The sequence below is a fragment of the Microcoleus sp. K5-D4 genome (genome assembly GCF_036704575.1).
Taxonomy (GTDB): domain Bacteria; phylum Cyanobacteriota; class Cyanobacteriia; order Cyanobacteriales; family Microcoleaceae; genus Microcoleus.
Window position 1 is genome coordinate 1 of record NZ_JAUBSD010000057.1, and the last position, 44929, is coordinate 44929.

At 45.6% G+C, this 44929-nt stretch carries 31 protein-coding genes; 16 read left to right on the forward strand and 15 right to left on the reverse strand.

Annotation, left to right across the window (positions count from 1 at the left end; translation table 11 throughout):
• Positions 1 to 70 precede the first annotated feature (70 nt).
• Positions 71 to 328, forward strand: coding sequence for a hypothetical protein (locus tag QUA77_RS18055; protein WP_333451571.1), 258 nt, complete (start codon positions 71 to 73; stop codon positions 326 to 328).
• A gap of 118 nt (positions 329 to 446) precedes the next feature.
• Here QUA77_RS18055 and QUA77_RS18060 read toward each other — a convergent pair whose 3' ends face one another.
• Positions 447 to 1274 carry a type II CAAX endopeptidase family protein gene (locus tag QUA77_RS18060; protein ID WP_333451573.1) on the reverse strand — a complete coding sequence of 276 codons (828 nt, stop codon included), beginning with the start codon at positions 1272 to 1274 and terminating at the stop codon, positions 447 to 449.
• Between the two features lie 215 nt (positions 1275 to 1489).
• On the opposite strand from QUA77_RS18060, the gene QUA77_RS18065 reads away from it, so the two are divergent.
• From QUA77_RS18065 to QUA77_RS18075, 3 genes are all read left to right on the forward strand, one after another.
• A complete protein-coding gene (locus tag QUA77_RS18065) occupies positions 1490 to 3610 on the forward strand; it encodes a hypothetical protein (protein ID WP_333041689.1) in 2121 nt (706 codons plus the stop codon).
• A 180-nt stretch (positions 3611 to 3790) separates the two neighbouring features.
• The gene (locus QUA77_RS18070) at positions 3791 to 4201 is read left to right on the forward strand and encodes a hypothetical protein (RefSeq protein ID WP_333041688.1); all 411 of its coding nucleotides are present in this window, start codon (positions 3791 to 3793) and stop codon (positions 4199 to 4201) included.
• A 188-nt stretch (positions 4202 to 4389) separates the two neighbouring features.
• Entirely contained in the window at positions 4390 to 5838 is a 1449-nt protein-coding gene (locus QUA77_RS18075; protein ID WP_333041686.1) for a GTP-binding protein, read from the forward strand.
• Between the two features lie 285 nt (positions 5839 to 6123).
• On the opposite strand, the gene QUA77_RS18080 is transcribed toward QUA77_RS18075, so the two are convergent.
• Positions 6124 to 7332 (reverse strand): argininosuccinate synthase, encoded by a 1209-nt coding sequence (locus QUA77_RS18080; protein WP_333041685.1) that lies wholly within the window; start codon positions 7330 to 7332, stop codon positions 6124 to 6126.
• 309 nt (positions 7333 to 7641) lie between these two features.
• On the opposite strand from QUA77_RS18080, the gene QUA77_RS18085 reads away from it, so the two are divergent.
• The 3 genes from QUA77_RS18085 to argZ all read left to right on the forward strand — a co-directional run bounded on the left by QUA77_RS18085 (position 7642) and on the right by argZ (position 14814).
• Positions 7642 to 8580 carry a glycosyltransferase gene (locus QUA77_RS18085; RefSeq protein WP_333041683.1) on the forward strand — a complete coding sequence of 313 codons (939 nt, stop codon included), beginning with the start codon at positions 7642 to 7644 and terminating at the stop codon, positions 8578 to 8580.
• Positions 8581 to 9169: 589 nt separating this feature from the next.
• Positions 9170 to 12322, forward strand: a complete 3153-nt coding sequence (locus QUA77_RS18090) for a PAS domain-containing protein (protein ID WP_333451575.1) — start codon at positions 9170 to 9172, stop codon at positions 12320 to 12322.
• Positions 12323 to 12699: 377 nt separating this feature from the next.
• Positions 12700 to 14814, forward strand: coding sequence for a bifunctional arginine dihydrolase/ornithine cyclodeaminase (gene argZ / locus QUA77_RS18095; RefSeq protein WP_333041679.1), 2115 nt, complete (start codon positions 12700 to 12702; stop codon positions 14812 to 14814).
• Positions 14815 to 15168: 354 nt separating this feature from the next.
• Here the strand turns inward: argZ and QUA77_RS18100 are convergent, their stop codons facing one another.
• The 5 genes from QUA77_RS18100 to QUA77_RS18120 form a co-directional block, all read right to left on the reverse strand.
• Positions 15169 to 16314, reverse strand: a complete 1146-nt coding sequence (locus QUA77_RS18100; RefSeq protein ID WP_333041677.1) for a citrate synthase — start codon at positions 16312 to 16314, stop codon at positions 15169 to 15171.
• 234 nt (positions 16315 to 16548) lie between these two features.
• Complete coding sequence (sixA, locus tag QUA77_RS18105) at positions 16549 to 17043, reverse strand: phosphohistidine phosphatase SixA (RefSeq protein ID WP_333451578.1); 495 nt, start codon at positions 17041 to 17043, stop codon at positions 16549 to 16551.
• 67 nt (positions 17044 to 17110) lie between these two features.
• Positions 17111 to 20752, reverse strand: coding sequence for a diguanylate cyclase domain-containing protein (locus tag QUA77_RS18110; RefSeq protein ID WP_333451580.1), 3642 nt, complete (start codon positions 20750 to 20752; stop codon positions 17111 to 17113).
• A gap of 875 nt (positions 20753 to 21627) precedes the next feature.
• Positions 21628 to 22902 (reverse strand): bifunctional oligoribonuclease/PAP phosphatase NrnA, encoded by a 1275-nt coding sequence (locus QUA77_RS18115; RefSeq protein ID WP_333451582.1) that lies wholly within the window; start codon positions 22900 to 22902, stop codon positions 21628 to 21630.
• 238 nt (positions 22903 to 23140) lie between these two features.
• Positions 23141 to 23638 carry an HNH endonuclease gene (locus QUA77_RS18120; RefSeq protein WP_006633674.1) on the reverse strand — a complete coding sequence of 166 codons (498 nt, stop codon included), beginning with the start codon at positions 23636 to 23638 and terminating at the stop codon, positions 23141 to 23143.
• A gap of 346 nt (positions 23639 to 23984) precedes the next feature.
• On the opposite strand from QUA77_RS18120, the gene QUA77_RS18125 reads away from it, so the two are divergent.
• On the forward strand, positions 23985 to 24449 hold the full coding sequence (locus QUA77_RS18125; protein ID WP_333063270.1) for a COP23 domain-containing protein: 465 nt from the start codon (positions 23985 to 23987) through the stop codon (positions 24447 to 24449).
• Between the two features lie 46 nt (positions 24450 to 24495).
• Here QUA77_RS18125 and QUA77_RS18130 read toward each other — a convergent pair whose 3' ends face one another.
• Positions 24496 to 27297, reverse strand: coding sequence for an AAA-like domain-containing protein (locus QUA77_RS18130; RefSeq protein ID WP_333451585.1), 2802 nt, complete (start codon positions 27295 to 27297; stop codon positions 24496 to 24498).
• A gap of 117 nt (positions 27298 to 27414) precedes the next feature.
• Here QUA77_RS18130 and QUA77_RS18135 point away from each other — a divergent pair, with 117 nt between their 5' ends.
• Positions 27415 to 28173, forward strand: a complete 759-nt coding sequence (locus QUA77_RS18135; protein ID WP_333040364.1) for a 5-formyltetrahydrofolate cyclo-ligase — start codon at positions 27415 to 27417, stop codon at positions 28171 to 28173.
• A 13-nt stretch (positions 28174 to 28186) separates the two neighbouring features.
• On the opposite strand, the gene QUA77_RS18140 is transcribed toward QUA77_RS18135, so the two are convergent.
• Together QUA77_RS18140 and QUA77_RS18145 are read right to left on the reverse strand one after the other, a co-directional pair.
• Complete coding sequence (locus tag QUA77_RS18140) at positions 28187 to 28786, reverse strand: Uma2 family endonuclease (protein WP_333040365.1); 600 nt, start codon at positions 28784 to 28786, stop codon at positions 28187 to 28189.
• A gap of 454 nt (positions 28787 to 29240) precedes the next feature.
• Complete coding sequence (locus QUA77_RS18145) at positions 29241 to 31106, reverse strand: AAA-like domain-containing protein (RefSeq protein WP_333451587.1); 1866 nt, start codon at positions 31104 to 31106, stop codon at positions 29241 to 29243.
• A 276-nt stretch (positions 31107 to 31382) separates the two neighbouring features.
• Between QUA77_RS18145 and QUA77_RS18150 the strand changes: the two genes are divergently transcribed.
• The 4 genes from QUA77_RS18150 to QUA77_RS18165 all read left to right on the forward strand — a co-directional run bounded on the left by QUA77_RS18150 (position 31383) and on the right by QUA77_RS18165 (position 33534).
• A complete protein-coding gene (locus QUA77_RS18150) occupies positions 31383 to 31556 on the forward strand; it encodes a hypothetical protein (protein WP_333040368.1) in 174 nt (57 codons plus the stop codon).
• Positions 31557 to 31587: 31 nt separating this feature from the next.
• A complete protein-coding gene (locus tag QUA77_RS18155; RefSeq protein ID WP_242718204.1) occupies positions 31588 to 31920 on the forward strand; it encodes a hypothetical protein in 333 nt (110 codons plus the stop codon).
• 29 nt (positions 31921 to 31949) lie between these two features.
• Complete coding sequence (locus tag QUA77_RS18160) at positions 31950 to 32090, forward strand: hypothetical protein (RefSeq protein WP_333451589.1); 141 nt, start codon at positions 31950 to 31952, stop codon at positions 32088 to 32090.
• Positions 32091 to 32211: 121 nt separating this feature from the next.
• Positions 32212 to 33534: a serine hydrolase gene (locus QUA77_RS18165; protein ID WP_333451590.1), complete on the forward strand. Its 1323-nt coding sequence runs from the start codon at positions 32212 to 32214 to the stop codon at positions 33532 to 33534.
• Between the two features lie 188 nt (positions 33535 to 33722).
• Here the strand turns inward: QUA77_RS18165 and QUA77_RS18170 are convergent, their stop codons facing one another.
• From QUA77_RS18170 to QUA77_RS18185, 4 genes are all read right to left on the reverse strand, one after another.
• Entirely contained in the window at positions 33723 to 34610 is an 888-nt protein-coding gene (locus QUA77_RS18170; protein ID WP_333451592.1) for a GUN4 domain-containing protein, read from the reverse strand.
• Between the two features lie 148 nt (positions 34611 to 34758).
• On the reverse strand, positions 34759 to 35133 hold the full coding sequence (locus QUA77_RS18175; protein WP_333451593.1) for a DUF4342 domain-containing protein: 375 nt from the start codon (positions 35131 to 35133) through the stop codon (positions 34759 to 34761).
• A gap of 893 nt (positions 35134 to 36026) precedes the next feature.
• The gene (locus QUA77_RS18180) at positions 36027 to 36734 is read right to left on the reverse strand and encodes a TMEM175 family protein (RefSeq protein ID WP_333451595.1); all 708 of its coding nucleotides are present in this window, start codon (positions 36732 to 36734) and stop codon (positions 36027 to 36029) included.
• 265 nt (positions 36735 to 36999) lie between these two features.
• On the reverse strand, positions 37000 to 39417 hold the full coding sequence (locus tag QUA77_RS18185) for a hypothetical protein (RefSeq protein WP_333451597.1): 2418 nt from the start codon (positions 39415 to 39417) through the stop codon (positions 37000 to 37002).
• A gap of 362 nt (positions 39418 to 39779) precedes the next feature.
• Here QUA77_RS18185 and QUA77_RS18190 point away from each other — a divergent pair, with 362 nt between their 5' ends.
• Positions 39780 to 41702: an ABC-F family ATP-binding cassette domain-containing protein gene (locus tag QUA77_RS18190; RefSeq protein WP_333451599.1), complete on the forward strand. Its 1923-nt coding sequence runs from the start codon at positions 39780 to 39782 to the stop codon at positions 41700 to 41702.
• Positions 41703 to 41992: 290 nt separating this feature from the next.
• On the opposite strand, the gene QUA77_RS18195 is transcribed toward QUA77_RS18190, so the two are convergent.
• Positions 41993 to 42319 (reverse strand): hypothetical protein, encoded by a 327-nt coding sequence (locus tag QUA77_RS18195; protein WP_333040384.1) that lies wholly within the window; start codon positions 42317 to 42319, stop codon positions 41993 to 41995.
• A 71-nt stretch (positions 42320 to 42390) separates the two neighbouring features.
• Here QUA77_RS18195 and QUA77_RS18200 point away from each other — a divergent pair, with 71 nt between their 5' ends.
• Both QUA77_RS18200 and QUA77_RS18205 read left to right on the forward strand, forming a co-directional pair.
• A complete protein-coding gene (locus QUA77_RS18200) occupies positions 42391 to 43614 on the forward strand; it encodes a hypothetical protein (protein ID WP_333451601.1) in 1224 nt (407 codons plus the stop codon).
• Positions 43615 to 43940: 326 nt separating this feature from the next.
• Complete coding sequence (locus tag QUA77_RS18205) at positions 43941 to 44516, forward strand: TIGR04376 family protein (RefSeq protein WP_333040388.1); 576 nt, start codon at positions 43941 to 43943, stop codon at positions 44514 to 44516.
• Positions 44517 to 44929 lie beyond the last annotated feature (413 nt).

Below are 44929 nucleotides of genomic sequence, written 5' to 3' on the forward strand. Positions count from 1 at the left end.
ATATGAGGACGACCAGACATTGTAATTCTCTCCTTTACTTTTTACACAAGTCTATCACATCTTTAAAAAAATGGTATTAGCGCGGAACTATTTGCGAGATAAACAAGGTCATTCCCTGCCAAAAACTAGCGATATTCACCGCTATGTTTGGCAAGAATTTGATATTAATCCTGACTCAAGATATCAATTAATCGCCGATAATTTAGCAGTGTTGCGCCGATATCGAAATCAAGCAGACTATGACGATAATTTTCCCTTATTATCTGCGATTGCTACTATTGCGCTCAAGCGTTCTCAAGAAATAATTTCTAACCTAAATAATCTCTAAATATCAATTTAATCTGATAATGCCTTTGCTAAAACAGCAGTAGTTGTAGGGTGTGTCGCCTGCGATAAATTCCTAACTAAATACCAACAATCTCATAGCGACGCACCTGATGGATATATTACAAACCTTTGGACTGTTGGGACATTTTTCGCATTCCCACAGCCAAGACACTCAAAAACAACAGCCCCACGGCCCCAGCTAGCGGATTGCCGTTAACTCCTGTCACCCAGTCGGGAACAGATGCCGAATATCGCACTAACTGCCCGATGTTAATTATGTAATATCCCCAGACTAAACCTGCATGAAGCCCGATCGACAAACCGAGGCGATTTTGGCGCGATCTTTTTCCCCAAACCAGAATCAAACCCAGCAACAACAACCCCGGAAACTGCGGCCAACTCCCCAGCATTGCCGCGACAGGTTTGATAAAATGAGATAGGGCAAACACCAGGCTATTCGCCCACAGAGATATTCTATAATTGTAATCCCGCTGCAACTCGTCCAGCAACCAACCACGGAATACCAACTCTTCGGCAAAACCGACTCCAAGGGCGCTTAACAGCCCTTCTGCGATAATTCTCGGCAAATTATCAGAATTTTGCCACGCGACTAAGCCGAACAGCCCTTGCCCCGCAAATAAGCTGAAAGTGAGCAAAAGCCCGATCGCCAATCCGATTAAAAGCTCAAAACCGTTTTTTCGCGTATTAATTAAACCGTAACTTTTTAGTAATTGGGTTTGTCCGTAAACCTGTTTTCCCCAGCGCGGCACTAAGAATAGAAACTCAGCAAACAGCAATCCCATTGTGAGAATAGTTGCGAGGTTACTATCTTTAACTAACAAGTAAATTGGTGCTGCTAACGGCAACCAGATTGAGAGCAAAATTAACAGAAAAATTGCGATGCGTAAAAGAAATGGATACGTGGCTATTTTGCTCCGGGTAGTCATTGCTTACAAGTTACTTGCTGAGAGATTTTAATTTTTAGTAAAAATAAACATAACACGGGCCGGGCGCATGAGTGAAACGGTTAACAACACTGTCGCTTAAATGAGTGACACTCAAATGGTGTAGCACAAATAAGCGTCACTAGAAAAAGCGACTGTAAACTCGCCAACACTGCCACTTATATATGGAGTATCAGAATATGGAAGGATAAATCAAAATGTCACAGCAAGATCCTACAAGTATCGATTTAACCAGTAGTGACTTTTCTTTTGGAGAAATCTCAGTCGATGACATCGCTGCGATCGCAGCAATAGAGGCTGGAATTAGCGATCCAACGCATCCAATCCAAAGCGAAACCGCACCAATACCTAGCATCCCACCGCTACCGATCGCACCTATCCCCTTTCCGACCCCAATTCCGATCGCCAAACGGCCGGTCAGTGGGCGCTACCGCGGTACATTAGGCAGCTTTCAACTCGAACTCCGGGTTGACGTTGACCGCACTCGACCGATGAAGCGGTTAAGCGGCGACTTCTTCCAAATTAGCGGTGGTACGACCACCTATTTTGGCTCCTTTATCGTCGATGCGCCGACGATAACGGTAACGGCTTCTCAAGTCGTCATCAAGGGTCTCGGAAGCTTTACCTTTGCCGCCGGAGCTCCGGTGGTGCAGGTAACAATCCCGCGAAAGCTCATCTTCCAGCCGCAGGCGCCGGCAACGGTGCAATTCTTGACAAATGGCGGAGGCGCCGGGGCGACTTACACTTGTATCTTCGAGTCTATCTATTTCCGAAGTCTGCGGCTCGAAACAGACCGGGTTTCCGATGTGGTCACTCCAGCATTCAGCAGCTACAACACGGGTTCGCTGCCGTCGGGGGGGCCAGCGCGCAACCTCAGCGTCGTCAGTGCCTATGCAGAAGCTGGGGTCGAGATGATCCCAACTGCAGGGAACAACGTTATCAATATCGATGAAGCTGGTGCGGGCGCTAAATGGAGCAACTCCGAACTGCACGCTTCGATGCAGAAACACTTCACCTTGTGGCAGGATTTGCCCCAGTGGGCTGTTTGGCAGGTAGTTGCTCAACTTCACGACCTGGGCCCTGGGCTCTACGGCATCATGTTTGACCAGCAAGGGAAGCAGCGGCAAGGCTGCGCCGTTTTTCATCAAGGTATAGGCGGGGAAACTGCCGAAAAGCTGCGATTGCAGCTCTACACTTATGTTCACGAGCTGGGGCATAGTTTTAATTTGCTGCACTCGTGGCAAAAGGACTTGGCGATACCCCCCGGTACGAATCGCCCGCTGTCCTTGTCTTGGATGAACTATCCCTTTAATTACCCAGCACCGGGTGGCGAGGCTACCTACTGGAGCCAGTTTGCCTTTCAGTTTGACAATGAGGAGGTGATCCATCTCCGCCATGCGTTCCGCAACAATATTATTGTGGGTGGAAACGACTTTAAGATCGGCTCTGGTCTGGGGCAGGAAGTGATGGCCGATCCCATTCGCGATGAGTCGGGACTGACTTTCAGGATCTCTACCAACCAAAAGAGCTTCGCGCTGGGTGAGCCTGTGGTACTGCAATTAATGCTGGGAACGACGACTGCGGGCGGGCGCCGGGTGCATACTTGGTTGCATCCGAATTACGGCTTGGTCAAAATCGTGATTCGCAAGCCTAGTGGCGCGGTTGTTGTTTATGAACCGCTAATCGATCATTTAGTTGGTCAGCAAGAAAGTACGATCGCCGGCGATGATGTGATTCCTGAAAGCGCGTATATCGGCTATGGCAAAGATGGACTCTATTTCGATCTACCCGGAAATTACCAGGTACGGGCGGTCTATGGGGCTATGGACGGTTCGCAGGTATTCTCCGATATCCTGACTATTCGAGTTCGCTATCCTGTGACGCCAATTGAGGAAGAACTGGCCTCTCTGTTTATGGGTGACGAACAGGGTACTTTGCTCTATTTGCTGGGTTCGGATGATGAGTCTTTGCAAAGCGGTAACGATGCTTTTGAGGAAGTTCTGGCGAAGTATCCGAAACAGCCGATGGCAAACTATGTTCGGATGGTGCAGGGTATCAACGCTAGCCGTGAGTTTAAAACGATCACGGACGATCGTGAAACCCGGGTGATTGTACGCCCACCGAAGTTGGATGAAAGCGCTAAGTTGCTGACAGCAGTTGCAGATTCCAATATTCTCGACCCTGTTTCGGCACAGATGTCCCTTTCCTGTTTATCCGAGGTTCAGGCTAAAATCGGAGATGAGGATGCGGTCAACAAAACCTTGAGCAAAATCTCAGCAATGGAAGTCAAGACAATGCGATATGCAGACAAAAAGTAAGCCTTAAATTGCTGCATTACTCTCAAGATTGCTTTACCATTTCTGGACGCAAAAACTCTATTTGTAGGGTGGGCAGTGCCCACCTTACCACTACAAATAGTGTTCTCAACTCATCGCCTAAGTCTTGAATTTGTACAAAACACTACCGACAAAAACCTCACTGTATTAAGGATAAGTCTGTTGTTTGTTCGAGCCTTAATAATTCTGTTGGCAATTTTGGCGATCGGGTTTACCTGCGTACCCGATCGTCCCCAAGCCGATTTTTTGACCCCTTACCATTACCAAGCGAGTACCAATATGCGTTTATCGATCAAACTTCGCGACGGTTTCAGCAATAGTACGGTCATTATAGAAGTCAACGGACAGCAAGTCTATCGCAAGTCAGGCGTGACTACAGATTTGACGATTTCCTTCGCGGATGCGGTAGAAGTTCCTGTGGAAGAATCCACAGTTAAATTGAAGGTGACGGTGGAGGGTGGCGAGACGCAAACCAAGGAAATTCTAGTGCAAGAGACTCCTTTTGTTGATGTCTGGATTCTTAACGGCAAAATGGAGTTGCAAACATCCAAGGAAGAAATGCCGATGCTTTAGCAATTTACCAATTCCTCGATTCCACATCAGATTAAACATTGACATTGTGAGGTTATTTCCTAATTTTGCAATCCTGATTTTTTGAAGCTGGGAACTGGTGCGGGCTGTACGCAGCAGGCAGAAACAGCTAGAATGGTATCGTATCAATTGCAAATTTAGGTAAAACAAGCTTAACAAGCCAGGTGACAATGACGGAAGCCTCCGATTTTTCCAATGTCGATCGAGAATTAGATGACACAATTTTAAGCTTCGCAGACATTCAGGCAGAACTCAACCTGCGCCACGCTAAAGATGCTCTGCGAGATATAGTAGAAAATCTCGACTTGACAGTTCAAGAGCGAACTGGACTAGAACCAGAAATTGGCGGGTTGGAGAAAATGCTCGACAAGCTAGAGCGCGCTTGCGTGCAAATAGCTGTGTTTGGGATGGTGGGAAGGGGAAAATCTTCGGTTTTGAACGCGCTTTTGGGTCAAAATGTGTTTGAAACTGGCCCGACTCACGGGGTGACTCGCACTACGACTATTGGCCAGTGGGATGTCGGAGAGGGTATTGATGAGAATTTACCCGATCGACTTTCGCCAGTTATTTACCGTTTGTCGCAAGTTGAATTAATCGACACTCCGGGAATAGATGAAGTTGACGGCGAAACTCGCGAACTTTTAGCCCGCCGTGTTGCTCAACAAGCTGATTTGATTTTGTTTGTGGTGGCTGGCGACATTACGAAGGTAGAATACGCAGCACTTTCGCAGTTGCGGGAAGCCGGAAAACCGATGTTATTAGTTTTTAATAAAATTGACCAGTATCCTGATGCAGACAGGCTGGCAATTTATCATAAAATTCGAGACGATCGCGTGAGAGAATTGTTGTCTCCCGATGAAATTGTGATGGCGGCGGCTTCGCCTTTGACGGCGAGGGCGGTGCGCCGTCCCGACGGAAGTATGGGCGTGCAAATGACTCGCAGTTTGCCACAAGTACAAGATTTAAAATTAAAGATTTTGGAGATTTTAGACCGGGAAGGCAAATCTTTGGTTGCCCTGAATACGATGCTCTGTGCAGGGGATATTAACGAGCAGTTGGTGCAGCGAAAAATGGAAATTCGAGATGACGCGGCTAATCGAATTATCTGGAACGGGGTCATGACTAAAGCTGTGGCGATCGCACTTAATCCAATTACTGTAGTTGATATTCTTAGCGGTGCGGTAATTGATGTGGTGATGATCTTAACTTTATCTAAAGTTTACGGCATTGCGATGACGGAAGCGGGCGCGGTGGAATTGCTGCAAAAGATTGCGATTAGTATGGGCGGGATTACGGCCGGCGAATTGTTGGCTAATTTTGGTTTGAGCTCGTTGAAAGGATTGTTGGGTTTGGCGACGCCAGCGACGGGGGGTTTGGCTTTAGGGCCTTATTTGTCTGTGGCGGTGACGCAAGCTGCGATCGCGGGGGTTTCTTCCTATGGTATCGGTCAAGTTACTAAGGCTTATTTGGCTAATGGTGCTTCTTGGGGAGATGATGGGCCAAAGGCTGTGGTGAGCAAGATTTTGTCTTCTTTGGATGAGGATTCTATTTTAAATCGGATTAAGGAGGAGTTGCGGGCTAAGTTGGATTTGGGAAGTGTGGAAAAACAGAAATCTTAGCGATCGGCTGTTTTACGTTGAGCCAGCAATCTTGGCGTCGCCCTGCCACAATCCGGCAGGGGTTTAAACCCCTGCTTCAAAGCTAAATTTGTCGGCAGACAATTTAACAAATTATTAGGATAACAACCAATTACCAATTACCAATTATTACTGTATCTTACTAACTCAGGACTTAGGCAATTGGCACAGGTTGGGCGATTGGGGCAAATAAGGTGCGCCGTGCACACCCTACTCTAATTCCACGAATCGGCGGCTTAACATCAGGTTTTTAACCCTAATTCCATCCTATTTGTAACCTCTATTTTTCTCCGACCAAATGCGGGTTGGTAGTCCCCAAACATAGACAAATCCTTCGGCAGCTTTGTGATCGAATTCGTCCTCTGCGCCGTAGGTTGCTAAGTCGAAACTGTACAGAGAATTGTCAGATTTGCGACCGACAATAGTCGCATTTCCTTTGAACAGTTTGAGCCGCACGGTTCCAGTTACTCGCTTTTGCGTGTCCTGAATAAATGCGTCTAAAGCTGTTTTCAAAGGATTGTACCAAAGACCGTTATAAATCATTTGGCTGTAGGTTTCTTCGATGCCTCGCTTGTACCGGGTCACATCTGCTGTCAGCGTCAAACTTTCTAAGTCTCGGTGCGCGTGCATCAAAACTAAAATCGCTGGTGTTTCGTAAATTTCCCGCGATTTAATCCCGACGAGGCGGTTTTCAATCATGTCAATCCTGCCGACTCCGTGGTTTCCAACTATTTCGTTTAGCTGAGAAATTAAGGCGACTGGTGATAACTCTTTGCCGTTTAAACTGACAGGATTTCCGCAATCGAAACCGATTTCTATGTATTCGGGTGTGTCGGGAGTTTGCTCGATAGCCTTCGTCATCAAATAAACTTCCTCCGGCGGTTCCGCCCAAGGATCTTCCAGGATTCCGGCTTCGATTGCCATTCCTAATAAGTTGCGATCGATACTGTAAGGGGAAGACTTTTTCACCGGGGACGGAATGCCGCATTTTTCGCCGTATGCGATCGTTTCCTCGCGGCTCATTTTCCACTCCCGCGCTGGTGCTAAGATTTTAATCTTGGGGTTGAGTGCGCCGATCGACACATCGAACCGTACCTGATCGTTTCCCTTACCTGTACAACCGTGGGCGATCGCATCTGCACCGTATTTTTCCGCAGCTTCTACTAACAATTTAGCAATCAGCGGGCGAGCCAGGGCAGTCGAAAGGGGATAACGGTTTTCGTAAAGTGCGTTAGCTTGAATCGCTGGAAACGCATAGTCTTTGACAAATTCTTCGGTAGCATCAATAACTAAAGATTCCGAAGCACCGGATGCTAAAGCTTTTTTGCGGATCGGTTCTAATTCGTCTCCCTGTCCCAAATCCGCAGCCAGAGTAATTACCTCTTCCACACCCCACTCGTTTTTGAGGTAAGGAATGCAGACGGAGGTATCGACTCCGCCGGAATATGCTAGCACAACTTTTTTAGCGCGACTCATTGCTCTTTACATCCTGAATTTAACTGACATCTTGCACCATTTTCACTAAGCTTTTCAGGGCGGGCAAGATGGCCACCCCACAAAAAAATATCATTTTTGTGGAACAGGCCGGAAAGCCTGTTCTTGAGAATGGTGCAAGATATCCGATTTAACCGACTTTTCATTATGCACCTAATTGAGATCGATTCTTGTCAGAAATAGTACAGATCTATATATTCTTTTTTTGATAAACTTGGCTATTTACCGCGGGAGTTGCTGGGGAAAATCTGCTACCGTGGGATACGGTAACTGTGGCGATGGGGAAAAGCGGTGTTTTTTAGTGTTGTAATTCCGACGTATAATCGTAAACCGATTTTGGCAAAATGTCTACTGGCTTTGGAAAATCAGCAGTTTGGTGAGATTGTCAGAGAGTATGAAGTAATAGTCGTTGACGACGGCTCGACGGACGGGACGCTGGAGTGGTTGGTGGCAAATGCTGACTTGTTGCCTCATGTGCGATCGATCTGTCAATCTCACCAAGGCCCGGCGGCGGCTCGGAATTTGGGCGTTGAAGATGCTAAGGGCGATACAATTATTTTTATTGACAGCGATTTGGTGGTAACAGAGCATTTTTTGCAAGCACACGCCGATGCTTTACTACAGGGTTACAAAGATACTAATGCTGTTTTTACTTACGGCAGCGTGATTAATACTTGCAATTTCGACAATCCTACCTCAGAACCTTACAAAATCACCGATTTTTCGGCGGCTTATTTTGCTACGGGAAATGTGGCGATCGCCCGCCACTGGCTGCTAGATGCTGGACTTTTTGACACTCGGTTTCAACTGTACGGATGGGAAGATTTAGAGTTGGGAGTTAGGTTGAAAAATTTAGGTTTGAAACTGATTAAATGTCCGGCTGCTGTTGGTTATCACTGGCATCCCCCTTTTAGTTTAGAGCAAATTCCGGGCATGATTGACCGAGAAATTCAGCGCGGGAGAATGGGAGTTTTGTTTTATCAAAAACACCCAAGTTGGGAAGTACGGATGATGATTCAAATGACTGTTTTGCACCAAATATTGTGGGGAGTTTTATCATTAGGTGGGATGCTTAACGAGCGAACGATGACTCCTTTTTTGCAGTGGTTGATTGACCAAGGCAAGCCCCAGCTAGCTTTAGAAATTGCTCGGATTTTTCTGAATTGGTATAACGTGAAAGCCGTGTACGCCGCTGGTGGGGAATTGCCGACGGAGACAAAGATACCATAAATCAGCCCGAAAGCGCCGATAAAATATAAGATATTGTTGGAGTTTTTCAGTGGCCATGGGTGTCAACTTAAGCTCATAATTAGTAACGGTATACTGTTTGACTACTGTTTGACAATTATGCCTACACTGCCCTTGCGCTGCTTAAGAAGGGGGATTTAGGGAATTCAAGACTTGGATACAAACCCGCCGAAAAAACAAGAACTTTAGTCTTAAGTTGACACCCATGTTCTGCCTGTTTAAATTAACCTTTCCCGTAAGGATATCTACTGAAAAAACACCACACAAAGCCACCAGATCAAGGGAGTACCAACCGGGTTATAGACCTTGTAAAAGTTTAACCTTTAATCAAAACTCCTTGCTTAGCTTAGCCTGTGATTTGAGGCATCTAGGCTGTTTTCTCACTCGGCTCTGATAATTTGAGCCACCAACATTTTCAAACGAGCATTACTTTTGATACAATAACAGATAATTTAGGAGTGTGCTATAGAGCCAATAGTTGTGCTGGTTTACCTGAGAGTGTTAGCTACAAGCGGTTAATGACTTTAAAAATATTCCCACATATACAACTTGAATAGTTTGAGGGTCTGCTGTGAATACAACTGACAATAAAAATCCAAGACTAGAAACACTTAGACTTCAAAACACTGTCTTACAAGAAAATATTTTAATGGTGGACGACCATCCAGCAAGCTTGCGACTTTTATCCCAGCTTTTGTCTAAGCGAGGATATAAAGTGCGGCCGACACGAGATGGCAAATTGGCTCTTAACTTTGCTCGGTCGAGTCCACCGGATTTGATTTTGCTGGACATTATGATGCCCGGTATGGATGGCTATCAAGTCTGCGAACAGCTAAAAGCTTGTCCGCAAACCAAAGATATTCCTGTGATTTTTATTAGCTCTTTAAATGAAGTTTTTGATAAAGTCAAAGCTTTTTCGCTAGGGGGGGCAGACTACATTAGTAAACCGTTTCAAATAGAAGAAGTTGTGGCTCGCGTAGAAAATCAACTGCTGCTCAGTCGGCTTTCTAAAGAACTTTTAGCAAAAAATGCCTTGCTAGAAGCTGAAATAGAAGAACGCAAGCGGATCGAAGCACAACTACGAGAAAGCCAGCACTGGCTGTCGGCAGTAATTAAAACGAATCCTAATTTATTGTACCTTTACGATTTGATAGAAGATAAAAGTCTCTATATAAACCGCGAAATTTATAGCGATATTGGCTACACATTTGAAGAAATACAGGATATGGCAGCCACATTTATTCCTAAGTTAATACACCCTGACGATATCCCTGCATTCTTAGAACAAAGAAAAAAAATTGAGACAGCAAAAGATGGCGAAAGCTTTGATTTTGAATACCGGATACAGCACAAGAATGGTGAATATCGCTGGTTTTTGAGCCGGGAGAGCGTGTTTTCCCGAACCGCGGATGGCAAACCTTGGAAAATTCTGGGAACTGCTGCTGAAATTAGCGCTCGCAAACAAGCAGAACTGGAACTTAAAACAGCTTTAGCTGCTTTGGAACGGCAAATCAAGCAAAGATTTCTGCTAGAAACAATTACTCTCGAAATTCGCTACAGCTTAAATCCGGATCAAGTTTTTCAAACAGCGGCCGCCCAAATAGGTCGAATTTTTAATGCCGATTGCTGCTTGATTCACACCTACACAGAACACGCAATTCCACGCCTATCTAATGTGGCTGAGTACAGAAAAACCGCATCCCAATCGCTTTTAGATATACAAATTCCTGTACATGGCAATCCTCACGTTCAATTTGTATTATCCCAAGATCAAGCTGTAGTTTATGATGATGTTTTTGCCGAACCGCTGCTAGAAAATGTCAGAGATTTGTGTTCTCAAATAGGTTTGAAGTCGATGATATCCATCCGCACTTCCTACCAGGGAAAAGCTAACGGAATGATATGTTTGCACCAGTACGATAGCCCCCGCCACTGGACGCAAGATGAGAGGAGATTATTAAAAGCTGTAGCGGCACAAATGGGAATTGCTAGAGCTCAAGCCAATCTTCTCGAACAAGATAAACAACAACGACTTAAACTTCAACAAAGCGAAGCTAGTCTCGCAGCCGCCCAGAAAATTGCTCATATCGGCAGTTGGGAATTTGATTTAGTCACCAATAAAATTACTTGGTCAGAAGAAGTATTCCGCATTTTTGGTCTTGACTCAAGCGCAACTGAACCGAGATCTGCCCAACTTTTAAAGATGTGTCATCCCGACGACAGAGAATTATTTCAACAAACAGTCAACCTGACTATCTCACAAGGAATTTCTTACAAAAGAGAGTTCCGATTTTTGCATCCTAGCGCTCAAATTATATACGTTGAAGGAAGGGGGGAAGCTGTTTTTAGCGAAACCGGGGAAGTAATCAAACTGTTGGGAACAGTGATGGATATTAGCGATAGAAAACAAGCAGAAGCAGCTTTGCAAATTAGCGAAGAACGTTTTTATCTGGCATTTGAAGGCAGTGCCATGGGCTTGTGGGATTGGAATCTTGCCACGGGAGAAGTCTATTTTAATCCGCGGTGGAAAATGATTCTGGGGTATGAAGTAGAGGAAATAGCAAATACTTTTGCATCCTGGGAGCAACTGGTACATCCACAGGATTTGTCTCCGGCTAAAGCAGCGCTAAATGCTCACCTGGAAGGCAAAAATCCTACTTACGAAGTGGAATTTAGGATGCTGACCAAATCCGGCGAGTGGAAGTGGATTTTAGCTCAAGCAAAGGTGATGGAACACGATGCTTCGGGAAATCCTTTACGGATGACGGGCACGCATATTGATATTAGCGATCGCAAACAAGCCGAAGCAGATTTGCAATTTAGCGAACAGCGAGAACGAGAAAAAGCGCAACAGTTAGAACAAACCCTGGAAGAACTAAAAAATGCTCAATCGCAGCTCATTCAAGCCGAAAAAATGTCAAGTATCGGGCAAATGGTAGCGGGAGTGGCTCACGAAATTAATAACCCCGTCAACTTCATCTACGGCAATATTATTCCCGCCGCACAGTACGCTCGCGATTTGCTAAAAGTGATCTATTTATACCAGCAACACTATCCCCAGCCAGTTGCCGAAATAGACGAAGAATTGGCAGAAATCGAAGTAGATTTTATCGCTGAGGATTTTCCCAAAATCATGGCTTCAATGCAAGAAGGTGCTAACCGAATTAAGCAGATAGTGCTGTCGTTGCGAAATTTTTCGAGACTCGACGAAACAGCTCGCAAAGTAATAGACATTCATGAAGGGATAGAGAGCACTTTGGTGATTTTGCAACACCGATTGCAGTCACAGGTAAAACGTGGGGAAATTCAAGTCATTAAAAATTATGCCAAACTGCCAAAAGTCGAGTGTTATCCGGCTCAATTAAACCAGGTATTTATGAATTTGCTGGTGAATGCGATCGACGCTGTGGAAGAGTCATCAGCAAACTGTACTTGCAAAGTTAATCAGATTCGCATTGTTACTGAAGTCAGCAGCGAAAATAAAGTGTGTGTGAGGATTTCTGACAGCGGGCCGGGTATCCGTCCCGAAGTTCAGTCAAGGATGTTTGACCCGTTTTTTACTACAAAACCGATCGGCAGCGGCACTGGTTTGGGGTTATCGATTAGTTACCAAATTGTTAAAGACACCCACGGCGGTAAGTTGGAGTGTCATTCAGAAGTTGGCCGAGGAACAGAATTTGCGATCGAACTGCCGATTTCGCAAAAGTTAAAATTTGAAAGTTAGGATAAGCTGTTAAATCATGTGCGGTAAATTAACCATAATTATTGTAGGGGGCGGTTCACCAACCATCTATAATATAAGCCAAAGATGAGCCTAAACCAACTCCGACCGTAAGAGTTGGGGCAATTCAACGGAGCTCATATTAATCGTCTCTCAGAACCTATTTTAGAGTGCGTCATAACCTGAGATTTTCTCCAGTATTTCTTGCCAACGGTCTGCAATTTAGTGTAATCTCATCTTAAACATGATATAATTAAGAGTTAGCCTTTTGAGGCTCCAGAGGTTGGGCTGCTAAAATTAGTAGTGAATATTACAGTTGCTATTATACAAACTCTGTCAACATACGTCTGCTGTAGCGTCTACCAAATTTTAACTGAATTATGACTGACTCAATTCGCTTCCTCATGTGTGCTCCCGACCACTACGATGTGGATTACGTGATTAATCCGTGGATGGAAGGAAATGTGCACAAATCATCGCGCGATCGCGCCGTCGAACAGTGGGAAAAACTTTACCACGTCCTCAAAGACAACGCCGTTGTAGACCTCGTACCGCCCGAAAAAGGCTGGCCGGATATGGTTTTCACCGCCAACGCAGGCTTACTTTTAGGCAATACCTTCGTCCTCAGCCGTTTCTATCACAAAGAACGCCAAGGCGAAGAACCCTATTTCAAAGCATGGTTTGAAAGCAAAGGTTTCACCGTGCACGAACTCCCGAAAGACTTGCCGTTTGAGGGCGCTGGCGATGCTTTGCTCGATCGCGAAGGACGCTGGTTGTGGGCCGGATACGGCTTCCGTTCCGAACTCGACTCGCACCCCTTACTAGCAAAATGGCTCAACATTGAAGTGCTTTCGCTGCGTTTAGTTGACGAACGTTTCTATCACCTAGATACCTGTTTTTGTCCTCTGACAGGTGGCTATTTGCTCTACTATCCAGCAGCATTTGACTCCTACTCCAACCGCTTAATCGAAATGCGAGTTGCGCCGGAAAAACGCATTGCTATTGAAGAAGCCGATGCCGCAAATTTTGCCTGTAATGCCGTCAATATTGACAAAGTTGTGGTAATGAACAAGGTTAGCGAAGCCTTAAAATCACGCATTACTAAGGCGGGTTTTCAAGTAATTGAAACGCCGATGAGCGAATTTCTGAAAGCGGGCGGCGCCTGTAAGTGTTTGACGCTACGGGTAACGGAACCGGTGCAAGAAGATCGATCGGCCAATGTGATGGTAGAAAGTCGCACAATTCGCATGGAAGGCCACCTGCTCGATGCCGGTTTAATCAGTCGTGCTTTAGACTTAATTATCGAAAACGGCGGCAGTTTCCAAGTGCTCAATTTCAATTTAGGAGAGCAGCGGCAAAGCACATCATCTGCAGACGTTAAAGTTTCGGCTCCTTCCCACGATGTGATGGAAGAAATCATGGGAATGCTGATTGACTTGGGTGCAGTGCCGCCACCACAAGAGATTTGCGACGCTATTTTAGAACCTGTAGTGCAAGATGGTGTCGGTCCAGACGACTTTTATGTGAGTACAATTTATCCCACGGAAGTGCGGGTAAATGGTCAGTGGGTGAAAGCGCAAAATCAGCGGATGGATGGTGCTGTTGCTATTACTGAAACTGCTGATGGCCCAGTGGCTAAATGCAAATTATTGCGCGATTTAAAAGTAGGAGAAAAAGTGGTTGTTGATGTGGTCGGCATCCGCACCATCCGCAAAACAGAATCGCGGGAACAGCGCAATTCTCAAGAATTCAGCTTTATGTCCGGCAGCGTTTCTAGCGAGCGCCGCGTAGAATTGGTGGTGGAACAAGTAGCCTGGGAATTGCGCCAAATTCGCGATCGCGGTGGCAAAGTTGTAGTTACCGCTGGGCCTGTTGTCATCCACACCGGCGGTGGCGAACATTTAGCGCATTTGATTCGCGAAGGTTACGTACAAGCGTTGTTGGGCGGAAATGCGATCGCAGTTCACGACATGGAACAATCGAATATGGGAACCTCTTTAGGGGTTGACATGAAACGTGGCATAGCTGTGCGCGGCGGACACCGACATCACTTGAAAATAATTAACGCTGTGCGGCGTTACGGGAGTATTGCAAAAGCTGTTGAAGCAGGCCTGGTTACTAACGGTGTGATGTACGAGTGCGTCAAGCATAATATACCGTTTTCTCTTGCCGGTTCGATCCGCGACGACGGGCCACTTCCTGACACGCAAATGGATTTAGTTAAGGCTCAAGAAGAATATACTGAGCTGTTACGAGGTGCGGATATGGTGTTAATGCTGTCGTCTATGCTGCACTCAATTGGTGTGGGAAATATGACGCCGGCTGGTGTGAAGATGGTGTGTGTAGACATTAATCCGGCGGTGGTGACAAAATTGAGCGATCGGGGTTCGATCGAGTCTATTGGAGTTGTTACCGATGTGGGATTGTTCCTAAGTTTGTTAGTTAATCAATTGGATAAATTGACCAGCCGCCATCATGTAACTCAATCTGTTTAGATTTAGCTAGTCTACTCGTTACCAGGCTTTTCCTGGTAACGCAGATGCGGAGGCTCTGCCTCCACTTTTACCTATTTGGTGAATTCGCCCCTAAATCGGCTGCAACTTTGATATTCCAATAAAAAACCTCAGACCCGCAAGCCTGAGGACCGGAGTTCCTGAAAATCGTCACTTCTTACTATTGTCGCCAACCAACACCACAACATACAAGAGGGGTGTAACCCAGCACGGCAGCTTCTGGCAGACAGAGATTGCTTCGTGACTCGGAAGGCGAAAGCAATTTTTAATTCAACACTTCACGAATGCAAAACAATTCTTCTGGCCATTTCTCAGATCTGGGTTGATAATTTTTCTTTAGGATGGGCGTCTGTCCTCGATCGCAATATAAGGAGCACCGTGAGTCCCCGTATATATTTGAGTCGGGCGGTAAATGCGGTTTGCCTCTAGTTGTTCCTTCCAGTGGGCCAGCCAGCCAGCAACGCGGGCGATCGCAAAAACCGGCGTAAACAAGTCGAGCGGAATTCCCATTTTTCGGTAAACCAGACCAGAATAGAAATCTACATTTGCATAAATTCCTTTGTGACCCAATTTCTCCTCAACCACTTCTTCCAACTTGATAGCAATGTCGTAATAATCGTCGTGGCCGAAGTTCTCAAACAACTGTTCCGCTAACCTCTGAAGAATAGTTGCTCTCGGATCTTTCACCTTGTAAACTCGGTGACCGAAGCCCATGATTTTGTCCTTATTTTCAACGCTCTTCTCGACAAAAGCCCGCACATTTTCTATCGAACCAATTTGCTCCAACATATCAATCACTTCTTCATTAGCTCCCCCGTGCAGTGGCCCCGCCAAAGTGCCAACTGCTGAAGCAATCACTCCGTAAGGGTCTGTCAGCGTCGAAGCTGTTACCATTGCCGAAAATGTAGAGGCATTAATTGTATGTTCAGCGTGGAGAGTCAGACAAGTGTCAAAAATGCTAGCTAACAGCGGATCGGGTTCTTGCTCGTTGAGCATATAAAGAAAGTTAGCCGAGTAGTCCAAGTCATCCCTCGGCCGCACCGGGTCATTTCCCCGCCGCATTTGCTGGAACGCCGCTACCATTGTGGGAATCTTCGCTAGCAGACGCACTACAGCTTCCCTAATGTATGCTGGGTTAGCCAGAGCTCTGCGGGAGTAGAACAAGCCCAGGGCGGCCGCTGAAGCTTGCAGGGCGTCCATGGGATGTCCTCTTTCTGGAAAGCATTTCATCATGTCGCGGATGCGATATTTGATCCGGCGGTGATAGCGAATTTCATGCTCGAAAGCTTCTAGTTCTTCCTTTGTCGGAAGTACACCCCAGATCAATAAATATGAAGTTTCAAGAAAGGAACTTTTCAATGCCAGTTCCTCGATGCTAATCCCGCGATATTCCAGCAACCCTTTTTGTCCATCGACGTAGCTAATGCTGGACAAGGTGGCGGGAACACCTTCTAAACCTGGTTTGAATTCGCCGACGACCATTGCGATACCGTTTTGTGTGAGTTCAATCTACATAAAAGTACATTACCAGAAACCAAGATAGTGTCGCAGTCTTGACAAATAATCATTTAATTGCGCTTGGGAAACCGAGTTTTTCAACAGACAGCCCGATCGCACCGCTGCATATTGTCGCCCCTTTTTCCCGGTTTCACCGTCCCCGAATGCGCTTTTAAGAGGGCTGGCGGGTCCTGTTAATGTCGGGGCAGTTCGCTGTTTCTAGTGCAGCAAAAACTTGGGCGGAGTTAGCCAAAACATTTGGCTGCGGCCCACTGGGGAGCCGGTTTCCGGGAGGATTAAGCCGATGATGCCTGCTTTTTTGAGAATCAGGGCATCTTGCGATCGAGCCCAAAGCAAAGTTTCTGCCCAGTGGCCTAAGTCTGGTTGGTGGCCCACCAGGGCCAAGCTGCGGCTACCTATTTCCTGCCACTGTTTGTACCACTCCAGCCAGTTTCCGATGTCTCCTGAAGGTGCGAGGGTGGCGGATTCTTCTATTTGGGAACTCAAACCGACTGTTTGCAGGATTTGGGCGGTTTGCTGCGCCCGCAGTAGGGGACTGGTGAGAATCAGGTCAAACTGAATTTCGAGTTCGTACAGGCGTTCGGCAATTTTCCTGGTTTTACGATCACCCTCTTTAGTCAGCGGGCGTTCTGAGTCTGTATCATATTCTTCGGCTGCGGCTGCGATACCGTGCCGGATCAGGTAAATAACCATATATCAATACTTCCAGGTATTAAGTCCCGTTTTTCTAGGAGCTGTCGAGGATATACTTACCTTTTGCCTATTCTACAACTGGATTAACCTCTGCCGGCGTCATCGGGTTTGCGCTTTTGTAGCGATCGCGCCCTTGTCGTTTCGCATCATATAATGCTCGATCGGCGACGGCAACGAGTTCATCCGGTGATATTCCCAAGCAGGGAATCACAGTCGCAATTCCCATGCTAACAGTTACGATCGAGCTCACATCAGATTGCTCGTGAGGGATTGCCAAATTTCGGATTGCCTGACGCATCGACTCAGCAACCGCGATCGCCCCTGCAGCATCCGTACTCGGCAGGATAGCAGCAAATTCTTCGCCCCCATAGCGCACAAACAAATCCGTAGAACGTTTAACCGCGGCTGCTGCGGCTTTGGCTACTTGCACCAAACAAGTATCCCCAGCTTGATGTCCGTAGCAATCGTTATATCGCTTGAAATAATCTACATCCAACATAATCAACGAAAGCTGTTGTTTCCCCTGCATCAGTCGGTACCATTCCGACTGCAATCGCTCATCAAAACAGCGGCGGTTTGCTACTTGTGTTAACCCATCTGTCGTAGCAATTAATCTTTCTTGTTCCGCCCGGTGTCTGAGCATCTCCTCTGCCCGTTTCCGTTCTGTAATATCAGCAAAAGTAGTCACTACTGCATAGGGTTGAGACTGATTGAGATGGAACAGCGGTTGAGAATTAATCGAAATCCAAGTCAGCGTTTTATCCGATTTGTGAATGCCCATCACCACATTCGATCGCCCCTGTCCCGTGCGTAGGGTGAGGATTGCCGGATGCTGTTGGCCCGGGAACGGTTGGCCATCCTCCCGAACGATTCGCCAGTCTAAATCTACGGATGTGCGCCCCATCATTTGCTCGGGGGTCAGTCCGAGAATTCTTTCGGCACTAGCATTACACGCAGTAATTTGTCCGTTTGCTAGCTGGAGTACGACACCTTCTGTCATGCTAGTAATCACAGAACGATACCGTTCCTCGCTTTCCTGTAATTGACTAAGGAGAATGTTTTTGGCATCAAACTCTGAAGCCAGATGCAGGCTGCTTGCCAGAAACCCGGCCATCAGTTGTAAAGTCTGGATATCTGACTCTGTAAAGGCAGAGGGTGTAGCTGAAAGCACTTTTAAGACCCCAACCCGATCGTCCTGATAGAACAAGGGAACAACCACCATTGACCGGAGACCAATGCTCTGACAGGCAGCCAGATTTACCCGTGCATCGGTTTCTGAATCCTCGCAAAGCATGATTTGGCCGGTCTCAATACATTTTCCCGATAAACTTGTCCCTACTTTGAGCCGTAATCCAACATAGGGGGAGACAATACCACTGGCTGCCCGATACACCAATTCATCCCCTTCAACTATTTCAATCACTGCTCCATCGGCGCTGGTCAAATCTTGAGTCCTCTCTGCAATCACAGCCATGACTGCATCAAGATTGGGATTGCGGATGGCGATTTCCTGTTGAGTAGCAATCACTATACCCAGACGCTGGAACTCTTGTTGTAATGCTGCTTCTGCTTGCTTGCGATCGGTGATATCCTTCATAAAGCAGTGATGCCCTATCAATCGCTCCTGCGAGTCGTAGGCCGCCAACATCACCACCTGCTTGTAAAAGATCGAGCCATCTTTCCGCATACCCCGGGCCTCAACCTCCACTCGGCCCTCGGCTAGCATTTTTTGATAAGTCGCCATCATCCTGTCGCAGTCTTCGGGATGAACTGTTTTCTGCCAATTCATACCAACCATTTCTTCAGGCTGATAACCTGCTATATTCGCGTAGGCTTGATTAACGGTGATATACCGTCCGAAAATATCCAGCCGCGAGATGCCCTCAACGGCATTAGCAAGAGCTGTACTCAATTCTCTGAGTTCTGTTTCTGCCTGGACAAGATCCGTAATGTCTTGGGATGTACCAAACAACCTAATGACTTTTCCCTCTGCATTGAGTTGAACCTGTCCTCTGGCTTCGGTATGGCGGATAGAACCATTCGGGCCCACGATTCTGAGGCGCAATAGATAAGGCTGCCCGTGAGTGAGCGCTCGTTGAACTACCAGGTGTAGCTGTTTGGCACTTTCGGGATGGTAAAGCTGCAGGTTTTCTTCATAGGTAGGTTCGCCTAGGGCGCTGGATCGTCCCACAATCTCAAAGAGTTCGGGAGACCAGGTAATTTTACCCGTAATTACGTCCCATTCCCAGTTACCGATCTGGGCAACCCGCTGGGCTTCTGACAACCGGGTTTCACTCTTTTGCAGGGCTGTTTCTGTCTGCTGGCGGTCGGTAATGTCCTTTTCGTTCACGAGTAACATCGGGTTGCCTGTTACCGGGTCGTCGGTACACCGCACGTCCATCCTATGCCAGCGAATTCCCGCCAGAGTAATCACTTGAGCCTCCGTGCTAAATACCTCACCGGACTTAAGAACTGCCATTGCTCGCTCTCCTAGCTGAGAGTCAACAAAGCGACTCACAAAAGCATTATCTGTCGCAGAGCCAGGGTGCAGCGCCTCGCCGTAACAGCGCAAGGCCGCCTGGTTTTGCAGCAGCGGCACACCTTCGAGGGTGTACAGCGAAACCATCAGCGTGGTGTGTCGGATTGCCTCGATCGATCGCAGGGTTTCTGGTTCGATTTGATGAGCGGTTTCGACCTTACCCTCGACCAGGATTGCCAAACGCCCGCCATCAATCCTGATGCCAGAGCACCGACAGCCGACAGAAACAGGCTCACCGCCCGGATAAAACGTCCACTGCTCGGACAAGGTTTGGCCTTGCTCAAACTGCTGCAGATAGCTCTGCAAGCGAATCCGAGTAGACTCTGACAACATATCCCTAAAGTTGTGGCTCGCCAGTTGCTGCCGCGTGGAAGCATCCCACAGGTACAAGGATGCTTGGTTGGCCCACCGGATTTGCCAATGCTCAATATCAAATATCCAGATCGGGTTTTGCAACAAGTCAAAGGCTTTGAGGTGGACAATATCGCCGCTCAGGGAACAGGCAAACTCTGGTTGTAGACAATTTTGATGATTGATTCTTGGCGCGCTTTCTGTATGGGGATCAGTTTGATTCGGTTCTGTTTCGAGTTCCGGCGCTTGATTTTGCCCCAGCACTGGGCGGTGAGATTCCAAGTGCCACATCCTCAACCCGATGTGCATTGCAACCTGTTGCAGGATCTCAATGTCGAGAGGTTCCCACTGACGCGGACTTCGGCATTGATGAGCAATCAACAGTCCCCAAAGCTTCCGAGATTGCTGCTGTTTGCCATCTAGCAAGATTGGCGCCACTAAATTTGCCTGAACTTGGAGGCGATCGAGCAATTCGACATCACAAGCTTGAAGAGAACCGCTGTGAGTATCAGAAATGCTGCTCGTTTGTCCCTGGCTGTAACGCTCTACCCAGGTAGCTTCACAGCAAGGAGCATAAATCTGTTTTCCTAGGATTCGCGACCACTGGGCATCAACGGATTCCGCAAATACTACGCCATCTCTATGGGATAAAAAGCGATAAATAATTACTCGATCTGTTTGCAGCAGCACCCTGGTTTCTTCTAGCGCACATTGCAAAATTGTCTCCCGATCGCCGACCTCGTTGATTTGAAGTGCAATTTCTGAAATTTTTTCTAGGATTTTCTCTAACGAGCTAGAGAAAGTCTGTTTTGTAGACATCTCCGTGTTCCTTTTTCTGTTAAGCTATTTTCTAGTATTCTACCTCGCAACAAATAAATATAATAATTTGTTTTTTCTCGTATAAATCCCTGGCTTAGGTTAGGAATAAAACCCAATATATAGGTTTGTAATCCAGAGTTTTTTCAAGAGACGCAATTCCTGTTTTTATGTCATTTAGTCAATGGTTTAGGTGTTTCGGTATCTATTTTGCTTGTTCTCAAGCGTTTTTTTTCTGATTATTCTCTAAAATATCCTGCACCCACTCTAATAAATTATGATTGATTTAGCGCATTTATAAGGAAATATCAAAAAATTAACCCTGTAGAAGTGTTATAATTTAAGAATTATGTTGTGAACTTTAGTAAACTAAAGCAAACTAAATTTTTCCCCATACCTGGTTTTTTGACGAATATACTTCGTTGCATCCCTTGACAATAGTTAAAATACCCGGTTTCTTGGGTGTGTATTTTTGGGCAATAGGAGAAAATTTATTACTGTTAGTCCTGGAGGGATAAACCGGGTTTTTCAACCCATTTTCTTCGTTCAAACTGACATCTTGCACCATTTTCAATAAGCTTTTTATGCGCGGGTTTTCCTGCCCAACCCCTACTCCCCACAAGAAAATTTAATTTTTGTGGAACAGGCCGGAAAGCCTGTTCATGACAGAGGTGTACTGGGCGTGAGTTAAAACCCTCAATAAGAGTTAAAAAACCCGGTTGATGAGAGTTGGAGTGCGGGCAGGACTGATTGCCAAGTTAAGATTTTGCTCGGAATGATAAAAAAATACGGCAAAACCTGGTAGCAACCGGAGGTCGAAAAGCGATCGCCTTCCCAGACGGTTGCTGGAATCAACACCGCACCTAGAAACTCCCGAGTTAATGGTCGTAAACAGGATTATCTTTAGGACTAATTAAATTAAGCAATTTTTGCTTAATCTGAGCATCAAATACTTCCCATTTTAGCCTTGCATAATCGCTCTTCTCATTCCCACCAGAAAGAAATCCCACCGGAATTTCAAAACCTCCTGCTTGACTTCTGCCGCCACCAAAAAAGCGTCCTTGAGCATCTTGACCGAAGGCTTCTTTAATGAATTCGTCGGGGTCGAGAGTAAGTTTATTAGTTCGCAGCGAGCCAATTACTACTTCAATTTCTTCGTCTTTGTCGTGAACAATTGCGTAGACAACGGCTGTGTGTACGTTCTCTTCTGTTACTAAAAAGTCCGCCGCTTGGGGAATAGAATCGCGATCATCATAGCGGAGGTAGCCGATGCCGGCAATCGAAAAATTGTTCTGGACGGTGCGGTGTTTGAGCGATCGCTCGATCGCATCCATCACCCACTTAGAACGAGACGACTGCAACACCGCATTCAGCAACTGCGGGTCGTAAAACCGACTCAAATAAGCCGCAGCTAAAAAGTCTTCCTCCTGAGCTTGTCTGAGGGCGATCGTATCCGATCGTAAACCGTGCATCAAAGCTGTAGCACATTTGATATGCAGACTGACGCTGGCATCGAGAGTTAGAAGTCCAGCCTGTAAATACTCGGCAAAAATCGTGGCTGTAGCGCGGATTTGAGGGCGCAAATCGATAAATTCTGCGTTCATTTCCCCCTGCAAATTGTGATGGTCGATGACGGCGGCGATCGGAACTCCAGCGGCTAAAATAAACTGGGTTAAGCTACAAGTCGTCCCTTGGTTGTCGATGAAAGCGCAGCCCTGAAACACCGACAAATCCTTAGTTTTTACTGTTTCCAGGGTCCACCGCTGCAACGGCAACCCTGTCAATTTAACTAAGGCAATGTTTTCTTGGTGGCTGAGGGCGCCGGCGTAGATAATCTCGCATTGGATATCGTACTGTTCGGCAATTAATTTGTAAGTCCAAGCGCTTGAAAGTGCGTCGGGATCTGGAAAATCTTGCAGCAAGATTAACTGGCGAGTGCCTTTGTGCCGATCGAACATTTGGCGCAATTGCTCGACTTTGCGATCGTGCAATTCCTCGCGGAGACGGCCGCGATTCTCTTCAGAAGCAACTTCGCCTTTGCTGCGCCGTTTCCCAGGCGCACTCACTCCGGGTACAGCCTCGCTGCTGGCCTCAAGTTCACCTTCGCGGTTGCCGGATGTTTCATCGGAATTGTTAGGGAGATGGTCTTTCATCGTTGAAAATTAACAATTTAACTATTTCAGGATTTGCACGACATTCGATCCTAAACCCGGCTTCTTTATAGATGCCTGTTTGTCAAAGCCCATACTTTTTACGACAAACCTGATTTAAGAGCGTAAATTTTCTGTTTACTTTTTTAAATCATGCAGAGAGTGTGTGTTGCCAGGAACCAAGCAATCTCATAACTAATAACTCCCGCAAAAAACCCCCGCGCTTGCGCTGACAGGGGTTTTAAAGGCCTATTACATATTTTTGCCATTCTTTGTGCATACCGCTCTTAACGTGTTTAGTGACTTCAAAATAAAGACCGCTGTGAGGTTTCCTAGGCGGATAGCGCAGCGACATTCCCGCTTCTTTCGGCGTGCGGCTGCCTTTATTGACATTGCAGCGCACGCAAGCGGTGACGAGGTTTTCCCAACTGTCCCCTCCCCCGCGCGATCGGGGAATTACATGATCGAGGGTTAAATCGTCCCCCGTATAACTACAGTATTGACAAGAGTGTGCATCCCGGTGCAAGATGTTCCGGCGGGTCAGCGGAATATCCTTATAGGGAACTCGGACATAATGCCGCAGTCGGATCACAGTTGGTAGCGGGAAGTTTGGCGCAATAAATTTCCCGTTGTGTTCTACCTGTTCTGCTTTTCCTTTCAGCAACAAAACTACCGCCCTTCGCCAATTGGTGATGTTAAGGGGTTCGTAGGAGGCGTTCAGCACCAGAACATTGCCCATTGTTGATTATTAAAGAGAATATTTTGTTCGATGTTAACACAGGTTCCACTTTAGGTGGGACGGCATCAAGAACAGCGAGGCTCAGCAAAAAACGCTGAAAAAGCACTCCTTTACCCTATACCTTGGCGCCTGCGCCCCCTAGGGCTGCATCTATTTTCTGCCTTTGGTGTTGGTCAGCGAGCTTTTTTCCCAGAGTTTTGGCTTAGATGAGGTCAGTGTGTGCGATGATGCCAAAATTTTCAGAATCAATTTTATTTTTTTCTCTAAATGCCTAATCTTCCCGGCAACAAACAGTTTAACTTTTTAGACTATTAGTAACCTTAAATGAAAAAGCTTATTACTGCTCATGAAATTTCGGCTCTTAAAGTCAGGTTTTAGCGCGTCAATTATTGCCCTTGCTGCTCAGATTTTAGCAAACAGTCCAGCCTTTGCCCAAACGCCTTCATTCTTTTGCGGTGCTGCTGGCGGCCGCCCCGCTACAATTGCTGTCCAACAAGGCAAAAATATTCCCGTTATTTTGTGGCTAGCTGATAACTATTTCAATGAATCAGGAGAAGATGCGATTACTCGATGTACCAGAGTATCAGGAATTCTCAACAACTCGCAACCCCAAGGAAGCTGGGATAATATTGTCACAGCAGGTGCATCGTCCACCGGTCAACTAATTATTTGTGCAGCTAATCCTCAAGACGGTTCCTGTAGATTATTATATCAAGTACCCAAAGGGCAAAATCCCGAACAAGCCCGACAAGAACTCTTAAAAAGAGTCACAAGTCCTAATGTAAGTGTTTCGCCTGTTAAAGTAAATTGATAGTAATAACTCATTAGCTACGGGTAGGACATGGCAATGCCGTGTCCTACTTGCAGAGAGTTGAAACTCTTGTAAAATACTTCGGTTGAGTGGTGAAAAAATTGCAGCTTTGCTTTAGCAATTCTTCTAACCCTTCAACCTGCCTCAGCCAGACAGTGCCGTTGCTTCCAGCCACAGCAATTTGCTTTCCGTCTCGACTCCAACTGACACTAACAACATTCTCCTCGAACTCAAATTGAGCAACCTGCCGCCCCGCTAAATTCCACAGCCGTACAGTCTTGTCAATTCCCACGGTAGCAAGCCGTTCTCCGTCGGGACTAAAACTAATTGATTTTGCATCAAAATGCAAGGTTTGAAATTCCTTAACTAATTCTTTTTCTGGCAGGTTCCACAGCCCAACTTTGCCATTCAATGTTACTGTAGTAAAGCGAGACGGGTGTTGAGCCGGAGTGAAACTGATCCCAATTGCTTGAACAGGCAGTGTTTTTTTCAGCTTGCCCGACCAATTCCAAATCCGCACTGTTGAGTTGCCATCTAAAGTCGTTATAAAATCGCCGTTTGGGCTAAAAGTTACGCTTCTCACTAAGCCGTTGTGACCAGGGAGTTTCACGACGCTAGACGATATTGATTTTGGCAGTTTTGACAATTTCCAAATTGCAGCATTGCTGTCTATTCCTGCTGCCGCCAACAACAGTCCGTCGGGACTAAAACTGATGCTAGTAACTGAGCCTTGAATCTCTTTGAATGTAGAAATATTTTTTCCTGATAAATTCCATATTTTAACTGTGCCGTCTCTCCCTGCAGTTGCTAAAAACTTACCGTTAGGGCTAAAGTTTACCATATTAACGGACTGCTGCAAAGCTTTCCATTCAACAAGTTTTTGCCCGAACACGTTCCAAATCCGAACTGTATCGTCTATTCCTGCGGTTACTAAAATTGGCCGAGTTGGGCTAAAGTTGACACTTGTAACTGCACCGATATGAGCTTGCCACTTCATCTTTCTTTGTGGAAGAGATGAGGTTTTAATCTGCTCTTTTTCGCTAATTTTATCGAGGATGACTTGTAAGGCTAACAGCGGTATAGTCGCAGGATATTGTTCTAGGCGCGGTTTGTTTATCACCAATGTTTTTAACTTTTTACCAGAGGCAATCGCTCTCAGTAAAGCTTCTGATAAAGCTTCGCTATTTTCTGTCTTTTGAGAAACAGCCAACAATAAAGCATCGCTGCCATTTTGTTCGATTTCAATACTTGCTTGTGCTAGTTTAAAGCGTTGGTAAGCGAGAGTTGAAAAGCCGATCGCTGCCACTAACGATGCTGCCAGTACCGCAGAACCGATGCCGATCCACTGTTTGGCTTTTTGTTTGGCAGAGTCAGCTTCACTCCAAGCTTTTTCGGCATCGCACACTGCTTTCTTGGTTTCTAGTGTAGCTGAATGCAGCAGTTGATTTTGGTCGCTCAAAATAACTTTCTGGCTGGCAGTCAAAAATTGAAAATCTTCGTTTCTCAAACTTTTTCCTGCCGCCCAAACTAATGCTGACTGCAAATCATTCCCTCGCAACAGTTGAGAATCATCTTCACAGCTAGAATTTAGCCAGAGTTTGATCGCTTCCGAGTAAGGCGAGAGTTTTTCTAATTTTTCTTCAATTAATTGTTTGTTAAATACAGCTTCATAAATAGGATTAGAAATTGTTAATTTTTCCCCCCGCTTAACGATTAATCCGCTTAATCGCAACTCCATTTGTTCGGCACTACCATCGGGGACAATTTCAGTTTGTTCTAAAATTTGCTGATAGAATCCCAGTCTCCTGACAATGCGCTGGTTTTCTTTGAAAAGCCGATCGCGAATTGTGGACAAATGTTCGGGCACATCTTGAGTTTCCCAATTCTCCACGATTTTCAAGCGCACTACTTTCTCCACCCACTCTTTAGAAGTGTTAATTTTATCTTTTTCCCCCTCTTGACAACGGGCGGCTGCCTCTTCCTCCCCCTCTTGGCAACGGGCGGCTGAATCTTCCTCCCCCTCTTGGCAACGGGCGGCTAAATTCGGGATTAATTGTGGATTTTCCAGCAGAAGTTTGCACAGCTTTTGAGTCAGGAACGGCTGCCCGCCCGTCCAATACAAAACCTCCCTCAAAACTTGATTAGGGCTGTCTGTAAGCTCTGCCAATCCCGCTGCTAGCGGTTGAGCTTCTGTTTCGTCAAAACCAGTTAATTCGATCGCCTTGCCAATATTAAAAGGGGTATTGCTGGTGGCATTTTGCTCGCGGCACAAATCTGTCGGCGATGCTACGCCTAAAAGGGCCCAAGTTAGGCGATCAAACTCTGAATTGTTGGCGCGCTTGTTGTAGCACGATCGAATTAAGGCTAAAAAATCGTCGGCGGGAAAATCTAGGGCGAGAATGCTGTCGATTTCGTCAATAAAAATGACAATATTGCTGGAAATGTTGGGTAACAGTACGGTTTCGATGAATTCGCTCAATCTTTGAACCGGGGTTAAAAAATTGCGATCGCGCCACCAAGTCCGCACGTTGACAATATCGGACAGGTTAAAGTTATTTTCGAGAATGCGTAGCAAACCAGCATACCACTGTTCAGGAGTGACGCCGCGGTTGCCAATTTCCGAAATGTCGATCGCAGCACAAGCAATTCCTTCATTTCTCAGCCGCTGAATTGTCCGCACCTGCAAGCTAGATTTGCCCATTTGCCGGGAATTCAAAACATAGCAAAATTCCCCGGCCTTCAATCCGTTATAAAGGTCGTCGTCGGCTTGCCTCTTCACATAATTGGGAGCGTTATTGGTGAGACTGCCGCCGACTTGATAGTAACTGGGCTTTGTGGTAAAATTCATATAAGTTATTCGGCGGTTGAAACCACTACTAAACAAACAAAGTCCGCCTTCGCAGACTGAAGAAGTGAGGCGGTATTAAAGCATAATTCTGTATGATAAATTGTAACACAATACAGTATGAAAACTGATTGGACGGGATATAACGACGACAAAGACAAGTTAAGAGCTGAAATTTGGTCTTTGCTGATTCAGCAAGCCGCATCTATTGGCGATCCGTTTGGTCATATTCCAAACTTTATCGGTGCACAGTTGGCTGCAGAAAGATTGGCAACTTTACAAATATGGCAACAAGCAAAAACGATTAAGTGCAATCCAGATTCGCCCCAAATTCCGGTGCGGATGCGAGCTTTGCAGGAGGGAAAACGCCTGTATATGGCAGTACCGCGATTGACAGACGAGCGCTGTTTTGTAGAGTTAACTGCTGAGGATTTGCAGCGGCAAAATCTATCAATTGCCGAAAGTGCGATCGCCCGCAAAGCACTCACGTGCGGAAAATTAGTAAGTTTTGCAGAAATGGAGCCGATTGATTTAGTAATAGTCGGCTGCGTAGCAGCAGGGCCGGGCGGTGGAAGAACCGGGAAAGGTGCAGGATTTGCCGATTTGGAATTGGCTATGTTGAAGGAATTCGGGTTAGTACAAATCGATACGCCAATTGTCACAACAGTGCATCCTTTGCAAATAGTGGCAGATTCGCGTTTACCAATGCAAGCTCACGATTGGGCGCTGAATAGGATTGTTACTGCTGAGGAGGTAATTGAGACTAATACAAGTTATCCGCGTCCGACAGGGTTAGACTGGGATAGTATACGGCCGGAACAGTTGGAACAAATTCCAATTTTGCGAAAGTTGAGAGAGCAATTAACCAATAATCAATAGCTTTCAATCAAAATCAAGGCAAAAGAGCATCTACAGCGATCGCCCCAATTTCTATCCCTTCAATAATAATCGGTATAACAGCCGATCGCCCGAAATCCAACCTTTGACTATAATCAGGCTGCTCAACTTCAACAAGAGGTTGAGAGTACACCTCAACCAGTCCTTCAACAAGATTCACAATCCAATAAATTGCAATTCCAGCGCGGGCATAAATCCGTTTTTTTACAGTTCGATCGCGCTGAAGCGTCGTATCTGATACTTCAATAATAAGGGCAATATCTTCAGCCCCCGGATGCCGATCGAGATACTGTCGCGTCTCCCCTCGAACAACCACTAGATCAGGTTCGGGTTCGCTGTTGGAAAGCGTGATCGGTTCTTGGGAATCAACATACCACCCCGCAGGTAAAATATTCTCTAAAGCTGTTCTGACAAGACGAGTTGTGACTCGATGCGGTGGATTTTTTGGCATTTTGAAAACCAGCCAACCTTCCAGCAATTCTACAGAGTCATCATCCGTGAAAATTCCAGCTTGAATTATGGCATGATACTGCTCGATGCTCAAGCGGAAAATCAGATCGTTGGGAATTGCTGCGACGCTTTCAACAGGCGACATAACAGTATGTGGGAGTTGATTTAGTTATGATTTTACCGAGTTTTAACATATATCTACTTTGTGGTGAACACGCGCCACATAATGAAAACAGTAACACCTAGATAACCAAACACGGTTATCCAATCCAGCCAATTATCGGAAGTGATTAAAAAAATATCGTTCACTGGTCGCGTTTACCTGATGATTGTTAGAGTATTTAACTGCATTGTATACCAAATTTGGTTTAAATACTTTATACCTCTGGCATAATTTTTTGATTAATAGAGCAACCGCAGATTTAAGGCAGATTGACGCTGATTAACGCAGATAAATTCAAAAAAAATGCTTAATTTTTCTGAATCTTATACCTCTGGCATTCATTGGCTCTCCTATCTTAAAATTATCTGCGTAAATCTGTTGCATCTGCCTTAAATCTGCGGTTTACCTATTAATTAAAAAAAGTGCCAGATGTTAATTATACGATTTTACTCAAGTGCGATCGAAAATATTGTCGGTACAGTTCGCACCTCGGCACGCACTCGTTCCCCTGCAATCTCACCAACCCCAAACTGTCCAACTTAAAAGCCTGCATCGCCTTTAATGGCACCGGAGAGTCCGCAGTCACAATCTCTCTCATCCCCTGCGCTAACTCAGGATATTCTTCCAAATTCCACAACTGCCGGCGCAAATGGTCGCTGTAAATTCCCGCATCTGCGATCGCAGTTTCTTTTAATTCATCGAGTGTCAAACCCGATCGCGAAATGTGATATAATGCAACTCGCACTAAATACGGATGACCGCCGACAACTGCCATCAATTCCTCAACTTCTGCCTCCGACCAATTCAAGTTGTGCCGCGCTGCTAACTCTTGTACTTGTTGATGGTTAAATTCCGGTAAATCGACTGGTAATCCGACGTTGAAAGGCGATTGATTGATGTTCATCGGGATGTAAACTTCGGTGGAGTGAACTACAATTAATCGCAGTTTTTTCCAGATGTCGCGCCGCTTTGATTCTTCGTGCCACGCCCGCAGCAGTCCTAAGAAGTCTTCGGCAATGTCGGGATATTGGAAAACGCGATCGATCTCGTCTAATCCTAAAATTAAAGGACTGTCGATTTGCGGCAAAATGTATTTTTCAAAGTAGTCTTTGCAGTTGACTTTGCTGCCGAAAATCTCGTCCCAATAATCCTCTAATTGATTGGGTAAGTGCAACTCGCGACCGACGTAAGCGCAAAACCACTTTAAGAATTTATCTAAGTTGGCAAATACGCCTTTATCTACTAACTGAAAAGTTAGCGGAACGGTGCAATAGCCTTGACGGGCTCCGTGATGCAAAATTCTTGCCATCAAGGAAGTTTTGCCCATTTGTCTCGGTGCTTTGATTCTAATTAACGCGCTGGGCTGCACAATAGTTTGATAGCAGCGTTCTTCGATGGGGGGGCGTTCTACATAAAATTGAGAAGCGACATCGACTTGTCCTCCCGGTAATTCAGGTTCGGCGGCGGGTAGAGGTATTTCGTCGCTGCTAATTTCTAATAGCTGTTTTTGTGTTAAATCTTCCGTTTCTTCTACGACGGGTGCGGGTTGTTCTGCTAGTAAATTCAGAACCTCTTCGATAATAATTGGAGTGTCGGCGGTGGTTTTCCATTCCCTCTGTTTGATCCGGTACAGATAGCCCCGCAAGTCGTGATTTAGAGGCGCGTTCAGGGGAAAGCCGACGCGGATGGGGAGAATTATGGGTTTTCTGTCAGGGCGGGAGTCTTGCAGTTCTTTTGCTTGCTGAACTTGATATGTTAGTAGTTCGCTTTGGTTTCCCGTGGGCGGCAAAAGTATCAGCAAATAATCGCATTCTTGGAGGAAAAAATTAATGCGATCGAACCAATTATCTCCCAATCTAATGTTATTTTCTGCGGTGAAAACTGTATGACCGATCGCGCTTAAGGCCGTTTCTAACTGTTTTCCCAACTCGCGATCGGGTTCGGCGCTGCGATAACTGACAAATACTTTAACAATTCTGCTGCTGGCTGTATCTTCCGCTGCCGGCGAATTGTCCAGCTCGTCTAAATTTTCCGGTTCCTCAAGTTTAGCCGATCGGTGGTCGCTAGCAGCCAGAGTCATTTCAAAAGCCGCGAACAACTGTCGAATTTTACTCAAATCCGCACCTTCTCTACCCTGCTTAATTTTGCTGACTGTATCGGCACCGACGCCAGATTCAGCCTCGATTTCAGTCAGAGTACCTCTAATATTATTTCGGTCAGACCATTCTTGGAGCGCCTCGTTAAGTTTCTTTAAGCCAGAGGCAGTGAGAATGCGACCGCGATCACGTTTTGACTTGAGCACTTCGCTTGCAGTGAAAGGGGAACGAATTTAGAAATTTTAACGCCTTAAGTTCCTATTTTGGGCGATTTTAAGGAAGATAATCAGCCAGCCGGAATTTAAGGGATTTTACTTGGAGAGGTTTTTGGGGCGATCGACTCCTCAAACTCTGTCCTGATAACGGCTTCAACAGTTGAATATATTTGAGGAGAAAAAGTTTTTCTTAACTCCCCAATCTCCGCCACTAATCACCACTTAACTTTTTAGAGTAGATACACCAAGCAAAAAAGGAGCAGCCAAATGAGCAAAATCTTACACAGACTGGCAATGGCCGCTTTGGGAACCGCCGCCATTTTCACAATTAATACACTTAATAATTTAACAGAAGCATCAGCCGCTGGTAAATTTGATGAACCAGAAATTTATCAAAACACAGTTTTTCCACTTGGCGTACCGGGTCAGTTTCATAAATAGGCAAATTCATTCATTTAATTAAGGAGAAATTATGAAGTCTACACTGTGTTCGCCGCAACCTATAGCTACAAAATCTGACTCCGTTGATGCTGAGGCGATCGATGCCTGCACTGCACTTGCATGGATGGAATTGGTAGCATTAGATGCTAGCGCTCTCACGGGGGATGATTGGCTGGCTTTGTGCGATGATATAGATAGCGGGGAAATCTACCGCTGCTGGTTTTTGTGGCGCGATCGCGAAGTTAGCGGTAATTGGGAAGCTTACGATCCTTTGAGCGATCGCCGATTTGTTGCTAAAGGAAAAGTGTTTTTAAAAGCCGCGATCGACTCGCTCGAAGATGCTAGAAATCGAGAAGTCGCCTAACTTGAATTCATCGCAGGTGAATAAATTTTGTGCCTGCAAAACAAGAATTCTGCCAAGAGAATCCGCCAGTGTACAATGTTTTGTCTGCCTGCGCCAAACTGGAACAAAAAGGGGTAATAGAACCGGATTTGACAGGAGTGCCGGAAACGGAATACTCCCAAATAAAATAAAAAACTTACGGCTGCAGGCAAGAGTTGACTGTATGATGCTAGGTGCTTCGTCTCGAAAGCGGTTGATAAGGTTTTTTCAGCCGCTTTCTCGTTGCAGCCGTTAAACTCTTTCTCTTCACACATGACTCCTAAACTGCGATGGCTGTTGCCGGCCGCCCTTAGCCTTTTCTCGATCGCCCTGCCCGCAAAAGCTGATACACTAACATCTTGGCACTTCGATCCCAGGGGAAATCAGCTCAATTTAACCACAGATTCAGGAGTTCAGCCGGAAGTTAAACTAATTGCTAATCCTACCCGCTTAGTAATTGACTTACCGGGAATAGTCTTGGAGTATCCCGAAACTCCTCAAAGTTACAACTCAGCTATTCAACAAATTAGAGTCGGGCAGTTTGACACAGAAACTACCAGGTTAGTCATACAATTAACTCCCGGTTATAAGTTAGACCCGCAAAAAGTCCGAGTCATTAGAGAATCTGCCACGCGCTGGTCGTTTCAGTTGCCAAATCCAGAGCAAATAGCGGGCAACGAGTCTTTTATACCCACAGCTATTACCCGCATAGAACAAGCAGCAGGTCAAGTTACGCCCCCTGTTTCGCCGGGAAATCAGAGAAACTATTCGGCTGATTTGGGGCTGTCCACAGGCTCGGAAATGGCAGCCATCAAGCCTCAAATCCAAAGTGCGATCGCACAGTATAGATCCCTTAGCGCCGGAATGTTTTTTCTGGATTTAGATACAGGAAACTATTTGGACATCAAGGGCGATCGAGTATTTCCCGCCGCCAGTACCATCAAATTACCAATTCTGATTGCTTTTTATCAAGATGTAGACGCAGGCAAAGTTAGCCTAGACGAAACATTAGTTATGAAGTCCGACTTAGTGGCCAGCGGTTCTGGAACTATGCAAGACAGACCAAATGGCACTCGGTTTAGCATCAGAGAAACCGTAGATAAAATGATTACCATCAGCGACAATACAGCCACCAACATGATTATTGAACGTTTGGGGGGAATTGCTAAACTCAACGAGCGTTTTCGCAGTTGGGGATTAACTGATACCAGAATTCGCAATTGGTTGGGAGATTTTCAAGGAACAAATACCACAAGTTCTGTGGATATGGTAAAGTTGCTGGCGATGCTGTCTCGCGATAAATTAGTTTCTGAATCGAGTCGGGAACAAGCTTTAGAATTACTGCGGCACACAACAACTAGAACGCTTTTGCCTTCCGGTTTGGGCCCTGGCGCAGTTATTGCTGACAAAACTGGAGATATCGGCTTTGTAGTTGGCGATGCTGGAATTATTGATATGCCCAACGGCAAGCGTTATTTGGCCGCCATCTTTGTCAAACGTCCTTACAATGACCCGATCGTGAGAGAGTTTGTGCGTCGAATTTCGCGGATTGTTTACAATTATTTAGATCGAGAGTCAGCAAAAGCATCGAATTAAAGCTAAGCAATCGCAGACTTTAAGATTGACTCGTTAGAAGCTGCGAGGCAGAGCCTCTGGATCTGCGTTACCAGGCTCTTCCTGGTAACGAGAGTATGAGACTTGTGGACTCGTTGGACTCGTTCCCAGGAAGAGCCTGGGAATAAATGTCAGGAGGCTCTGCCTCCAGTAAACTAATTAGTTATGGCTTAAAGAATTTCCGGACAAGCTTGGATGCGTTTGAGAAAACAAGCAACCATGTCTGCCCCAAAAAACGAGTCATTTGACCATTTATTTCTATAGCCGCCACCCCCGTAAAAACCCATAGTAGATTCAGTATCGGGCGATTCATACCACGACAACAGCTCACCTCCACCAAACTCACAAATACTGGGTAAGTTTCCTTCAGGAGCATTCAAGCCGCAAGGAATATCCTCGCGTCTTTTGATTGTATATAGTTTGAGGATATCGTAGTAGCTATCGGTTTCAGTTTTTTGCTTGTGCCATCCTACGCGATCGCTAAACTCTTGGCATCTGGTTCCATCCGGTTTTTCCGAACCCAAACTTTCCCAAATGCGTTTTTGTACGCTAAAGCCAAAACGACCCTGACTGTATATTGTCCAAAGTCTATCAATAATAAATAAATCTTCACAAGCTAAAGATTGAATGTCTTCTTTTCTCAACCAGTTGTCCGATCGATTAGCAGCTTGCAGCACCAGCTTGCGAGTTTGTTCGTCTGCTTTTTCCCATTCTTGACTTGCCAGTAAATATTGTAACGAGGTGTAATCTATTCCGGTCTCAGAAATTAATGAAAAAGATCGGAGTGCTTGTTCTACTTTGGTTTCGGCTTTTAGAGCAAGTAATCCATAAGCAGACCATTGGATTTGTTTGGATCGATCTTGAAGCGCTTGAATAACTAAATCTAAACCCGCTTCTCCATAATTTAATGCTTGAGAAAGAGCAGTGATTCTAGATTCAATGTCTCCAATGGCAATTCGCCGCTTGACTCCTTCTATTCCGCCTAAAACAGCATCTGTAGGTACTACTGTATTGTTAGAGCCAAGTACGGCGTCGTATTCTCTGGGTTGAATTGACATCGCGATTCTTTTCTAAAATTTTGACATCAGTTTAGCACAGGCTTATATATAAGGTGGCGATCGCAATTATTTTTAATACATAAAAAGCGAAAGCGAAGCAATCCCAGACTCTGAGATTGCTTCGCTTTCCTCGCTTTATACAAATCCACTACTGCTCTTTGCGCTCGACAGCTACAGTCAAATGAGCCACAACTGCCCCCACTGTAGCCAGTACAGCAGCAATTGGAAAGACTACTGATCCTGCAACGCCGCCTACCAATCCCGCCATCAGCGGAATGTCTGCCAAAGTCCGCCCTTGCGAGTTTTTGATGACGAGGCGGCGGAGTTTTCCTTGCTCAATTAGTTCTTTGACTTTACCAATTAGGCTGTCGGCGCTAATCTTAAATTCTTCCACTCTAACTTTTTCCTCTGTTGCAAATTCTGAGGCGAATACATGAGTTTCAACTGTTGGGTTGGCTGAATTTCCGGCCGCTGCTGTTTCGTCTTGTAGAATTGTTACTTGTTGTTCTAGTTGTGAGTTCATTTTGTGTAAGGGCGGGTGAAAACCAGCCGTTTAATTTCTATACCCTTATCTTCGGCGATCGCACTTGGGAATGACAGGCAAGGAAACCCTACAATCTGCATTCGTACTTTCCACCCCCGCCTTTTTACTCAAAACATTATTTTTGTGGCGTGATATCAGGGCGGGCTTATCTATTCCGAAAGGTAGAGATAATATTGTTGAAACAACCTGTCTTTAGATACAAGTAAGGTGCGTACTGCCAGCCCTGTCAAGGTGGCTGCTGTGTATTGAAATTTTAAGTTGGAAACCAAGCGAACTAAATTCAGGGAAAATTATTAAAATTAAAACTTTATATTTCTACAATGACTTCAAAAGTGATTGCTATCTAGGCACAATCAAGCTATGGCTTGCAATGCCGGTTCCCAAAAGCATCCCAGAGATAGCGATCGCATTGGCGAAGCACAATATAATCAGAAACTCAAACCGATTACATCAACGAACATCTGAATCAACATATTAAATTTGCAGATTTACCTCCATTGCCGCATAGGAGTCAATTTCATTTCAACCATGTATTTAAGCAGTCGGCCCCTCTCCCTACAAATACCCGATCGCCCAACGGGTAAAACGGCCAAAGCAATTGTTGAAACTTTCGAGCTTGAACATAAAATGATTCATTTTCTCGGTTGTGCCGATGGGTCGGCGTACCGCCACCAGATGTAACAATTACCTCACCAAGCGCATAGGTTTCCCCTGTTTCTTCACCAACTGCCTTGAAGGTATAGAGGTCTTGACCAAAGTAGTAAGAACGACCTTGACCAGGTTCAAGAAAAAGTCCGTTGTGATGAATGGTAATTTGCTAATTGGTAAAGCGAACTGTTAGCTGGCGGGAATGGCTTTTTGTGGAATCTTCTTCACGAATTCAGAGTTTTCTCAATACGCCGATCGGGGATAAGCCACATTATTGCAACTAAAACATACAGCATGAAAGCCAACCATGAGTTCACAAAGGAAAGCAGGATTGCTACGGCATAAATCACCACTGATACTTTACCCTTAAAGTCTCGCCCAAGTGCGATTGCCAGAGTGGAATCTTTACCGTGGTGAGAAATAAGAACACGAGTAAGAATGAAGTAAGCGATCGCAGCCAACAACAGCACTGTGCCATAAAGCGCAACTGGCCAGGCGGCGAAGTGGTTCTCGCCTGTCCAGGCAGTGACAAAGGGAATGAGTGACAACCAGAACAGCAAATGCAAATTAGCCCACAACACATTACCATTGACCTGCCGAGTCGCTTGTAACAAGTGATGGTGGTTGTTCCAGTAAATACCAAGATAAATAAAACTGAGTACATAGCTCAGAAATACTGGAACTAGCGGACGCAGCGCAGCTAAATCAGCTTGATGGGGCACTTTCAATTCCAGCACCATAATGGTGATGAGAATGGCGATTACACCATCGCTGAATGCTTCTAACCTGCCTTTACCCATTTTTGTACATCCTCCTTTTCTGCTGGCGCGGGCGATCGCTCCTAATTCCAAAAATAACTTAGCATAAGGTCGGTTGCAGTGATGTGTGATACCGATGGGCGATCGCTGGCACTTACCCACAAAGCCAACCATTTTGCTTGCCTAATCTCGGCTGAAAACAGATAACCTTAACGGACTTTTCGCCGATCTTTTTAAGCAGTCGATCGGCACGAATCCTTTTAAACAACCTTGCTTGCGTACAGTACGCAGGATAACAGCATAGTCGCTTGTGGCAGATAGGCTCGAACTCAACATCAGCGACTTGCTACCGTCCGCTGCATTTGAATTGTTAGGCGTTTTTTAGCTGTTACTTATGCTGAATTTTCGATAGTTAAGTCAAGTCCCAAGTTACCAAAACTTATCGAGAGTTTACATTGCGAATCCGATCGATTTCCGTCTTCAGCTTTACAGATGCGTTACGCCAATCAAAACCTAGACCTTGCACATTCATTTTTGACCATTGGAGATCAAGATAACGCCGAAAGGACTCTGCTCTGTTTAGGCGTAAATCTATCGGCTGAACATCACTGATTAATTCTCTCACCTCGGCATCAAGTATAGGAGTATCGATCACAACAGCATCAACATACTCAAACAAGCTGCACAATCGAGTAATGTGATACAAACCTAGAGTGGTAACACGCAACGTATGTGGCATTATCTGACCAGGCTGAGGTATTAGGCGAGCAGCAGTTTCAATCATTTTCTTTCTGGTACTCACAATCAGCGCCTCATCAATCTGCTCGGCAGTAAAGCCCGTTCCTTGTAAGTGTTCATAAATAACGGCTGTTTCCACAAATTCTCCATTAGGGCTAGAAGATCCTAATGAATGAATTGCACCTATCAACAGAGGTAAAAGAAAATGTTCTCTAGGATCGTTAGAAGAGATATCAAAAAGGTTTGCAATGGGAGAGCGACTCGAATCATAGTACAAATTATCCCCAAAGATAACTGCTCTTAGAAACTCATGCAGAGGCACGGTGTAACCTCTTTCCTCATCACGTTGGATTTCAACAATCTTCCACGTATCAACGTGACCACTACCAAAAAAGCCTCTCACTAAATTTAAAGCTAAACGAATATTCCCACCACATATATTATCGATACACTCACTAAGCTCCCTATTGATTTTGAGCGATTTCAGAAATGAGCAAATAACGGATTCTAATGAACTTAAACGTACTCCCATCCCTTCGGGCAGAGACTGAATCGGGATTTCGCCACGAGTAAGCTTGAGAGCAAAGGATAAACGTTTTTCAAGAACCAGATCAACTCTTGGTGGAGATACAGAAAATGCTTTAGGGTGATATCCACTGAGTGTTCCTATTTGCTGAGAACGATGAAAAGTTTCAGGACGCAGAGTAACAAATACCGTAGTTGACCAGTGTTCTGCTATCTCTTGAGAAATAAGAAAAACCTGCTGCTGAATGTATTCATCTCTCTGATCTGAATTATCTAAAATCATTATGAGTTGCTTCTGGCGTGCAGTTGCAATATGCTTTAGGGATTGCTTGAGGTGTTCTTCAGGAGTAGTAATTTTTTTCTCTAATACCTCAATTTCTTTCTCCTTGAATCGTTGTGGATCTGATTCATACAAGTCTGAATAGATACCTTTGCGAAATCGTTGTATATCTGAATGATAGACACCGCGAACAAAGTTACGTTCCTCGATATCTATCTGATAGTTGTCTCGAAGTTGCTCTATCACTTCTTCGATAACAAATGACTTCAGATCCGCTGAGAGAGTTGCCTTAGAACCAAGATCGATATATAGGGTAATAGCTTTTTCAAAAACAGAAGGAGCTTCCACCTTCATTAAGTTTCTTATAAAAGTTGTTTTACCTACACCAACACTACCTATAAGGAGGATAGGTCGGCGACTAATGCTTTCAGCAAGTAACTCTGGAGAAATGCCTTGCCTATCAACGGCTTGTACTAAAACGGGTGAGGGAGTATTTGAGTCAAAAAGAGCAGCATATCTTGTTTCTAAAATTGTTTTACTTGCAAGAGAATGTTGCGATAATGCCCCTGTCTTACAGTAGCACTCTTCAAGAAATGTTTTTTCTAAAGTCTCAGAGCGAGTAAGGTCTTCAATCACTAAATCGCTAACGGTTTGAAGATCGGTTTGAAATACGTTTCTACCTTTGATACCAGGATATGTGGCGATAGTTTCCGATAGTTTTCTAGGAATTTGGGCTTGTAAATTTCCAATAAGTCTAGCTTGAATATTTTTCTCTTCTATTCCTGCTTTAGATAATGACTGCCAGAGATCGAAAAAATTTTCTAACATTTTTTCAAGAGAGGAAAATACCAACGCTTTCCCCTCCAGTGGTGCTATACCGTCGCTTCTCACAGCAATGAAGGCAACCAGTTGATAACCGTTAGATACGGCTCCAAAAGGAGCACCACGCTCTTGACAATATGCCGCAGCTTGAGAAATGGCAGCTTTCAGATTAGCATTGTCTCTCGATAGGGATGTAATGGAATGCTCAAGTTTACATTTGCCAGCAGGTATCTCAAAATACAGGTCTTCTTTTTTAGCTTCGACTATCAAAATTCTTCGAGGAGCGTTAAAAGTATAATCTGCATATTCTCGATTGTGATACTCTTCCATGACAACATCATCTTTTGACCATCCTAAACACTCAAAAAAGAGACGATCAATGATTTGGAAACGAGTAGTAGCCTCGTTTCGAGGTGCTGGCTTATACCAAGCGACGAGATTTTCTAGGTTTCTTCTACACTCTTCGTAATCAGGAGACATATTGATGCCCATATAGTGCGGTCTAACATTTTAATATGGACATTTTATCGTATACAAGTTTTGTTTGTCAATCCTCACTTCTGAGCACCATTTACCCAAAATTAACGCATCAAATCAGGTTTATTATACCGCTACATCAGTAGAATCTGTCTAGCTGTCAACTACTGCAAACAGCTTATCTATGTCTACATCCGCTCCCTCTGAGTCGCCATCAGTATCTCCTATTCTTAACATTGATCAAGATTTAGATAGTCATAAAAATCGAGTTCGCCCCTGTCTTGAAGAAGTTTCATCGGAACGATAGACCATATCCATGCAGCCGGACTCGATCGAACTTGCGTTAAACTAAGTCAGGTAAATGACTTTCTATACAGATGACTATTTTTACTCTGCGATCGATCAAAAAAGACTTCGGCATCAAAGAACTCTTGACAGATGCCAGCTTCAGCCTCGATGAAGGCGATAAAGTCGGACTCATCGGCACTAACGGTTCCGGGAAATCAACCCTGCTGAAAATGATTGCAGGCTTGGAGTCGATCGACTCTGGCGATCGCTGGGTCAATCCAGGGTCTACAATTGTCTATCTGCCCCAACAGCCGGATTTAGACGAAAATCACACTGTGTTAGAGCAAGTATTTGCTGACAGTGGCGAACAAATGGCTTTAGTGCGAGAATACGAGGAAATTTCCGATCAATTGTCCCACGGCAAAGGCGATACAGACAAGTTGATGGCGCGTCTGTCTGCAGTGTCTGAACGCATCGATGAGGTGGATGCGTGGGACTTGGAAACGAAGGCAAAATTGATTTTGACAAAGTTGGGGATTGAGGATTTTGATGCGAAAATTGCCGACTTGTCGGGCGGCTACCGCAAGCGAATTGCCTTAGCAACGGCTTTGTTGTCCGAGCCCGATGTGTTGCTGATGGATGAACCGACAAACCACTTGGATGCGCTGTCTGTGGAGTGGTTGCAAAACTATTTGAACGGCTATCGCGGTGCTTTGCTGCTGATTACGCACGATCGCTATTTTCTCGATCGCGTTACCAATCGCATCCTGGAGATCGATCGCGGCGACCTTTACAATTATGCTGGCAATTACGCTTATTACTTGGAGAAAAAAGCCCTAGCTGAAGAATCCGCAGCCAGCACTGTTCGCAAACACGCGGGTGTATTGCGGCGCGAATTGGAATGGCTCAAACGCGGGCCGAAAGCGCGGAGTACCAAGCAAAAAGCTCGGATCGATCGCATTAAAGATATGCGAGCCCAGGAGTTCAAAACAGCCAACGGCAAAGTCGAAATTGCCACAGCGGGCCGCCGGATTGGTAAGAAGGTGATTGAGTTATTGAATATCTGTAAAGCCTATGGCGATCGCACTTTAATTAAAGATTTTACCTACAATTTCACTCCCGAAGACCGGATAGGAATTATTGGTAGCAACGGTGCGGGAAAATCGACGCTGATGGATATCATCACCGGACGCATTCAGCCGGATTCGGGTACTGTCGAAATTGGCACAACCATTCATATCGGTTATTTTGACCAGCATTCAGAGGATTTGACCCCGAACGAAGACCAGCGAGTTATTGAATACTTGAAAAGTGTGGCGGAATTGGTGCAAACGGCGGATGGGGAAATCATTACCGCTTCTCAAATGTTGGAAAAGTTTCTGTTTCCACCCAACCAACAGTATGCACCGATTAACAAACTTTCGGGCGGGGAAAAGCGCCGGTTATTTCTGTTGAAAGTGCTGATGAGCGCGCCGAACGTGCTGATTTTGGACGAACCGACAAACGACCTGGACGTGCAGACTTTGGCGGTTTTGGAGGATTATCTCGAAGATTTTAACGGCTGCGTGATTGTGGTGTCACACGATCGCTATTTTCTCGATCGCACGATCGACATGGTTTTCGCCTTGGAACCGGGCGGCAATTTGCGCTTGTATCCCGGCAATTATTCGGTGTATTTAGACTATAAGAAAGCGGAAGAAGCTAAGGAAGTCCAAGGCCAAAAAGAAAAAGAAAAGCTTACGCGGATCGCTGAATCTAACAATTCAAAATCCCCTACTTCCACTCAAAAATCTACCAAAATATCCTTCAATGATAAGCGGGAATACGAACAATTAGAAAGTAAGATTCCGCAGATGGAAGCTGAAAAAGAAGAGATTGAGAAGATTTTGTCTAACAATGCTCCTAGCGGGTTTGCAGAGATGAAGAAGTTATCGGATCGTTTGGCTCAGTTGACGCAGGATATCGATCGGGCCACTGAGCGCTGGTTGGAATTGGCGGAACGGGTGGGTTAATTTGGGTTGTCCGAGCGTTGTCTTTAGCTCCTGCTCACAATGACAGGAGCTAGAGGAATTATGAGTTAAAAAATCTCATGCTGAAACAAATATATATTAACAAATTTCAATATTTTTTCCTTTTTGTATCAAAAATAGTATTGTAAAAAAAATCTTAGGAATAGTGCTTATTTAGCCGACAATTTGGCAACCTTTGACAATTTATTACCTAAGTGTGATGAAGCTATGGTAGTCTTAAAGTTATAAAATCGGTTGCTTGTTACTACTGTCAAGCAAACTGACCAACAAACTTAAGACGAGTAAAAGTCTGAAATCCTTGTTAAAGCTGCAAGGCGATCGGAAACAGCGGCGGCAAAAAACCCGCTTTTTTGCGAGAGCCTCAAGTAAAACTGTGTGTCAAAAACAGCCAAGGCCCGGAGGGTGGGGTTGACAAAAGCAGTAGAATATGCCCTAAAAGTCAGGGTAAGCAAATAAGACTGGCAGCAGAAAACAGGGGCGAAAAAGCCCAAAACAGGTAAAACAAAAGTCGATCGCGCAAAGTAAGTTGGCCGAGGACTAAAAATATGGTGATGGGTGAGATACAATTGACCTGTTGTTAACCAAGAATTGGTCAACATCACAAGTATCCTGTAGAAGTCTGAAGTTGAGAATCTCAGGGTTGTCGAGGAGCGGGAGCAAACAGAAAACTATGCCTCAAAAAGTAATCGCCAAACAGATGTCTTTGGAATCAGCGTCAGATCCGATCGCCGTGGTTGCGACTGTCGAAACAGTGCCAGCCGAAGCAGTCGCAGTAGAGTCCTACGCCGATCAGTTGATGGACGAACTGTTTGAAGGAGTTGATCGAGCATTCGACGGTAGTGGCGGACTGCCATCCGAGCCCGTGCAGCCAGAATTCGTGGCGCTCAAGTCGATCTCGGTACCTCAAATAGTTTTGTCGCAGTTGGCACCCCCCCAGCCGCAGCGGGACGAAAAAGACGTAGAAGCGATCGCCCGCCAAGTCGCCCTAGAAACAGCCAAAAAACAGCAGTCCAAACAATCATTCGACAGAATGCTGCTGGGAGCAGCATTTGGGTCGCTGCTGCTAGTCATGGGGTTATGGCTCGCAAGCAGGTCGGGACTCGTGCGCTTGCCCGCCGCCCCCGCACCAGAGACACCCGCAGCAAGTGGCAAAACAGCACCAGATACCCCGTTTGTCGAATATGTGCAGCGCTCCCTAGAAGCGATCGAACAAAAAAAAGCACCCCAAGCTAACCCCCAACTTGCAGGAGTTCCCGGAGCCCCCACCCCAGGGACGCTGCCGAGCATTCCCATTTCCGGCGCGCCGCCGGCAACCGCAGGTCTTTCGACAGCAGTCAACCGCATTGCTAATGCCCTCGAACAAGCGGCCTCGCAGCCGGGAGCACCAGCACCCCAAGTTGTAGTCATCCCTCCCCCCGCTCAGGTGACTGTGGCTCCGGCTGCTCCGGTAGCTGCTGCTCCGGCTGCTCCTCAAACCGCTGCCGTTTCCCCCTCGCCTGCTGCTCCAGCCTCGGGTCGTGCGATCGCCGCTGCAGGCAGTCGAGATCCCCTCGCCGCTTCCCCTTCCCCCTCGGAGTCTCCCCAGCCAAAGATTTTGGCTCGCGAAACCGAACCGGCACCAGCGCCTGCTGCAGCCCAGCAATCTGCGCCGGCGCCCGAGCAATCCGCACCGGCAGCCAGCAGCGCCCCGACTTCCGCCCACACGTTGGTAGGGATTTTGGAGCTGGGCGATCGATCGGCCGCTTTGTTTGAAGTAGACGGCGTAGCCCGCAGAATTTATGTCGGCGAAAGCATTGGCGCTAGCGGTTGGACGCTGGCAGAAATCAAAAATCAAGAAGCCGTTATCCGCAAGGGAGGAGATGTGCGATCGGTTTTTGTCGGCCAAAAGTTCTAATTAGTTATCAGTCATTAGTTATCAGTCATTAGTTATGAGTTAGGTCATCGGTAATCAGTAATGGGCAGCGATCGGGCTGTACCTCACGAGCAGTGAAAACAGTTATAATATAGGAACCTGCAAAACGTTCTTAATTGCTGAAACCATTGCTCTTCTTGCTTATTCCTTCTATCCGTTAAATCGCTTCCCAATTCGTTACCGAACTTTATTCTGCTATAACTAACAACTAAGGATCAATAATTGATCTTCAGTGACTAAGAACCAATGACTAATAATTAATGACAATGACTAATGACCCAGGACTAATGACTGAGGATTTATAAAAAATGGGCTTATTTGATGATTTCAGCCGATTCCTAGAAACCAGATTAGAAGAATTTTTACGCAGCAATCCCCATCTGGAATTGCAGGCAATAGAAGAACAACTGAAAGAACAAGAAGAAGACACCCTGCGGCTGATTCTCGATATCCAAAAACAAGAGAAAAAACTGCAAGCCGAAATTCTTTCCGCCGCTCAAGAAATTCAACGCTGGAACGATCGCATCAACAAAGCTAAAGCTGCTCAAAGGCTCGATTTAGCTCAAGCCGCCCAAGAGCGGCAAGCAGCTTTGCTGCGTCAGGGAAATCAGCGCTGGGGTCAAATGCAAGGCTGCAAAGAACGGATTGAAAAAGCAAAAGAACTGTACCGCCAAATTCAAGTACGGCGAAAAGAAGTCCGAGCAAAAGCTGCAGAAGCTGCTACTCGCACTACCACTAAAACAGAGCAGAATTGGGATACAAAGGGTTGGAATCAGAGTTCAAATTATAATAGTTTTAATGCGGCCGATCCTTTAGAAGAAAAGTTTCAACGCTGGGAAGCAGACGAAGAACTCGATCGAATGAAGCGGAATATAGGCCGATAGTGACGAAAGCATCCCAATCCTTTAGGGACGGGTTCACCGGGAAGTCGGATTTCTAATGCAAATATTCGTCAACCCCCCATACGCTGCGGTATGGCGATCGCTCGCTCAGACTTGATATTCAGACTTGATATAATTACCATCGTAAAATTATAGGGCCAATTAATAAATCATAAAAATAATACGGGATGCGGCAAACAAGCGAGACTTTAGTCTCCAGAGGCAAGGGACACGGGCATTACTCACAAGTTAAGCTAAAAGCACTATTGTCAATGAGTAATTTTACTCATTTTTTACCTGTTGATCCAATTAAAATATGACTCCATTTGTTCCTTTATTCTGGGGGGGTGACAACCCACCCAAAACCCATAGCTAGTAAGGATTGAGCCAACTTGTGGTAAAAAAAGATAGGCAGC

Excerpts from the sequence above, each read along its gene's own strand:
- QUA77_RS18055 (WP_333451571.1), top strand. The coding sequence starts at position 71 with ATGGTATTAGCGCGGAACTATTTGCGAGATAAACAAGGTCATTCCCTG.
- QUA77_RS18060 (WP_333451573.1), bottom strand. The coding sequence starts at position 1,274 with ATGACTACCCGGAGCAAAATAGCCACGTATCCATTTCTTTTACGCATC.
- QUA77_RS18065 (WP_333041689.1), top strand. The coding sequence starts at position 1,490 with ATGTCACAGCAAGATCCTACAAGTATCGATTTAACCAGTAGTGACTTT.
- QUA77_RS18075 (WP_333041686.1), top strand. The coding sequence starts at position 4,390 with ATGACGGAAGCCTCCGATTTTTCCAATGTCGATCGAGAATTAGATGAC.
- QUA77_RS18080 (WP_333041685.1), bottom strand. The coding sequence starts at position 7,332 with ATGAGTCGCGCTAAAAAAGTTGTGCTAGCATATTCCGGCGGAGTCGAT.
- argZ (WP_333041679.1), top strand. The coding sequence starts at position 12,700 with ATGACTGACTCAATTCGCTTCCTCATGTGTGCTCCCGACCACTACGAT.
- QUA77_RS18100 (WP_333041677.1), bottom strand. The coding sequence starts at position 16,314 with ATGGTCGTCGGCGAATTCAAACCAGGTTTAGAAGGTGTTCCCGCCACC.
- sixA (WP_333451578.1), bottom strand. The coding sequence starts at position 17,043 with ATGGTTATTTACCTGATCCGGCACGGTATCGCAGCCGCAGCCGAAGAA.
- QUA77_RS18110 (WP_333451580.1), bottom strand. The coding sequence starts at position 20,752 with ATGTCTACAAAACAGACTTTCTCTAGCTCGTTAGAGAAAATCCTAGAA.
- QUA77_RS18115 (WP_333451582.1), bottom strand. The coding sequence starts at position 22,902 with ATGAAAGACCATCTCCCTAACAATTCCGATGAAACATCCGGCAACCGC.
- QUA77_RS18120 (WP_006633674.1), bottom strand. The coding sequence starts at position 23,638 with ATGGGCAATGTTCTGGTGCTGAACGCCTCCTACGAACCCCTTAACATC.
- QUA77_RS18125 (WP_333063270.1), top strand. The coding sequence starts at position 23,985 with ATGAAATTTCGGCTCTTAAAGTCAGGTTTTAGCGCGTCAATTATTGCC.
- QUA77_RS18130 (WP_333451585.1), bottom strand. The coding sequence starts at position 27,297 with ATGAATTTTACCACAAAGCCCAGTTACTATCAAGTCGGCGGCAGTCTC.
- QUA77_RS18135 (WP_333040364.1), top strand. The coding sequence starts at position 27,415 with ATGAAAACTGATTGGACGGGATATAACGACGACAAAGACAAGTTAAGA.
- QUA77_RS18140 (WP_333040365.1), bottom strand. The coding sequence starts at position 28,786 with ATGTCGCCTGTTGAAAGCGTCGCAGCAATTCCCAACGATCTGATTTTC.
- QUA77_RS18150 (WP_333040368.1), top strand. The coding sequence starts at position 31,383 with ATGAGCAAAATCTTACACAGACTGGCAATGGCCGCTTTGGGAACCGCC.
- QUA77_RS18155 (WP_242718204.1), top strand. The coding sequence starts at position 31,588 with ATGAAGTCTACACTGTGTTCGCCGCAACCTATAGCTACAAAATCTGAC.
- QUA77_RS18165 (WP_333451590.1), top strand. The coding sequence starts at position 32,212 with ATGACTCCTAAACTGCGATGGCTGTTGCCGGCCGCCCTTAGCCTTTTC.
- QUA77_RS18170 (WP_333451592.1), bottom strand. The coding sequence starts at position 34,610 with ATGTCAATTCAACCCAGAGAATACGACGCCGTACTTGGCTCTAACAAT.
- QUA77_RS18175 (WP_333451593.1), bottom strand. The coding sequence starts at position 35,133 with ATGAACTCACAACTAGAACAACAAGTAACAATTCTACAAGACGAAACA.
- QUA77_RS18180 (WP_333451595.1), bottom strand. The coding sequence starts at position 36,734 with ATGGTTGGCTTTGTGGGTAAGTGCCAGCGATCGCCCATCGGTATCACA.
- QUA77_RS18185 (WP_333451597.1), bottom strand. The coding sequence starts at position 39,417 with ATGGGCATCAATATGTCTCCTGATTACGAAGAGTGTAGAAGAAACCTA.
- QUA77_RS18190 (WP_333451599.1), top strand. The coding sequence starts at position 39,780 with ATGACTATTTTTACTCTGCGATCGATCAAAAAAGACTTCGGCATCAAA.
- QUA77_RS18195 (WP_333040384.1), bottom strand. The coding sequence starts at position 42,319 with ATGTTGACCAATTCTTGGTTAACAACAGGTCAATTGTATCTCACCCAT.
- QUA77_RS18200 (WP_333451601.1), top strand. The coding sequence starts at position 42,391 with ATGCCTCAAAAAGTAATCGCCAAACAGATGTCTTTGGAATCAGCGTCA.
- QUA77_RS18205 (WP_333040388.1), top strand. The coding sequence starts at position 43,941 with ATGGGCTTATTTGATGATTTCAGCCGATTCCTAGAAACCAGATTAGAA.